At 40.4% G+C, this 57,029-nt stretch carries 57 protein-coding genes and 1 pseudogene (2 of these 58 running past the window's edge); 27 read left to right on the forward strand and 31 right to left on the reverse strand.

Features of this window, described 5'->3' with window-relative positions; genetic code table 11:
- From VOI46_RS04530 to VOI46_RS04540, 3 genes are all read left to right on the forward strand, one after another.
- Positions 1-1,338, forward strand: partial view of a S9 family peptidase gene (locus VOI46_RS04530; protein WP_004587407.1) — the 3' portion only. The gene continues 591 nt to the left of window position 1, outside the view; the window shows 1,338 of its 1,929 coding nt (coding positions 592-1,929); the start codon falls outside the window, past its left edge; it ends in the stop codon at positions 1,336-1,338.
- A 262-nt stretch (positions 1,339-1,600) separates the two neighbouring features.
- On the forward strand, positions 1,601-3,055 hold the full coding sequence (locus VOI46_RS04535; protein WP_004587406.1) for an ATP-binding protein: 1,455 nt from the start codon (positions 1,601-1,603) through the stop codon (positions 3,053-3,055).
- A gap of 9 nt (positions 3,056-3,064) precedes the next feature.
- Entirely contained in the window at positions 3,065-3,739 is a 675-nt protein-coding gene (locus VOI46_RS04540; protein WP_004587405.1) for a response regulator, read from the forward strand.
- 18 nt (positions 3,740-3,757) lie between these two features.
- On the opposite strand, the gene VOI46_RS04545 is transcribed toward VOI46_RS04540, so the two are convergent.
- The gene (locus VOI46_RS04545) at positions 3,758-4,612 is read right to left on the reverse strand and encodes a PA4780 family RIO1-like protein kinase (RefSeq protein ID WP_004587404.1); all 855 of its coding nucleotides are present in this window, start codon (positions 4,610-4,612) and stop codon (positions 3,758-3,760) included.
- 254 nt (positions 4,613-4,866) lie between these two features.
- Between VOI46_RS04545 and VOI46_RS04550 the strand changes: the two genes are divergently transcribed.
- Both VOI46_RS04550 and VOI46_RS04555 read left to right on the forward strand, forming a co-directional pair.
- Positions 4,867-5,142: an EF-hand domain-containing protein gene (locus VOI46_RS04550; protein WP_004587403.1), complete on the forward strand. Its 276-nt coding sequence runs from the start codon at positions 4,867-4,869 to the stop codon at positions 5,140-5,142.
- A gap of 11 nt (positions 5,143-5,153) precedes the next feature.
- Positions 5,154-5,606 (forward strand): hypothetical protein, encoded by a 453-nt coding sequence (locus VOI46_RS04555; RefSeq protein ID WP_004587402.1) that lies wholly within the window; start codon positions 5,154-5,156, stop codon positions 5,604-5,606.
- Positions 5,607-5,734: 128 nt separating this feature from the next.
- On the opposite strand, the gene VOI46_RS04560 is transcribed toward VOI46_RS04555, so the two are convergent.
- From VOI46_RS04560 to VOI46_RS04585, 6 genes are all read right to left on the reverse strand, one after another.
- Positions 5,735-7,036, reverse strand: coding sequence for an MFS transporter (locus VOI46_RS04560; RefSeq protein WP_004587401.1), 1,302 nt, complete (start codon positions 7,034-7,036; stop codon positions 5,735-5,737).
- A 50-nt stretch (positions 7,037-7,086) separates the two neighbouring features.
- Positions 7,087-8,406, reverse strand: a complete 1,320-nt coding sequence (locus VOI46_RS04565; RefSeq protein WP_232423992.1) for a bifunctional diguanylate cyclase/phosphodiesterase — start codon at positions 8,404-8,406, stop codon at positions 7,087-7,089.
- Positions 8,407-8,441: 35 nt separating this feature from the next.
- Positions 8,442-9,026, reverse strand: a complete 585-nt coding sequence (locus tag VOI46_RS04570) for a hypothetical protein (RefSeq protein ID WP_232423991.1) — start codon at positions 9,024-9,026, stop codon at positions 8,442-8,444.
- 146 nt (positions 9,027-9,172) lie between these two features.
- Positions 9,173-10,012: a glutathione-dependent disulfide-bond oxidoreductase gene (gene yghU / locus VOI46_RS04575; protein ID WP_004587400.1), complete on the reverse strand. Its 840-nt coding sequence runs from the start codon at positions 10,010-10,012 to the stop codon at positions 9,173-9,175.
- A 90-nt stretch (positions 10,013-10,102) separates the two neighbouring features.
- The gene (locus VOI46_RS04580) at positions 10,103-10,684 is read right to left on the reverse strand and encodes a rhomboid family intramembrane serine protease (protein WP_004587399.1); all 582 of its coding nucleotides are present in this window, start codon (positions 10,682-10,684) and stop codon (positions 10,103-10,105) included.
- Between the two features lie 104 nt (positions 10,685-10,788).
- On the reverse strand, positions 10,789-11,472 hold the full coding sequence (locus VOI46_RS04585; protein ID WP_004587398.1) for a type 1 glutamine amidotransferase domain-containing protein: 684 nt from the start codon (positions 11,470-11,472) through the stop codon (positions 10,789-10,791).
- Positions 11,473-11,636: 164 nt separating this feature from the next.
- Between VOI46_RS04585 and VOI46_RS04590 the strand changes: the two genes are divergently transcribed.
- Complete coding sequence (locus VOI46_RS04590; protein WP_004587397.1) at positions 11,637-12,560, forward strand: LysR family transcriptional regulator; 924 nt, start codon at positions 11,637-11,639, stop codon at positions 12,558-12,560.
- A gap of 12 nt (positions 12,561-12,572) precedes the next feature.
- Here VOI46_RS04590 and VOI46_RS04595 read toward each other — a convergent pair whose 3' ends face one another.
- The 5 genes from VOI46_RS04595 to VOI46_RS04615 form a co-directional block, all read right to left on the reverse strand.
- Complete coding sequence (locus VOI46_RS04595; RefSeq protein ID WP_004587396.1) at positions 12,573-13,307, reverse strand: dienelactone hydrolase family protein; 735 nt, start codon at positions 13,305-13,307, stop codon at positions 12,573-12,575.
- A 77-nt stretch (positions 13,308-13,384) separates the two neighbouring features.
- Positions 13,385-14,716 (reverse strand): glycerophosphodiester phosphodiesterase family protein, encoded by a 1,332-nt coding sequence (locus tag VOI46_RS04600; protein ID WP_004587395.1) that lies wholly within the window; start codon positions 14,714-14,716, stop codon positions 13,385-13,387.
- A gap of 55 nt (positions 14,717-14,771) precedes the next feature.
- Entirely contained in the window at positions 14,772-15,635 is an 864-nt protein-coding gene (locus VOI46_RS04605; RefSeq protein WP_004587394.1) for a carboxylate/amino acid/amine transporter, read from the reverse strand.
- A 103-nt stretch (positions 15,636-15,738) separates the two neighbouring features.
- Complete coding sequence (locus VOI46_RS04610; protein WP_004587393.1) at positions 15,739-17,874, reverse strand: M3 family metallopeptidase; 2,136 nt, start codon at positions 17,872-17,874, stop codon at positions 15,739-15,741.
- 212 nt (positions 17,875-18,086) lie between these two features.
- Positions 18,087-18,293, reverse strand: coding sequence for a hypothetical protein (locus VOI46_RS04615; protein WP_004587392.1), 207 nt, complete (start codon positions 18,291-18,293; stop codon positions 18,087-18,089).
- Between the two features lie 197 nt (positions 18,294-18,490).
- Between VOI46_RS04615 and VOI46_RS04620 the strand changes: the two genes are divergently transcribed.
- The 6 genes from VOI46_RS04620 to yegD all read left to right on the forward strand — a co-directional run bounded on the left by VOI46_RS04620 (position 18,491) and on the right by yegD (position 25,446).
- Positions 18,491-19,354, forward strand: a complete 864-nt coding sequence (locus tag VOI46_RS04620) for a mechanosensitive ion channel domain-containing protein (protein WP_004587391.1) — start codon at positions 18,491-18,493, stop codon at positions 19,352-19,354.
- A gap of 409 nt (positions 19,355-19,763) precedes the next feature.
- Complete coding sequence (locus tag VOI46_RS04625) at positions 19,764-22,028, forward strand: TonB-dependent receptor (protein WP_004587390.1); 2,265 nt, start codon at positions 19,764-19,766, stop codon at positions 22,026-22,028.
- A gap of 106 nt (positions 22,029-22,134) precedes the next feature.
- On the forward strand, positions 22,135-22,434 hold the full coding sequence (locus tag VOI46_RS04630) for a hypothetical protein (RefSeq protein WP_004587389.1): 300 nt from the start codon (positions 22,135-22,137) through the stop codon (positions 22,432-22,434).
- Positions 22,435-22,487: 53 nt separating this feature from the next.
- Entirely contained in the window at positions 22,488-23,144 is a 657-nt protein-coding gene (locus VOI46_RS04635) for an HAD family phosphatase (protein WP_004587388.1), read from the forward strand.
- Positions 23,145-23,177: 33 nt separating this feature from the next.
- On the forward strand, positions 23,178-24,020 hold the full coding sequence (locus VOI46_RS04640; protein ID WP_004587387.1) for a DNA ligase: 843 nt from the start codon (positions 23,178-23,180) through the stop codon (positions 24,018-24,020).
- A gap of 61 nt (positions 24,021-24,081) precedes the next feature.
- Positions 24,082-25,446 (forward strand): molecular chaperone, encoded by a 1,365-nt coding sequence (yegD, locus tag VOI46_RS04645; RefSeq protein ID WP_004587386.1) that lies wholly within the window; start codon positions 24,082-24,084, stop codon positions 25,444-25,446.
- A gap of 10 nt (positions 25,447-25,456) precedes the next feature.
- Here the strand turns inward: yegD and VOI46_RS04650 are convergent, their stop codons facing one another.
- From VOI46_RS04650 to VOI46_RS04660, 3 genes are read right to left on the reverse strand one after another with little or no spacing between them, the layout of a single operon-like run.
- Positions 25,457-25,921, reverse strand: a complete 465-nt coding sequence (locus tag VOI46_RS04650; protein WP_004587385.1) for a methylglyoxal synthase — start codon at positions 25,919-25,921, stop codon at positions 25,457-25,459.
- A 60-nt stretch (positions 25,922-25,981) separates the two neighbouring features.
- Positions 25,982-26,623, reverse strand: coding sequence for a LysE family translocator (locus tag VOI46_RS04655; protein WP_004587384.1), 642 nt, complete (start codon positions 26,621-26,623; stop codon positions 25,982-25,984).
- Entirely contained in the window at positions 26,620-27,813 is a 1,194-nt protein-coding gene (locus VOI46_RS04660; RefSeq protein WP_004587383.1) for a multidrug effflux MFS transporter, read from the reverse strand. The genes VOI46_RS04655 and VOI46_RS04660 overlap by 4 nt, the downstream gene beginning before the upstream one ends.
- A 183-nt stretch (positions 27,814-27,996) precedes the next feature.
- Between VOI46_RS04660 and VOI46_RS04665 the strand changes: the two genes are divergently transcribed.
- Positions 27,997-28,470, forward strand: a complete 474-nt coding sequence (locus VOI46_RS04665; protein WP_004587382.1) for a hotdog fold domain-containing protein — start codon at positions 27,997-27,999, stop codon at positions 28,468-28,470.
- Between the two features lie 7 nt (positions 28,471-28,477).
- On the opposite strand, the gene VOI46_RS04670 is transcribed toward VOI46_RS04665, so the two are convergent.
- The 3 genes from VOI46_RS04670 to VOI46_RS04680 form a co-directional block, all read right to left on the reverse strand.
- A complete protein-coding gene (locus VOI46_RS04670) occupies positions 28,478-28,969 on the reverse strand; it encodes a polymer-forming cytoskeletal protein (RefSeq protein WP_004587381.1) in 492 nt (163 codons plus the stop codon).
- On the reverse strand, positions 28,959-30,122 hold the full coding sequence (locus VOI46_RS04675; protein WP_004587380.1) for a M23 family metallopeptidase: 1,164 nt from the start codon (positions 30,120-30,122) through the stop codon (positions 28,959-28,961). Before VOI46_RS04675 ends, VOI46_RS04670 begins: the two co-directional genes overlap by 11 nt.
- A 138-nt stretch (positions 30,123-30,260) precedes the next feature.
- On the reverse strand, positions 30,261-30,575 hold the full coding sequence (locus VOI46_RS04680; RefSeq protein WP_004587379.1) for a YebG family protein: 315 nt from the start codon (positions 30,573-30,575) through the stop codon (positions 30,261-30,263).
- Positions 30,576-30,920: 345 nt separating this feature from the next.
- Between VOI46_RS04680 and VOI46_RS04685 the strand changes: the two genes are divergently transcribed.
- Positions 30,921-31,217, forward strand: a complete 297-nt coding sequence (locus tag VOI46_RS04685; protein ID WP_004587378.1) for a ComEA family DNA-binding protein — start codon at positions 30,921-30,923, stop codon at positions 31,215-31,217.
- Between the two features lie 11 nt (positions 31,218-31,228).
- Here VOI46_RS04685 and VOI46_RS04690 read toward each other — a convergent pair whose 3' ends face one another.
- Positions 31,229-31,531, reverse strand: a complete 303-nt coding sequence (locus VOI46_RS04690) for a DUF6170 family protein (RefSeq protein WP_004587377.1) — start codon at positions 31,529-31,531, stop codon at positions 31,229-31,231.
- A gap of 1 nt (position 31,532) precedes the next feature.
- Positions 31,533-32,051 (reverse strand): disulfide bond formation protein DsbB, encoded by a 519-nt coding sequence (dsbB, locus tag VOI46_RS04695; RefSeq protein WP_004587376.1) that lies wholly within the window; start codon positions 32,049-32,051, stop codon positions 31,533-31,535.
- Positions 32,052-32,573: 522 nt separating this feature from the next.
- On the opposite strand from dsbB, the gene fadR reads away from it, so the two are divergent.
- Positions 32,574-33,287 carry a fatty acid metabolism transcriptional regulator FadR gene (gene fadR / locus VOI46_RS04700; RefSeq protein ID WP_004587375.1) on the forward strand — a complete coding sequence of 238 codons (714 nt, stop codon included), beginning with the start codon at positions 32,574-32,576 and terminating at the stop codon, positions 33,285-33,287.
- A 234-nt stretch (positions 33,288-33,521) separates the two neighbouring features.
- Positions 33,522-34,127 (forward strand): peroxiredoxin C, encoded by a 606-nt coding sequence (locus tag VOI46_RS04705; protein WP_004587374.1) that lies wholly within the window; start codon positions 33,522-33,524, stop codon positions 34,125-34,127.
- A gap of 87 nt (positions 34,128-34,214) precedes the next feature.
- Here VOI46_RS04705 and VOI46_RS04710 read toward each other — a convergent pair.
- Both VOI46_RS04710 and smpB read right to left on the reverse strand, forming a co-directional pair.
- Positions 34,215-36,804, reverse strand: a pseudogene (locus VOI46_RS04710) (TonB-dependent receptor).
- 378 nt (positions 36,805-37,182) lie between these two features.
- Positions 37,183-37,662, reverse strand: a complete 480-nt coding sequence (smpB, locus tag VOI46_RS04715; protein ID WP_004587371.1) for an SsrA-binding protein SmpB — start codon at positions 37,660-37,662, stop codon at positions 37,183-37,185.
- Positions 37,663-37,807: 145 nt separating this feature from the next.
- Here smpB and VOI46_RS04720 point away from each other — a divergent pair, with 145 nt between their 5' ends.
- A complete protein-coding gene (locus VOI46_RS04720) occupies positions 37,808-38,245 on the forward strand; it encodes a type II toxin-antitoxin system RatA family toxin (protein WP_004587370.1) in 438 nt (145 codons plus the stop codon).
- Positions 38,245-38,562 carry an RnfH family protein gene (locus tag VOI46_RS04725; RefSeq protein ID WP_004587369.1) on the forward strand — a complete coding sequence of 106 codons (318 nt, stop codon included), beginning with the start codon at positions 38,245-38,247 and terminating at the stop codon, positions 38,560-38,562. The genes VOI46_RS04720 and VOI46_RS04725 overlap by 1 nt, the downstream gene beginning before the upstream one ends.
- A gap of 63 nt (positions 38,563-38,625) precedes the next feature.
- Here the strand turns inward: VOI46_RS04725 and bamE are convergent, their stop codons facing one another.
- Complete coding sequence (gene bamE, locus VOI46_RS04730; RefSeq protein WP_004587368.1) at positions 38,626-38,985, reverse strand: outer membrane protein assembly factor BamE; 360 nt, start codon at positions 38,983-38,985, stop codon at positions 38,626-38,628.
- 107 nt (positions 38,986-39,092) lie between these two features.
- Here bamE and VOI46_RS04735 point away from each other — a divergent pair, with 107 nt between their 5' ends.
- Entirely contained in the window at positions 39,093-39,407 is a 315-nt protein-coding gene (locus tag VOI46_RS04735) for a GIY-YIG nuclease family protein (RefSeq protein WP_004587367.1), read from the forward strand.
- Here VOI46_RS04735 and VOI46_RS04740 read toward each other — a convergent pair.
- The 3 genes from VOI46_RS04740 to ilvC all read right to left on the reverse strand — a co-directional run bounded on the left by VOI46_RS04740 (position 39,393) and on the right by ilvC (position 44,207).
- Positions 39,393-40,571, reverse strand: coding sequence for a tetratricopeptide repeat protein (locus tag VOI46_RS04740; RefSeq protein WP_004587366.1), 1,179 nt, complete (start codon positions 40,569-40,571; stop codon positions 39,393-39,395). The genes VOI46_RS04735 and VOI46_RS04740 overlap by 15 nt on opposite strands.
- 79 nt (positions 40,572-40,650) lie before the next feature.
- Positions 40,651-42,570 carry a methyl-accepting chemotaxis protein gene (locus VOI46_RS04745; protein ID WP_039972223.1) on the reverse strand — a complete coding sequence of 640 codons (1,920 nt, stop codon included), beginning with the start codon at positions 42,568-42,570 and terminating at the stop codon, positions 40,651-40,653.
- Between the two features lie 164 nt (positions 42,571-42,734).
- Positions 42,735-44,207, reverse strand: coding sequence for a ketol-acid reductoisomerase (gene ilvC / locus VOI46_RS04750; RefSeq protein ID WP_004587364.1), 1,473 nt, complete (start codon positions 44,205-44,207; stop codon positions 42,735-42,737).
- 139 nt (positions 44,208-44,346) lie between these two features.
- Between ilvC and ilvY the strand changes: the two genes are divergently transcribed.
- The 6 genes from ilvY to VOI46_RS04780 all read left to right on the forward strand — a co-directional run bounded on the left by ilvY (position 44,347) and on the right by VOI46_RS04780 (position 49,755).
- Positions 44,347-45,252 carry an HTH-type transcriptional activator IlvY gene (gene ilvY / locus VOI46_RS04755; protein WP_004587363.1) on the forward strand — a complete coding sequence of 302 codons (906 nt, stop codon included), beginning with the start codon at positions 44,347-44,349 and terminating at the stop codon, positions 45,250-45,252.
- A gap of 121 nt (positions 45,253-45,373) precedes the next feature.
- Positions 45,374-46,420 (forward strand): GGDEF domain-containing protein, encoded by a 1,047-nt coding sequence (locus VOI46_RS04760; protein ID WP_004587362.1) that lies wholly within the window; start codon positions 45,374-45,376, stop codon positions 46,418-46,420.
- A gap of 111 nt (positions 46,421-46,531) precedes the next feature.
- Positions 46,532-47,395 carry a MipA/OmpV family protein gene (locus VOI46_RS04765; protein WP_039972218.1) on the forward strand — a complete coding sequence of 288 codons (864 nt, stop codon included), beginning with the start codon at positions 46,532-46,534 and terminating at the stop codon, positions 47,393-47,395.
- Between the two features lie 13 nt (positions 47,396-47,408).
- Complete coding sequence (locus VOI46_RS04770; protein WP_039972222.1) at positions 47,409-47,777, forward strand: DUF3019 domain-containing protein; 369 nt, start codon at positions 47,409-47,411, stop codon at positions 47,775-47,777.
- A gap of 14 nt (positions 47,778-47,791) precedes the next feature.
- Entirely contained in the window at positions 47,792-48,484 is a 693-nt protein-coding gene (locus tag VOI46_RS04775; RefSeq protein ID WP_004587359.1) for a response regulator transcription factor, read from the forward strand.
- A 23-nt stretch (positions 48,485-48,507) separates the two neighbouring features.
- Positions 48,508-49,755, forward strand: a complete 1,248-nt coding sequence (locus tag VOI46_RS04780) for an ATP-binding protein (RefSeq protein WP_004587358.1) — start codon at positions 48,508-48,510, stop codon at positions 49,753-49,755.
- Positions 49,756-50,068: 313 nt separating this feature from the next.
- Here VOI46_RS04780 and VOI46_RS04785 read toward each other — a convergent pair whose 3' ends face one another.
- Positions 50,069-50,290, reverse strand: coding sequence for a DUF3820 family protein (locus tag VOI46_RS04785; protein ID WP_004587357.1), 222 nt, complete (start codon positions 50,288-50,290; stop codon positions 50,069-50,071).
- 405 nt (positions 50,291-50,695) lie between these two features.
- Positions 50,696-52,270 carry a cation:proton antiporter family protein gene (locus VOI46_RS04790; RefSeq protein WP_004587356.1) on the reverse strand — a complete coding sequence of 525 codons (1,575 nt, stop codon included), beginning with the start codon at positions 52,268-52,270 and terminating at the stop codon, positions 50,696-50,698.
- 266 nt (positions 52,271-52,536) lie between these two features.
- Between VOI46_RS04790 and VOI46_RS04795 the strand changes: the two genes are divergently transcribed.
- Positions 52,537-53,280 carry a sporulation protein gene (locus VOI46_RS04795; RefSeq protein ID WP_004587355.1) on the forward strand — a complete coding sequence of 248 codons (744 nt, stop codon included), beginning with the start codon at positions 52,537-52,539 and terminating at the stop codon, positions 53,278-53,280.
- A gap of 58 nt (positions 53,281-53,338) precedes the next feature.
- Positions 53,339-53,788, forward strand: a complete 450-nt coding sequence (locus VOI46_RS04800) for a GNAT family N-acetyltransferase (protein ID WP_004587354.1) — start codon at positions 53,339-53,341, stop codon at positions 53,786-53,788.
- A gap of 101 nt (positions 53,789-53,889) precedes the next feature.
- Here VOI46_RS04800 and VOI46_RS04805 read toward each other — a convergent pair whose 3' ends face one another.
- The 3 genes from VOI46_RS04805 to VOI46_RS04815 form a co-directional block, all read right to left on the reverse strand.
- A complete protein-coding gene (locus tag VOI46_RS04805) occupies positions 53,890-55,242 on the reverse strand; it encodes a sodium-dependent transporter (protein WP_004587353.1) in 1,353 nt (450 codons plus the stop codon).
- Between the two features lie 205 nt (positions 55,243-55,447).
- On the reverse strand, positions 55,448-56,740 hold the full coding sequence (locus VOI46_RS04810) for a HAMP domain-containing sensor histidine kinase (RefSeq protein ID WP_004587352.1): 1,293 nt from the start codon (positions 56,738-56,740) through the stop codon (positions 55,448-55,450).
- Positions 56,741-56,757: 17 nt separating this feature from the next.
- Positions 56,758-57,029, reverse strand: the 3' portion of a protein-coding gene (locus tag VOI46_RS04815) for a response regulator transcription factor (RefSeq protein WP_004587351.1). The gene runs 436 nt beyond the window's last position; 272 of the gene's 708 nt are visible here — the last part of the coding sequence; its start codon lies off the right edge, out of view; the stop codon is at positions 56,758-56,760.

The raw sequence follows: 57,029 nt of genomic DNA on the forward strand, positions 1-57,029 counted from the left end.
GATAGACAAGGCAAGGTTCGTATTGCTAAAAAAATGGATGAAACACAATTTACTTACGAGCTGTACAACGAGCAAAATGAGTCGTGGCAAACACTATTTAGCTACGAAGTATTTAGTGAGCAAAGCATTTCGATACTTGGCTTTGATAAAGACCCTAACTTTTTATACATCACTGCGCTCCATGAAGGGCGTGATGCATTATTTAAGCTTAATCTAACAACTAACAAACGTGAGCTCATTTTTAGCGACGACAAGTACGATGTCGATGGCGATATTTTTTACTCCCGTAAAACTGGCGAAGTGGCAGGCTTTACGCATTCGCATTTAGAAGATGGTATTGCGTATTGGGATGAAGACTTAGACAAGCTACATCGCTCTTTACGAGCATCATTACCTAAAGATTCATTTGAAATGGATATTGTTAGCACCAGCGACGATCAGCAAAAATATGTACTTTATGTCAGCTCAGATAAAACATCAGGCGCCTACATGTTAGGTGACAGAAAGCGAGGTGATTTAACATTTTTTGCAGACGTTTACCCACACATTAACGAAAGCGTATACGCCGGTAAAGAGCACATTAGCTATAAAGCACGTGACGGTCTTATTATAGAAGGCTACTTAACGCTGCCTGTTGGCTATGAGAAAGGCGATAAGTTACCCACTATTATATTTCCACATGGTGGGCCTATGGCGCGAGACTATGCAGGCTTTGACTATTGGACTGCGTTACTGGCATATAATGGTTATGCCGTGTTACAGCCTAACTTTCGTGGCTCAAGCGGTTATGGTTATGACTTTTTAATGCAGTCGATCCAAGGTTTTGGTTTAGCCATGCAAGATGACTTACAAGATGGAGCTAACTGGTTAATAGACCAAGGGATTGCTCAGCCAGATAAAATTTGTATTGGTGGCGCAAGCTACGGTGGATATGCCGCCTTAATGGCTGTTATTAAACACCCTGAAACATTTAAATGTGCGGCAAGTTTTGCAGGGGTAACTGACCTTGAGCATATTGTGAGTAAAGCCCGACACTTTACAAACAAAGACATAGTACGAAAACAGTTTGGAACAAATAGCGATAAGCTAGAGGCCAATTCGCCGGTTAATTTTGCTAAATCAATCAACAAACCTGTTTTACTTGTGCATGGTAGCGACGACAGTGTTGTCCCTATTTACCATAGTAGAGAAATGGAAGATGAACTAGATGACGAAGATAAAGATGTTACTTACATTGAGCTAGAAGATGGCGACCATTACTTGTCTTATCAGCCGCATAGAATTAAAACGTTACAAGCGTTTCTCGATTTTTTTGATAAGCATTTAAAAAACGATTAATAACAAAGGCGACTTAGGTCGCCTTTTTTGAGCGTAATTTTTTATAAAATGCACATTGTTTGCACTTTTACTTGTTAACGTTATACGTTGTTATTAAAGGCGCTATTTATAAGTCGCTATAATAGAACACGCAATTAATACAATTGTTATTACAGACTATTCTTGAAAGTGCTTAGAGCTTTTAATAATACGTTTTAGCAGTAAAAAAATACGCAATAAATAACAGCTCAAATGCTTTTAGAGTCAGGTTTATAAAAAATAAATGAAAATTCATAACAAACTTTTTTTAATATTATTTAGCTTCACCTTTAGCATTATTGCGGGGCTAGTTGTGCTTATTCAGTACAGTATTGGCCAAGGTATTATAGATTTTGTAAACGCTAAAGAAGTAAAAGCATTAGAGCCATTAGCAGTACAGCTGGCTAATAAATACGCGCAAACTCCCTCGTGGGATAAAATTATAGGTAACGATCAGCGCTTTTTAAGGTTGGTTGAATCGCAATTGCAATCAAGCCAGTTTTTACCTAGTTTACGCGATATGCCACAGCGCCCAGAAATTCGCGGCGAACGCAGACCCAGACCCCCACAGCATATGGCGCAACGAGATCGTCGCCCACCGCCCGAGCATGCCGCGCACTATGCACTACTTGATGAAAACCAGCAGCGTATTTTTGGTAAATTATTTGAGGATTTAAAGTACATTAAAACGCCCATAGAGCTTGAAGGTAAAACAATTGCTTACCTTGCTGTTTCAAAAAGAAAAAGCCTAGCAGATGGGTACGAGCTGGATTTTTTAAAGCAACAAACTAACTATTTATGGCTTATTGCGTTAACCGCAGGGCTACTTACCTTACTGTTGTCTTTTTTACTGGCAAGGCATTTAGTTGGCCCTGTAAAGCAAATTGCCAGTGGTATGCATAAGCTAACCAAAGGGCAGTACAGCACCAAACTTTTATTAGATAGAAAAGACGAGCTGGGCCAGCTTAGTGAAGATTTTAACACTTTGGCCTTTACGCTCGCTAAAGATGAGCAAGTACGTAAACGCTGGTTAGCTAATATTTCTCATGAACTAAGAACGCCCATGAGCATTTTACTCGGTGAGCTCGAAGCTATGTTGCTCGGGATACGTGAACCAAATAATAAAAATATTAGTTCTGCTAACGATGAAGCGCTGCATTTAAAACGCTTGATTGACGACCTACACATGCTAAATAGCGCAGAGCTAGGTGGCATGCATTACACCATGCAACCTACCGACGTAGGCTTTTTACTTAACTCCATAGAGCAAAAGTATCACGTTATTTTTGAGCAGCACGCTATTAATTTTTACCTTCTTAATAGTGCTAACAACACCACAGTAAACGCAGATAAAACACGTATACTGCAATTACTAGATAATATATTAATGAATGCGGTGCATTACGCCCAGTGCTCAACTATTTCTTTAAGTGCCAATAACGTAAATATTAAAGGCCAAGCCTATTTAGAGCTTATAATAGAGGATAACGGGATAGGCGTTGAGCAAACGCATTTATCGCACTTGTTTGAATATTTATACCGTGTAGACAGCTCTCGCAATCGCCAAGAGGGTGGCTCTGGTTTAGGTTTGTCTATTTGTCAGCATATTGTTAAAGGTCATAATGGCGAAATATCAGCCGAAAAAGCCAGTATTGGCGGGCTTGGCATTGTTATTAAATTACCCTTATTAGTTCAGTAGAGGATAAATATGAGTGAGCAAATACTCATTGTTGAAGATGAAATAAAACTTGCCAATTTAATGAGCGACTTTTTAACAAGTCATCATTATCAAACGCACCTTATTCATCATGGTGATGAAGTACTTAGCTGGCTTGAAAGTAATAAGCCAAGTGTTATTTTATTAGATATTATGTTGCCAGGGCAAAGCGGTATAGAGCTGTGCAAAGCGATAAGAAAGTTCTCTAATGTGCCCATTATTATGGTTTCGGCAAAGGTGGAGGAGATTGACCGGTTACTCGGACTTGAACTGGGCGCCGATGACTATATTTGTAAACCGTTTAGTTATGCTGAGCTGGTGGCTCGTGTAAAAGCAATTTTAAGGCGTGTGAATAGCACAAAAGAGCCTGTAAATAATGCCATGACACTGGATGAAAGTACTTACAGTGTTAACTATAAAAATAGCAGTATAGAACTAACTAATTTTGAATTTCAGCTATTTAAGCCTTTGTATTCAAACCCTAACAGAATCTATTCACGCGATAGCTTAATGGACACCATGTACGCAGACCAACGTATAGTTAGCCACCGTACTATAGACAGCCACATAAAAAAGTTACGTAAAAAGCTAGATGAAGTAACGCAAACCGACAGTGTTATTCAGTCGGTTTACGGTGTGGGCTATCGGTTTGTTCACCCTCAATAGCTAAACTTGAGCGCCGTTTTACTCATCGTCAGCGTTTTTAATACGCTCTAAACGGTCGAACTCTTCGTATTCGGCCGCTTGTATTTCATCGAGTACCGCATCTACGTCTGCAGATTCGTTACTGTCTTCAAATTCTCCGCTGAGCACAGTGTTTGGCGTTAAGCTGGCCTCTTCAAACAGTGCCCACATTTCTTTAGCGTAATGAGTGTTTAATAGGCTAGGTGCAAACTGCGCATAATAACGGCGTATATTGTTTACATCGCGCGTAAACATTGCTTGCGCACTGTTATTGGCTGCGGCGTTTACAGCTTGCGGAAGGTCAATAATTACAGGCCCTTTACTATCAACAAGTACGTTAAATTCTGATAAGTCACCGTGGATAATACCAGTGCACAGCATTAATTTAATATAATGAACCATCATACTGTACTGCTCAATAGCGTCTTGCTGTGTAAGGGTCACATGCCCTAACTGTGGAGCAACATCTCCGTCTTCATCGCACACAAGCTCCATTAACAACACACCATCAATACAGTAATAAGTATCAGGAACTCTGACGCCAGCGCGTGATAAACGTGAAAGCGCGTCTACTTCTGCATTTTGCCAAATTTCTTCTTCTAGTTGTCGCCCATAACTAGAGCGTTTACCCATGGCGCGGGCTTGGCGTCCGCCTCTTACTTTTCGGCCTTCTTGATACTGAGCTGCCTTTTTAAAGCTGCGTTTAACTGCATCTTTGTAGACTTTAGCACAGCGAATTTCGCCACCGCTGCGTACCACAAATACATCCGCTTCTTTACCGCTCATTAAGCGGCTTATCACTTCATCAATTAGGCCATCATCAACGAGTGGCTGGAGGCGTTTAGGTATTTTCACTGCGATACAACTAGAAAAATTGGAAGATTAAACATGTATGTTAACAAGTCCTTAGTATGTTAGCTCTCAAAACAGGTGTTGAAAGTGGTTTTAAGTAATTAGTTATCACAATAACCGAAATACCGAATAAGGTAAAAATAACATGATAAAAATCGGATTTATTTTTATTTCCTTATTGTTTGCACAATGTTTGCGTTTTTTAAGCGTACTTTATATTCATACCCTTTATTAATATTTAACCCAAGGTGACCACAATGAAGCATTTTTCTACTTTTGCCGTTGCTGCATTATTATCAATGGCTTTTTCAGCCAATGTTGCAGCCAGAGGCGGTGATAACCCACCACCTAAACCTGACTTTTCAAGCATAGATGCAGATGGTGACGGTGTGATTAGCCTTGCAGAATTTAGCGAAAGTGCGCCACCGCAAGGCGATGCGCAAACTATTTTTGACGAAATAGATGCCGATGGGAATGGCGAAATTAGCGAACAAGAATTAAGTGAACACAAGCCACCACGCCGCGCACGTTAAGGGAGAAAAATATGATCAACAGTATTGGTAGTTCAGCGAGTTTTATGACTCAACAATCTAGCCAAGTAAGCGCTTTAACTTCAGAGCAAACTGAGTTTGTTAAAGAAACACTTGCAGAATTTGATGCACAAAACCTAAGTACGGAAGATGCGCAAAGTATTCAAGCCGCATTTGAAGAGCAGGGGATCTCGCCGACAAAAGAGTTGGCTGATTTAATGAGCGAACTTGATTTTGACGCTAAAAGTATTGGCGATGCAGGACGCCCTGAAGGGCAACGCCCGCCACCGCCGCCGCAAAACTCGCTAGAATCTGTTGATACTGACGAAGTGGTTAGCTACTTAGATGAGTTATTAACTGAGTATTCAAGCCAGCTATCTGATGAAGATAAAGAATCAATTCTTTCATCGGTACAAGAAAAATTTGGCTTAAGTGAAGGTGATTCACTGCTAAATGTAACTGCTTAGGTGTTATAACTTGAGGTAAAGCTGACTGTTTATCCTTAGGTCTTAAGTCCAAAGCCCGGCAATTATTTTGTTGGGCTTTTTTATTATACCAATTCGCTTAATTGATCACGTATTATTGCGCATTGGTATTACTCTGCTTGAGGCAAAAAAATCGCGCTAATAGCACCTAACAAACCGAGCAGGCTATACAACAGAATAAGCTGTGCGGTTGATAAAAATGCTTCTAAAAGCCCTATACTGCCTAACATTAAAAGCAAAATGCCAATTACAGTATTACTAACCGACACGTAATCAGTGCGTTTATTGCCTTGTGCCATATCCACTAAATAGGTTTTACGCCCGAGCCGTACGCCTTGATGAGCAATGCAAAGCAAAAAATAAAAACCAGGTATTACCCAAGCATATTCAAACAGCTGGCTATACCATGTGGCTATTACAAACACGCTCACGCCGTTTATGGTGACAAGCAACGCACTTAATACAAGCACCTTTTGGCTAGAAAAATCGCTGAGTCTTCCCCATATTGGCCCAGAAATTAAACTTGCTAAGCCAGACACGGCTAAAAATACTGCCAATAATGAAAATTCAAACTGCTGAGAGCTTGCTAAAATAATATAAAAAGGCGCGCTTAGGGCTGAGCAAAGTAAAAAGGCGCGGGTAATTACAAAGTGTGCAAATTGTTTATCTTGATAAAGCAGCTTTAATTTACTTAGCGCATTTAAAAAGCCATTTTTACCGCCTTGTGTCGCCCCTTTGTATTCGTTTATGCGGCTATAAAAAAGTGCAGCAACAACCCACAAAACGGCGCCTAAACACAGCGCAATTAATACCGTATTTTGCTCTTTTTGCCCCGAAAAAAACCACATCATTAAACCAAAAGTGAGTGTTGCAAAGCCAGCTATACTTGCCGCCAGGCCACTAATATTGCCCCGCTTTTTTTTAGGAATAACTTTACCTAATACATCTTTAGCGGCAATAGAATTAAACCCGCGGGCGAGGCTAAAGAGCACCAGCAGAGCTAAAATTGCATAGCCAGCCTGAGCGCCTTCTAGCACAAATGAAACACCAACCATAGCGCCAATACATACCGCTTGGGCAAATGCACCGCAAACCCATACCCACTTTCTTACAGAGAGTTTACGGATAATATTGGCTATCGCTAATTGTGGTAATAAAGAGCCAGATTCTCTTATGGGCACGAGCCACGCTATAAACGCGCTTGGCACGTTTAAGCTTTGCATTAACCAAGGCAGAGTGACTTTAGGGTTGAGGAGGGCATCGGCAAACTTACTAAAAAGCTGGCTTGTTAATAAAAGAATAAAGTTACCGGCCACTTCTTTGCAGTCATCTTCGTTTATGTCTTTACAAGCGCGTGCGTCTTCATCGTTGTTAAGGCGTTTATAGACTTGCTCTTTAGTGAGTTTTTTCATACTGCTAGCTACACAATTTGTTTTGCTCTTTAGTGAGTTTTTTCATACTGCTAGCTACACAATTTGTTTTGCTCTTTGAGGTACGAATCTACAAAGTGTTGTTCCATAGGTTTAGAAAAGTAATAACCTTGTAGGTGAGACACGCCAATTTCTTTTAGCATGTTGGCTTGCTCTAGGGTTTCTACACCTTCAGCGACTACTATAAAATCAAGTGTTGAGGCCATTTGCACAATCGCATGAATTATACTTAAGCCTCGCTTATCCATATTTTGAATGAAACTTTTATCTATTTTTACTATGTCTACACCAATATCTAACATGCTCGACAAGGAAGAGTACCCAGTACCAAAATCGTCAATAGAAATACAAAATCCTTGTTTTTGCAGCTCTTTTACTGCTGCTAAAAAGGTGAGCTTATCTTCAGCAAACACAGATTCAGTGATTTCAAGGTGCAGGTTTTCTGGCTTTACGCCGTATTGATCAACGATATTTACAACCTTAGTGACAAAATCAGGGTCTTGAAGTTGTATTACAGATACATTAACGCTCACAGCAATAGGGGGTTGTACGTTTTTAAACGTGCAAGCTTGCACACACGCTTGCTCAATCACCCATAAGCCAAGTTCGGTTATGAGGTTGTATTGCTCGGCAATGGCAATAAATTCATCAGGAAATATCGCTTCGTCATTTAATTGCCAGCGTAAAAGTGACTCAAAGGAGGTCACCTTCGCTGTTTGGCTATCCACAATAGGCTGAAACACTAACCGCAAGCCGTTGTCTTTTATTGCACTTGCCAAGCGCTTGCTGAGCAATTGTTCGCGTTCTTGTTGGCGCTTTAAGTCATTGTTGTAAATATTTACGCAGCCTTTGGCAATACGTTTTTGATGGTACATGGCTAAATCTGCTGAACGAATTAACGCGCTTAAATCACCCTCATGCTCAGGAAATAACGCTATGCCAATAGTGGCAGATACCCAGCTTTGGTATTTATATCGTTCATGCTCGGCACGAATGCTTTTAATAACCTTTTTGGCAAAATCAAATAAGTCTTGTTCATCCTCATAGGTTGTTAAAATTAAAAATTCATCTCCGCCCCAGCGGCATTTGTATAAGTGGCGGGTGCAAACGTTAGTGAGTCGCTCGGCTATTTCTTTAAGTACTTGGTCGCCAACTTTATGACCCATAGAGTCATTAATTTGCTTAAAGCCATCTAGGTCTACAAAAAGTAAAGCGAGTTTCTCCTCGGGGTGATCTGCCAGTTGTTTATTTGCCACTTTTAAAAAAGCGGTGCGGTTTAACAAGCTTGTTAGCGGGTCAGTATTTGATAAACGGTAAATTTCTTCTGTGCGTGTTTCTACTTTGCTTTCCATTTCGTTAAGTAGTTCGCGGTTTTGATTTCGTAATTTTATGCCGTTTGGGTAAATGTGGCCGACTTATAAGAAGAGGCGACCATAATTGCCGAAAAAGTAATGCCTAAAAAACCTAATACATAGTGGTAATAGTCATCAGATAAGGTTAGTACTATAGAGTAAGGCATTAATAAAATAATGCTGTAACACACCGAGGTAAAGCGACTACCCGAGAGCAAATTGGCTGAGCCTCCAGCAAATGCCGACAAAATAGCTATTGTGGTGGTAATTTCAACGGTGGATGAGCTTTTATGAAACCACAATGCGTAACATGACCACGAAATCGCGGTTGCTATACACCCCACCGAAAAGCGTTTTAAAAAGCTATTTGCATTAAAAGGCTGGTTAACTTCTTTGGTGTAGTTAAAGTAAATAACATCCATTAGCCTTGCTGCTAAAACAACCAGCATGAAAAAAAGCCAAATTATTTTTTCTTGATTTGTTCTCTCATCCGTTAGGTCAAATGCAAACACAAGTACAAAGCTAACTAACGCCGAAACACCAATGCCAGATAAAGCATTAGAATATAAAAGTTTTACGGCTTCTCTGCGTTCATCACTATTTAAATTTTTATATTGCACTCATTAAAGCCTTATGAAAAGTAATGCGGGTAAAGCAGGTTACATTTTATAAAAACACAATAATAAATATAGTTTAATGACAGGGAAAATGCAGATTTTAAATAAAAAAATGCCCATAACACAATGTCTTGTTATGGGCTGTTAGATTAAAAGTCGCTGGCGTTATGTCGTTCGCTAAGTTGCTCTTCTTCAGGGCCCCAAGTGCGATTAACACGTTGACCACGTTTAACAGCGGGGCGCTTTGCTATTTGCTCTGCCCAGCGCATTACATGAGTGTAAGAGGCAACATCTAAAAACTCAGCGGCGTCGTATAATTTTCCAAGCACCAATGAGCCATACCAAGGCCAAATGGCAATGTCGGCAATAGAGTATTCACTACCCGCCATGTATTCGTTTTCACTTAAGTGGCGATTTAATACATCGAGCTGGCGTTTAGTTTCCATAGTAAAACGGTCTATTGGGTATTGCATTTTTGTTGGCGCGTAGCTATAAAAATGACCAAATCCGCCGCCTAAATAAGGCGCTGAACCCATTTGCCAAAATAGCCAATTACGGCATTCGGTCTTGGCTTTAAAATCTTTTGGGATTAGCACATCAAATTTTTCTGCCAAGTATTGTAAAATTGAACCCGACTCAAAAATGCGTGTTGGTGGCGTGGTAGAGTGATCCATTAGCGCAGGAATTTTAGAGTTTGGATTAATATCAACAAAGTCTGAGCCAAATTGGTCGCCTTCGCCAATGTTAATTAAATAGGCATCGTAGTCGGCATCGGTTAGGCCAAGCTCTAATAACTCTTCAAACATAATGGTCGCTTTTTGGCCATTAGGCGTGGCTAATGAATAAAGTTGAAACGCGTGCTTGCCAATGTCTAAGGTTTTGTCATGAGTGGCGCCGGCAATAGGGCGGTTAATATTAGCAAATTTACCACCACTTTCGCTGTCCCACGTCCAAACTTTAGGCGGCGTGTATTCGTGTTCATTACTCATAAATAACCTCAATTTAAAAATGTAATTAATTTATATACTCATAGATAACAAGCTGGGGGCGTAAAAAATTAATTAAAGGCAATGAAAAAATTATCGTGCTTTTAGTTTATCTGCTTTGGCAAGTTTATACCCTAAAAAGAACCCACTTAACGCACCAAAAAGGTGACTTTCGAACGAGACATGAAAGCGTTGTGGTAGCACGCCCCAAATAAATCCGCTGTAAAGTACTGCCACTACTAGGGCAATAACAATAGACTTAAATGAGCGCTTAACCACGCCATAGCACAGTATAAATCCCCATAAACCATAAATAGCGCCGCTTAATCCAACATGAAAACTACTTCGACCAAAGGCCCACACTAATAGCCCGCCAATTAACGCAGTAAATATAAACACGGTATAAAAGCGTTTTACACTGTATTGGCAAATTAGCCAGCTAAGTACTGCAAAAGGCAACATGTTGCTAGCAAAGTGCCACCAGCTGCCATGTAAAAATGGGGCGCATAAAATGCCGATTAACCCTTGAACGCTGCGAGGGTAAATACCTAAACCATTAAGCGTAATGCCAGGTAAACTATTGATCACTTGTAGTATTAGGCATATAAAAACTACGCTAAATATTGCAAATCGCGTACTGGTTATCAGTGAAGATGATGATGGGGTAGTTGGCATATAAACGCCTTAGTAGGATTATTTTGTACCAGTATAGGAGTATGTTTTCGCTATTAAAAGCGATTTAATTAGCGCGGCGGTATGCGCCGCGCACAGGGGGTATTTTAACCTAATTTAGTTAATAGTTTTTTCGCCGCAAGCTCTGAGCTTGCTGGATTTTGGCCTGTAATCACTAAACCATCTTCGAGCGCTAATACGCCCCAGTCGTCGGTTTTTTGATAATCGCCGCCTTTTTTAATGAGTTCATCTTCAACTAAAAATGGCACTACGTCTGTTAATTGCACGGCGGCTTCTTCTGAGTTAGTAAAGCCTGTTACTTTTTTACCGGCTACCAGCGCATTGCCCTGTGCATCTTTAACATTTAAAAAGGCTGCACTTGCGTGGCAAACAGCCGCTACTGGCTTTTGCTCTTTTACAAACTTTTCAATAAGTGAGATTGAATCGCTGTTATCTACTAAATCCCATAGTGGGCCGTGGCCGCCTGGGTAAAATACCGCGTCAAAGTCGCTGGCGTTTACTTCACTTAATACTTTGGTGTTTGCCATAAGTGTTTGTGCTGCGCTGTCGTTGTCATAGCGCTTTGTTGCATCGGTTTCAAAGTCAGAAAGCGTGCTAGTTGGGTCAATCGGCGGTTGGCCACCCGCAGGAGAAGCAAGTGTTATCTCTGCACCAGCATCAACAAATGCGTAGTAAGGTGCTGCAAATTCTTCTACCCAAAAACCTGTTTTTTCGCCTGTGTTGCCAAGCTCTGAATGTGAGGTAAGTACCATAAGTATTTTTTTAGCCATAACAATATTCCTTCGATTAGTGAGTAAATTAAAGCTTGGTGTTAACCAAGGTGCTGTAATAACTATATGCACTTAAAAGGATTTAAACAACGATGATAAATTTAACTTTATTGGTTTAATTATTGATACAATTGTTGGGTTGAATAATCATTGGTGGGTTTGTGATGAAAGTGTCGTTTGAGCAACTTAAAAGCATGGTGGTATTTGCGCAAATTGTCGAGCAGGGCAGTTTAACCGCGGCTGCAAAGCAGTTGGGGTTAACGCGTGCGGTGGTAAGTTATCACCTTAAAAAATTAGAAACGCAATTAGAAGTTACGCTGCTAAATCGCTCAACCCGCACTATGGCTTTAACTGAGGCGGGCATTGCGTATTATGAGCGCTGTAGAGTGATCACAGAACAAGCAAACGCAGCTAATCAGCAAATAGAAAACATTAAAAGTGAGCCACAAGGAGTATTAAAAATTAGCTGCCCTGTTAATGTAGGCATGCAACTAATTGTGCCAGCAATTAATACGTTTAAACGCCAATACCCCAAAATTGAAATAGACCTGCAACTAACCGATGATGTGGTTGATATTATAAAAAACGGCTTTGATATTGCTATTCGTGGGGTCGCTTTAAGTGACTCAAACTTACAAGCCACCAAACTAACCACCATGAGTACCTGTATTTGTGGCTCAGCTGAGTATTTTGAGCATTTTGGCAAACCTCAAGCGCCAGCTGAATTAGCCTTGCATAAATGGGTGGTGTACCAGCTTAGCAGTAAAACATTAACCCTTAGCAAAGAGGGCAAAAAATACGATGTAATACTACAAGGCGGCATAAGCATCAATAATGCCGCAGCACGTACCGCGTTTGTAGAGGCCGGGCACGGGCTTGGGCGCATTCCGTTGTATGATGCGTGGCCTAAAGTGCAAGCAGGGCTGTTAGAAATAATACTCGATGATTATAAAACAAAAGATATTGAGCTTTATGGTGTGTTTCCACCTGGGGCGGCAGGCTCCAAAAAGCTCAGGTTGTTTATTGATTATTTAAAAGCACATTTTGTTAAACAGCATACTGCACTGGGCATGCTAAAAAGCACGTAAAACCGCACTTAATTACAAAGTACGATTAAATAATGCAACCGCTTGTAGGTACATAGTAATTGCAAGCGCGGCATCGTAACGCTCGCCCTCATCACGCATAAACGCATGCTGTGCGTTTACTTCTTGCCAGTGGTAGTTAATACCCGTGGCTACACATTGCTGGTAAATTTTACTTCGGCCTTGTTGCGGTACATGTGGGTCTTGCTTACCCCAAATAAAGTGTATTTCACCCTGAATATCAGCCATGCGTTCAAACGAATTGTTACCTGCATTAGCAGTTAAGGTATCACTATGAATATCGGTGGCGTATAAACAAAATGCAGCTTTTATGTGTGGGTTTAATGCGGCTCTGTAAGCTAAATGCCCACCAATGCACACACCCATGGCGCCCACTGTGCCAGTGCAGTAATCTTGATTTTGTACAAAGTCGATGAGTGCTTGTGTGTCGCTGTCGTGGTGCTCAAGTGGCTTTTGCCATTTATCGGCATTGCCTTTATCTTTACCCGCGTCATCGTACGCAAGTACAGTACCAATCGGGTTTAGCTCATGAAATACCTCAGGCACTAATACAACAAAGCCGTGGCTTGCTAAAATAGCAGCGCTGCGCGCAATAGGCGCGGTTTGCTGAAAAATCTCCGAGTAAAAAATAATACTTGGATATTGGCCAGCTGCTTGTGGGCGGTAAACGGTAGTACGCATTAAGCCTGTAGGGGTGGCTAGGTCGGTATTATGGTGTTGGATTATCATAAAAGCGCTCAGTTAAATAATTAATAAGGTTATGGTAACTGAGCGCAAAAAAATAAACGACCACTGATACTGGTTTTTTAAATGCTTGCAGGCATTTTATTACAACTTGCGTAGTAGCTTACGGTCGCAGGCCAATCCGAAAATATACCCATAACCCCGACATCCTGCGCGAGTACATCAACCACCGTCATCATGTCGCCATCGTTATCGATAACATCGGCGATTGATTGATAGTAGTAGCCACCGCCCTCGTTAAGAGGCCCCGAGCGCTCAAGGCTCCATGCTATCAGTTCAAGCCCTGCAGCTTTTGCGTCAATGGCGTATTGTGAGGGGACAATATTACTTTCGTTGTCTATGGTGAGCATCATCCAAATAGGGGGCGCTAATATTTTAACGCCATCGGCTACTAGCTCTTCCATACTTGGTTGCCACGTTGCAGGGTTACTTGGATCAAAGCCCGCTTCGCTGTCTCGGCCATCTAAATATACGCTTTGATTTGCAAAGTCGGGGTTGTTATTTATCCAATATTTCACATCATCAAGATTAAACGATTGCGGGTATACATCACTGCTTGGTACGTCCAATTGCGTGTACTCATCAAGCATTTTTTGTGCGTATTGCTGTTGTGTCATTCCCTCAAAAGGCATGCTCACTTGCGGCGATTTTAGCTCTGGAGTCATTTTCACACCCAGGCTTTTAAATAACTCAATACTTTGTTTATGGGTTACTAATGTTCCACTTGTGGCGTATAAATCGGTGCGCCAGCTGGGCGTGCCCTGCATATATTCACTAACAGTAGTGGCTTGGGTGTTGGCGCCGTCCATTTTACCTTCAAGCGTTAAAAATTCTCTCAGGCTGATATCGCTTGTGCAGCATTTAGCGGTGGCAGGCGTGCCACTTGCTGCGTTAGCTGGAGTAAAAGGCACACTGCATTTAGCGGCAAGTTCATCAATGGCTAATATATTGGTGGTGGTGTGCAAATCGCACTGAGAGTGGCGACACACGAGCTCTTTGTCATTGGTAAAGGTTACATCGCACTCGACAATACCTGCGCCCATACGCGCCGCAGCTATATAAGACTCCTTGGTATGCTCAGGGTATTGCATTGGTGCACCACGATGCCCAATAGAAAAATCTGTACGGTAAAATGGCCCATCTGTACACGATTCTAATTTTGTTTTTAAATCGCTCTGTGCCATATCGTTAATAAGGTAGTCGGCACGAGTACCTAATTGAATATCAGGCGCCTCGCCTTTTGCAACTTCAACAATTACAGGCGTCGGTACTTCAACAACCTCAACGGTGGTATTTGTAACGACTACGTCTTTTTCTACAACTTCGACATCGTCGTCGCAGCCGCTCAGTAATGCAAGTATTACTGAGCTTGTTATTAGGGTGAGATGTTTCATGTTTGTTCCTTAACGTTATTTTATTCAACCCTAATCGCATTGAATGACAAATTAGCTACAAGGATGTGACGTTCTGTTTATTTGTCCCTATTTGATTAATTACCAGTGCCGCTAACATGATTGCCCCCCCCATACTTAAGCGCATAATGTCGGCATTTTTATTCCATATAAGCACGTTAACAATTATACCGGCAGGAATAAGCACGTTGTTCATAACGGCTAATGCTCCCACATTTACTTTTGTTGCCCCTTTGTTCCATAAAAAGTAACCAAGGCCCGAGGCTACAATACCTAAATATATTAAAATACCCCACTGGGTAGGTGTACTCGGTAATTTGCTTGTATTGCCAAATAAAGCGTAGCAAGCACTTGCCACTACTAAGGCGCCAATAAAAAACCAACCAAATACGGTTTTGTCATCCAACTGATTAGTGGCCATTAAACGTTTATAAGTTACTTGTCCGGTGGCAAAACTAATATTGGCACCTTGAACCAGTAATAAACCGATGATGAAATGACTATTGAGGTTTTGCCAGCGAATAGCTACCGCGCCCAGTACGGCAATAAGCGCAACCGCAAAAAAGCGAGGGTTAAAATGCTTATTAAATGCATCGTTTAAAAGCGTTATATAAAGCGGCGTCATAACGGTAAAGAGCAACACTTCGGGTACGCTTAAAAATAAAAAGGAGTGATAGTAAAAGCTGTACATAACACCTAGTTGCACAGCGCCTATCAGCATCAGCTTAAGTGCGAGTGGTTTTGAGGTAAGTTTAGGTTTTAAAAAGGGTAAAAAAACCAACGTGGCTAATGCAACTCGTATTAATACGCTAAACCACGCATCAACTTGGCCTGCTAAGTACACACCAATTAAACTAAATGAAAAAGCCCAAAGTAGGGTAACTGCAAATAAATAGCCCATAATTGTCGTTTTTTATAATTTATAGTGTGGTTAGTTTATCTGTTATAAACAATAAAAGCCCGCAAGCGGGCTTTTATAAGGTTAAAATTAATAAACGAGGTTATTAATCAACTAAACCACGGCGCTTAAGAAGTGCGTCTGTTGTTGGTTTTTGGCCTCTAAACTCAATGTAGCTTTGCATTAAGTCGCGGCTGTTACCTTTTGATAGGATTTCTTCACGGAACTTGTCACCGTTTTCACGGGTTAGGCCACCGTTATTTTCCATATGTGCAAACGCATCGGCTGCAAATACTTCAGTCCATAGGTAGGCGTAGTAACCTGCTGAGTAACCACCGGCAAAAGTATGGCTAAAGTAGTTTGATTTATAACGCGGTGGCACTGGGTAGTAATCAATACCGTGTGCTTTTAGCGCATCGCTTTCAAACTTTTGAACATCACTGATTTTTTTTTCAGAACCAAATGAGTGCCATTCCATATCAAGTAAAGCAGCTGCTAAGTATTCAGTAGTACCAAAGCCTTGGTTGAATTTTTGCGATGCTAGTACTTTATCAAGTAATGCTTGTGGAATTGGCTCACCTGTTTTGTAATGCTTAGCGTAGTTAGCAAGTACGGTAGGTTCAATCATCCAGTCTTCGTGTGCCTGTGAAGGAAATTCAACAAAGTCACGTGCTGTAGCAGTACCCGCTAGGCTTGGGTATTTAACATTTGAGAATAAACCGTGCGCAGCATGACCAAATTCATGGAACATAGTCGATACTTCGTCGAAGGTCATTAGCGTTGGCTCACCTTCAGCTGGTTTTGGAATGTTTTGTGCGTTGTAAATAACCGGTTTAGTGCCTTTTAAGCCGCTTTGGCTTACGTATGCACTCATCCATGCACCGCCACGCTTACCTTCACGTGCGTATGGGTCCATGTAAAATAAACCAATAGCGCTGCCGTCTGCGTTAAATACTTCGTACGCTGTTACATCTTCGTGGTAAACAGGTAAGTCTTTACGCTCTTTAAAGGTGATACCGTAAAGCTTGTTCATTGCGAAGAATAAACCATCATGGATCACAGAGTTCATTTCAAAGTAAGGCTTAACTAGCGCAGGATCTAGGTCGTACTTTTCAGCACGTACTTTTTCTGCGTAAAACGCCCAGTCCCATGGCTTAAGCTCAAAGCTTTCGCCAGAATCGTTAATTACTTTTTGGATAGCGGCCGCTTCTGCTTTGGCTTTTTCAACAGCTTTTGGTGCAAGGTCATCTAAAATACCGTACACGTTATCGGTTGTTTGTGCCATACGCGAAGTCATTACATACGATGCCCAATCTTTAAAGCCTAACAGCTCTGCTTTTTGTGCACGCAGGTTAGTTTCTTCAATAATGATAGGGCCGTTAGTTTTAGCAGCACGGTTTGTAGAGGCTTTAAAAATTTGCTCGCGTAGCTCACGGTTTTCAAGGCTTGATAAGATAGGCTGCTGAGTGGTATTAACCAAGGTGATCATGTAGCCGTCTTTGCCTGCTTTTTTAGCTGCGGCTGCAAGGCCTGCAATTTCACCTTCAGATAGGCCAGCAAGTTTAGATTTGTCTGTAACAACAATAACGTCTTCTTTAAACGATTTTAAAATGTTTTGAGAGAACGCAGTAGATAGCTCTGCAAGCTGAGCATTTATTTCACGCATTTTTGCTTTTTCAGCATCGCTTAACTTAGCACCGGCTTTTACAAATTGCTTGTAGTAGAAATCAACTAAGCGTTGATCTTCAGCGTTAAGCGCATCTTTATTGTCGTAAATAGTTTGTACACGCTTAAATAACGGACCATTTAGGTAAATGTCATCAGAGTGAGCAGATAATACCGGCGCCATTTTTTTGCTTATACGTTGGTACTCGTCATCTGAAATTAAACCCGATAGGTTGTAAAAAGCAGCAGATACGCGGTTTAACAACTCACCGGACTTTTCCATCTCAACAAGTGTGTTTTCAAATGTTGCTGGTTCTGGGTTGTTTGCAATTGCTTGAACTTGTGCAGTGTGCTGAGCAATACCTGCATCAAAGCCTGCTTCGTAGTCTTTTGTACCAAACTTATCAAACTCTGGTGCCATGTATTGTAATGGGCTTGGTTTGAATAATACATTGTTTGCGTTCATATCTTGCACTTGTGCTGCGCTCTCTTTAGCTGTGTTCTGAGTTTCGTTAGATGAACAAGCAGATAGGATTAGGGCACTAGCAATAGTAGTGGCGATCAGTGTTTTACGCATAATAACTCCATAAAAAGATGAGCCGAAATAGGCTTTTCGAGTCGAAAACCCAGTTAACTTATCAAATTTTGGCGTTTATACAATAAAGTTTATCGGTATTAAGCGGGATTTAAACGCAAATTAGCTACTAAAAATGCGATTTGGAGGTAAAAGTAGCCTTAAAAATAAACGTAAGGCTACTTAAATATTGTATTGTGTGTGTTTTTAAAAGGCTAGTTATAGCCAAGAACAAAGCGTTTTTCAGAACCAAAGCTATTAGATTGCTGGCCAAATTCTTTATTAATAGTAGCAAGTGTTTGTTCTTGCTCAGCAAGAAGGCACAAAATTTTATTGCGATAATCTAGGCTGCTTTCAAACAAATTTAAATCTACCTGCGGCTGCAAAGTAGCGAGTCTTTGATTTAGAGTAAGTTGTGACATATGTAATCTCCAGTGCTTGTACACTATTTATATAGCACTCGGTGCAATAAAGAGTTAATAAATTGTTTAAACAAAAACGTTAAACCTATTAACTTAGCGTTTTAACACTATTATGCCGTGCTAAGCTTAGCGAAGACTGAACCACACTCATTTTTACTGAACAAATAACAAACAATAAATAATACTTTGGAAAATACATGACGCTCGAACACATTCAACATTATCTCAGCTTGGTTATTTTTACCTATAACGACGTACACATCACTGTGGCTAAGGTTATACAAGTTCCTTTAATTTTATTTGCTATGTGGTTTGTAGTAACGCGCATTGGCAAACTTATTAAAAAAACACTGTTGGCAAAAAAAATCAGCCAAGACGCGGTGCACCTATTTACGCGCATTTATTTTATTTTGAGTATCGCAATATTAATTTTCACCTCGTTAGAGGTTTTAAGTATTCCGCTTACGGCCTTTGCATTTGTATCAGGGGCAATAGCCATTGGAGTCGGGTTTGGTGCGCAAAACATTATTAATAACTTTATTAGTGGCTGGATTTTAATGTGGGAGCGGCCAATTCGTATTGGGGACTTTTTAGAAGTGGGTAATGCAAAGGGCGTAGTAGAAACTATTAATACGCGCTCTACCCGCATTCGCCGTAACGATGGTGTGCATATGTTAATCCCTAATTCGCAACTATTAGAAAACACAGTGACTAACTGGACCTTAATAGACGGTAATGTCCGCTCTTCGGTTAGCGTAGGTGTTGCTTATGGCAGCGATGTATTGTTAGTTAAAACGTTAATTCAACAAGTACTTGATGATCATGATGCGATACTAACAAATCCAAAAGCCTCTGTTTTATTTGACGACTTTGCTGATAGCTCACTGGTGTTTAATGCAATTTTTTGGGTTTGTGCAGAGTCAGAAACCATGCTCAGAAAAGTACGTAGTGATATCCGTTTTAGTATCTATGCTGTTTTTGAAAAACACGATGTGGTGATTGCGTTTCCACAGCGCGATATTCACATTGATGGAGAAATTGCGTTAAAGCGTACTCAATGAATTTAGCCTTTAAAATTTAGCAAGCATTAACGGGTTTTAACTGCGCGTTTCTAGTTTGGGTTTATTTGTAAAAATACGCAGTTTGCTACTTTAAAGTGACTTTTGAAAGAAAGGACATATGTCCGCATTGTTGGTCTTTTGCATCTAAAAGCGGGTAAAAAAGCTATAAAATGAGGTTAAATGTTGCAAAAAAGTTTACTTTTTTGTACATATTTATGCAGTAAATTTGTAATACGATGGTATAATCTTCATCGTTCGTTCAGCCTCATTACTCCGTTTTTGTACTCTCGGTGATGAGGTCCGCGCGCCATAAAGCTAGACGCGAAAAATTGTACGAGCCCGCAATGAATACATTGCGCAACACAAAAAACCGTTGAACAAGAGTGCATACAAAAGGTTTATACCCGACATGAAAGCAATCAAAAAAACTGCAATAGCGACCATAATTAATGCTGCTTTATTATCTGCAGCTGGTACCTCTGTTTCTACTCTTGCTGCTGAAGAAGAAACTGCAAAAAAAAATAACCAATTAGAAGTTATTCAAGTTACTGCTCGTAAACGTGTAGAAAATGCACAAGAAGTGCCTGTTGCTGTATCTGCATTACAAGGTGATAACCTTGATGCTTATAGTTCTGCTGGTATGGATATTCGCTTTATGAGTGCGAAAATCCCAAGTCTTTCAATCGAATCATCGTTTGGACGTTCTTTCCCTCGTTTTTATGTTCGTGGTCTGGGTAATACCGATTTCGATCTTAATGCTTCACAACCTGTTTCATTAGTTGTTGATGAAGTGGTTCAAGAAAATGCCATTTTAAAAGGCTTTCCAGTATTTGATGTTGAGCGTGTAGAAGTACTACGTGGCCCACAAGGTACTTTGTTTGGCCGTAATACGCCGGCTGGCCTAGTTAAATTTGATACTGTTAAACCAAGCCAAGAATTTGAAGGTTACGGTGCTGTTTCTTACGGTAGCCGTGGCGCTGTAGATACAGAAGGCGCTGTAGGTGGTGCATTAACTGACCGTTTATCTGCACGTGTTTCTTTGCTATGGCAAGATAAAGATGATTACATCGACAACCAAGCGCCTGGCTTTGAAGCGAAAGACGAGCAGGGCGGCTACACAGAAAAAGCAGCGCGTATTCAGTTTTTATACGAAGGCGATGACTTTACTGCTCTTCTAAACTACCACACGCGTGACCTAGACGGCTCACCAATTGCGTTTCGTGCAAACGTTATTGAATCAGGCTCAAACGATTTAGTAGACAACTACGAGCATGATGTTGTTTATCAAGATGCCGCTGTACGCAATACCCAGCAAGTTGAATCTGAAGGCGCAAGCTTAAAGCTTGAGTGGGATATTAGCGATGAATACACGCTAACCTCTATTTCAGGTTGGGAAAGTGCAGAAATATACTCACGTGCCGACATTGATGGTGGTTACGGTGCTGAATACATTCCTGATTACATGGGCCCAGGTTTAATTCCGTTTTCTTCAGAAAGTGCGGATGGCATTCCAGAGCAAGATCAGTTAACGCAAGAGCTTCGCCTTGCTAGTAACTTCAGTGGTGACTTAAACTACCAAGTTGGTCTTTTTTACTTTGATGAAGAGCTTACAATCGAAAACTTTAGTTACGATACGTTCTCTTCACCTGCTGGCGCTTTAAACGGTTATGTTCAGCAACAACAAGATACAACTGCATGGGCTATTTTCGGCTCAGTAGATTACATTTTCTCAGATAAATTAAAAGTAACTGCGGGTCTTCGTTACTCTGATGACGAAAAAGATTTTGTTGCAGACCGTACTATTAGCCCAATTGGCGGTGGTGCTTTATACGTAGAACGCAGTGTAAGTGACAGCCACGTAAGCTGGGATTTATCTGCAAACTACAAAGTTAATGACGATGTAAACTGGTACAGCCGTGTAGCAAACACGTTCCGCGCGCCTAGCTTACAAGGTCGTATTTTATTTGGTGATGACGTAACAACGGCTGAGTCAGAAACCGTTACTTCATTCGAAACCGGTATTAAATCAGACGTGCTAGACGGCCAAGGCCGTGTAAATGCAACGGTATTTTACTACACAATGGACGACCAACAGCTTACTGCTGTAGGTGGTGGTGCTAACTTTAACCGCTTAGTTAACGCTGATAAAACAACAGGCTACGGTTTTGAGCTAGATACAGAGTGGGTATTAAGCGATGAGTTTAATGCAACATTTAACTTAAGCTACAACAAAACTGAAATTAAAGATGATGAGTTAGCTGTAGCTACTTGTTTTCAATGTACAGTTAATGACCCTATCAACGATGCTGGTTTAGCCGTGCTAGATGGCAACAGCTTACCGCATGCGCCAGAGTGGATCTCTAACTTTACCCTTCGTTATACGAAAGAACTTGAAGATGGTAATTTCTTCGCATTAGGTGATATTTCTTACCGTAGCGAAATTAACATGTTCCTATACGATTCAGTAGAATTTGAAGGTAAAGCATTAACAGAAGTAGGTTTACGTGCAGGCTACGAGTGGGCTGAAGGTGACTACGAGTACCAAGTATCTGCATTTGTTCGTAACTTATTTGATGAGCAACAAGCAATTGGTGCGGTAGACTTCAATAACAATACGGGTATTGTTAATGAAGAGCGCTACATTGGTGCTGAATTTAAAGTTAACTTCTTCTAAAGATAACCTTAAATTTTATTAATTTTTAAAAGCCTGCCTCGTGCAGGCTTTTATGTTTTTATAAAGCTGGTAAAGTAGCGTTAATTAACTTTGATGAGATAGAAAAATGGCTGGATTTTGGAACTACCGTGTAATTTTTTGTGAAGCAACGAAAGATGAAGCAGCGCAATACCAAATACACGAAGTAGAATATAACTTAAATGGCAAAGTAACTAATTGGTCAGAAACAGGCGCAGCACCTTTTGGTACAACGCTAGATGAGTTAGCAGCTGATGCCGATCGTTTAAAAACGGCGCTAGAAAAACCAGTACTTAAGGTTGTGCGCAAAGCCCGAGGCTACGAGCTGGTTGATGTTGAAACCGGTGAGGAAGCATTTGCTGAGCCACCTGCTGGCTTAACAGCATAATATTATAAAGGCGCCTAGGCGCCTTTTTTAACGTCAAAATTTAAGGAATGAGGATGAGCTTAAACGCAGTATTGTTTGATATGGATGGCACGCTAGTTGACTCTGAAAGCATGCACTTTGAGTGCTGGAGCCAGCTGCTTGCACCCTACAATGTAAGTTATAACGAAGTGGAGTTTTGTCAGCGCTTTTCAGGGCGCCCAACGCTAGAAGCAGCAATTGATATTAAAAATGAGCATAATTTAGCCGTCAGTGCACAGTTTTTAGCAGATGAAAAATATCGATTATTTGGTGAATACGTAAAAACTAATTTACCGCCTGTTATGCCTTTTACTAAGCAAACCTTACACGCTGTTAAAAACAGTGGGCTAAAAATGGCGTTAGTTACCGGCAGTGCTCGCAGCGAAGCCATGCCTATTTTAAAAGGGCTAGGTTTTTATGAGTTATTTGATACTGTAGTGACAAAAGACGATGTAACAAATCCAAAGCCAGCAGGCGATCCTTATCTTTTAGCGCTTGAGCACATACATGTAGCCCCAGAGCATGCAATTGCTGTAGAAGACACCTTTACGGGCGTTTGTGCTGCAACTAATGCACAGGTTAGAGTCGTTGCGATTGCAAATCATCATACAGTTGACCATGACTTTAGTAAGGCGACGTACAAAATGGCTGACCTAGGTGAGTTTTGGCAGTGGGTCGAATCTCAACTATAGTTATAGCCTTATTTTATTTGCAGGGATGCAGTAATGGCTCAGCTAAAGTACTTACTTTTCATTGTCAGCTTAATTGGCTCATCGCTTGTTTTTGCGGCGCAGCCTCAGGTGTTATTGGCAAAAGTGTATGATGAATCTAAACATGGCAATATTAGTGAATACCTCGTTAGTGAAAAATTTGATGGTGTAAGAGCAATATGGACGGGCGATAAATTTATTACCCGTAAAGGAAATGCGATTAACGCCCCGAGTTGGTTTACGGCGCCATTACCAAATGTTTGGTTAGATGGGGAGCTGTGGATAGCGCGCACTCAATTTTCTTTGGTCAGTGGGATTGTAAGAACTAAACGCCCCAGTAATTCAGATTGGCACGCTATACGCTATCAAATATTTGATATGCCAGACTCAACCCTTCCTTTTAGTGCGCGTTATAAAAACTACCAAGCCTTGGTAAAACAAATCAATAAGCAGCATATAATTGCAGTTAAGCAACACCGCTTTACTAGCACAGCCCAATTAACAGCGTACTTTGAAGATTTAACTAAGCAAGGGGCTGAAGGGGTGATGCTGCATTTAGCCAATGCTAAACATAAAAGCGGGCGCAGTAATACATTATTAAAGTTAAAGCCCTATCTTGATGCTGAAGCGGTTGTAATTGCACATTTACCGGGTAAAGGGAAATACACCGGTATGTTAGGTGCATTAAAAGTAAAAACACCTCATGGGCAAATATTTAGAATAGGCACGGGCTTTAGTAACAAACAGCGCCAAACACCTCCGGCTATAGGGAGCACGGTAACGTATCGGTACCATGGGTTAACAAAGCATGGTTTACCACGTTTTGCGAGCTTTTTAAGGGTGAGGGAGGGCCATTAGCGTTTATAATTTTGGCAAAGTATGCTAAATTGCGCGGCCTTTTTCTAATGTATGGTGAAGTATGTTTGTAGGTTTTGATTACGGTAGTTCTAATTGTGCCATGGGTGTCATGGAGCAAGAGGAAGTACAGTTAGTGCCACTTGAGCAAGGAAAGCATTATTTACCTTCTACTCTTTATACACACCATAGCGCATTAGTTGTCGACTTTGTGGCAAAGCATGTAAAAGGCACTGCACACGAGCATGACTTTTTAACGCAGCGCCAAGCTTTATTAAATACACTCCCACGTATTAAGTCAGATCTTGATTTACAACCTACAGATGAAACGCTTTTTATTGGCCGTGAAGCCATTAGTGAATATGTGGAGTTTCCTGAAGAAGGCTACTTTGTAAAATCACCTAAATCGTTTTTTGGTGCCACAGGCTTAAAGCAAGGGCAAATTAATTTTTTTGAAGATATTGCTACCGCAATGATTTTAAAAATAAAGCAACGCGCGGAGCTTTCACTTAAAACCCCACTTACGCAAACGGTTATTGGTCGTCCAGTTAACTTTCAGGCCGTTGGCGGTGAGCAGTCAAATCAGCAAGCTGTAGGTATTTTAGAGCGCGCAGCTAAGCGTGCGGGCTTTACAGATGTGGAGTTTTTATACGAACCGCTTGCAGCAGGGATTGATTACGAAAGTAGTTTAGTGGAAGACCAAAAAGTGCTGGTTATTGATATTGGCGGTGGTACCAGCGATTGCTCGTTTGTACAAATGGGGCCAAGCTTTAGAGGTAACAGTGAGCGCGATAATGACTTTTTAGCCCACAGCGGTAAGCGAGTTGGCGGGAATGACTTAGATATAGCGCTTAGTTTTCATGGTTTAATGCCATTGCTTGGTTTAGGCAGTACCTTTAAATCGGGCCTACCTTTACCAAACCAACCTTTTTGGCAAGCCTGTAAAATTAATGATGTAAATTTACAAAGTCAGTTTTATAGTGAAAGCCACTATCGAGAACTCACTGCCCAATTACGCGATGTCAGTGCACCTACGTTTTTCAAACGCTTAATTCATTTACAGCAAAATAAACAGGGCCATCAGTTAGTACAGCAAGGTGAGGCGGCTAAAATAGCGCTTTCATCGGCAGATGCTTTTGATTGCGATCTTCGCTTTTTAGATAATGACCTTAGTAAAAACCTATCGGTTAGCGATTTAGCGGTTGCAGTAGAAAGTAGTATTAGCCAAATAGTAACGTTAGCAAAACAAGCAATTACCGATGCAGGAGCCACCCCAGACGTTATTTATTTAACAGGGGGGAGTGCACAGTCACCACTTATTAAAGCCGCGTTAAGTGAGCATTTAGGTGATATTAAAATGCTGAATGGCGATCACTTTGGTAGTGTAACGGCTGGCCTAACAAAATGGGCCAGCATGCTTTATAAGTAGCTTAAAAGGTTTAAAGACTGATTTGTCGGGTTGCGAGGTATTTTTCGTAATCTGGCAAAGTACGTTCAAGCTCAGTGTCCATTAAGGGCGAGCTTAATAACATGTCGGCGCTGACTTCATTACAGGCCACGGGAATATTCCAAACAGCAGCTAAACGCAGTAGCGCTTTAACATCAGGGTCGTGTGGTTGCGATGCCAACGGATCCCAAAAAAACACCAGTACATGAATTTCGTGCTCGGCAATTTTAGCTCCTAGCTGTTGATCGCCCCCCATAGGACCACTTAATAGCTGAATAACCTCTAGCCCGGTGGTTTTTTCGATTAAATGGCCTGTGGTGCCAGTACCGTATAAGGTGTGTCTGCTTAAGGCTTCTTTGTGTTTTTCGCACCATAATTTAAGCGCGGCTTTTTTACCATCATGCGCAACTAAGGCAATATTTTTATTAGCGGGTAGCGATTGTTTTTTTTGTTCCATGCTGCATCTTATTTTTTTGAGTAACCAAGGTTTTGGTTAAGTAATACCAATTTAGTGTAACTAGTATAATAAATTAATGGCCAGTGCAATAAATACCATGCCGGTCACTCGATCTATCCAAAGTTGGCTATTTGGGTGTTTTTTGAAAAATTGCGCTATTTTGTCGCCAAAATAAATATACGTACAGTCAATTGGGAAAGCAAAAATAGGGTAGAGCAGACCAAAAAATGCTAATTGAAACGTTGCCGATGATAAGCTAGGGTCTACAAACTGCGGGATAAAAGCAATAAAAAACAACGCGACTTTAGGGTTTAATACCTCGGTCATCATGGCTTGAAACATGACATTTGGCTTTTTACTGGTGCTTACATGGGGCTTATCATCACTAGCGTAATCCGTGGTATTTGGCTGCGAAAAAGTGCTTTTAATCATCACAAACCCCAAATAGCACAAATACGCCGCGCCTAAGTACTGTACTGCACTATAAGCGGTGGGCGAGGCTTTTAATACCGCGCTTAATCCAATAACAGCAAAAAATGTGTGTATTACTCCACCTAAAGCAAAGCCAAATGCGCTTTGCATACCTGCCGCTCTGCCATTGGCAAATGTTTGCGCCATTAAAAATGCGTTTGATGGCCCAGGGGCCACCGCCATTAAAAAGCTCGCCAGTAAAAATGATGCTAAAAAATCAGGGTTGATCATGTATTAACCGGGTGCAATGTATGGGCTTTTTTACTCATTAAAATTAGCCAAAGTGGTGCCAGTAACAATAAATGAAAAGCAATTAGCCAAGGTGTGCTAAGGCCTAAATATTGCGTTAAAAACACAAGCACACTAGCGCCACTCATTTGCATAGCACCAATTAAGGCAGAGGCTGTACCGGCTTGTTTAGGAAAGCGCGATAACGCCATACCAGCCGCAGAGCCTAAGCTCAAGGCAAAACCAAGTGCTGCAATTAAAATAGGTAGCATAAGTGCAATGGCCGATTCTATATGGCTAAGTGCAATCATTAATATGCCAGAGGCCACCAATACTGTAACCCCAACGCGCAGGGCTTTTTGGCTATTACGTTTAATATAAATGGGGGTAATAAAGCTGGCTACAATACTTAATACGGCATTGAGCGTAAACCAAAAAGTAAAGTCGGCAACAGTGCCCCCTAAGTGCGTAATTATCCACCCAGGTGCCAAGGTGACATACACAAGAATCGCCGACATGGCGACCATACACAGTAAGCTATTAAATAAAAATATCGGTGTTTTTAATATTGGCACAAACCGGCGTAAGTCCAATATATGCCCTTGGTAGTGACTATCAGCAGGGCGGGTTTCTCTAAATAAGGTGAGCGTAATGACCAGGCCCGCTAACGCAAACAAGGTTAAAAACATAAAGTTCATGCGCCAGCCAAATTGCACGGTAAGCCAAGCACCTAAAATAGGCGCAAGCGCAGGAATAAAGCACACAATTCCATTTAAATAGGTAATCATCTGCCCGCTGCGTTCGCTGCCGTATTTATCACGTACAATTGCAAAAGCAACAACAAACGTAGCACATGCACCTAACCCTTGCAGAGCGCGTGCAAACATTAATACAGCAAAAGAGGGCGCCATGTAGGCAAGTAAGGCTGAGCCTGCATATAAGCTAACACCTACAACCGCTACCGGCTTTCGGCCAAATCTATCTGCTAATGGCCCTGCAATTAATTGCCCTAAACCCACAGTAAGCATAAAAATAGCCACTGTTTGCTGAACCTGTTGTTCGGTTACGTTAAATTGCGTGGCAATAGTTGGAAAAGCGGGAAGATAAATATCAATTGCCATAGGGCAAAATATTACGAGTAACGCTAAGATGAGTAATAAAATTAAATTAGGTTTAGCGGGCTGTGTTTGCATTAGGTCTCCTTTTGCTGGCTATTTTAGGTGCCCGCTTATAAAAAAGAAAGGGCTTATGAGTGAGCCACGCTTTATTGTGATAAATATTTCATGACATTAGGATTAACAGCGCGGTCAATTGCGCTTTTTTTAACTGGTCTGATGTGTTAATTTGGATTTATAAACACAAAATGGGAAATAACAATGAGTAATAAATCAGCCCTTTTAAAAACCTGGCTTAAATTTAAACGCTTACCTTTTGGCAATTGGTTGTTTAGCAAAGCGGTATGCATAAAAGCCCCGTATTTTGGCTCAATGAAACCTTACGTGCTCGAATTAAGAGAAGGACACTGTAGCGCTGTCGTAAAAAACCGCCGTAGTGTGCATAACCATATTGGGACTATTCATGCTATTGCACAATGTAACTTAGCTGAGCTGTGTGCTGGTGTAATGGTAGATGCCACCGTGCCTTATAAAACGCATCGCTGGATCCCAAAAGGAATGACGGTACACTATTTAGCAAAGGTTGATACCGATGTAACTGCTATTGCAGAAATCGACTTGCCTCGCCAATGGGTAGATAAAGAAGATTTAGTGGTGCCAGTTAAGCTTTACAATACCCGCAATGAACTGGTGTTCACTGCAGATATTACGATGTACATAACCGAGAAAAAGTAATGAGCGCTTAATTAGATTTGGCTTTATCAGCGGCTTGCTTATTAACAAACGACAAGTCGCTATCAGCATCATCAAGCAAAGTTTTTACTTCTTTAGCCGGCTTTAAATCTTCGCTAATAAGTTCCGGTTCTTCTTTTTCAAAGCGCTGTTTTAAGCTGCCTTCAATAATGGCTCCAGCATCAATACTTAGTGTGTCGTGAAAAACGTCGCCATGTACGTGAGCGCTGCTTTGAATATTCACTTCACTTGCGTTTAGTGAGCCAATAATTTTGCCTTTTACAATGACACTTTTAGCTTCAACCACACCTTCAACAATGCCGGTAGAGCCAATTACCAAGTGCTCTGCCTTTATATCGCCATCAATTCGGCCATCTAGCTGCACTTCGCCTTGGCTTGTAAGTGTGCCAGTTAAGCGCACATCTTCAGAAATAATAGAAGGGGTATGATTTACTCTTTTTAACGTAGTTTGACTACTTGGTTGCTTTTTTTTACCGAACACGAGAAAGCGCCTTTGTTATTTTTAGAGGATTGACATGTTTGCCATCGAGTAACACTTCATAGTGTAAGTGGGTGCTGGTACTTCTGCCAGTACTGCCCATTAATCCAATTACCTCATTTTTAGCAATTGTTTGGCCTTTTTTCACTTTAATTTTATTTAAGTGGCCAAAACGGGTGACCAAGCCATTTTTGTGCTCTAGCTCGATAAAGTTACCATAGCCGCCATTTTTACCAGCGCGCAATACACGTGCATCAGCAGGGGCAAAAATTTCGGTTTTATGCCAGCCGGCTAAATCAACACCTTTGTGAAAAGCGCGGCGGTTGTTCATCGGATCTTTACGTAACCCAAAATTGCTCGAAATATAGTATTTAGCTGCAGGCAAGGGCAGTGAGTTAGGCAGCTCTGTTAAAAAGTTTTCAAGGTTGTTAAGTAATAATAGCTTATCAACAATGGCTAAAAACTGCCCTGGTATTTTAGCTTCATCAAATACATCTAACGGGCCACCTTGCGCACTGGTTTGTGCGCCCAGTGCTAAATGTTGTTCAAGGGCTGACTCTAAGCCTGCGCCTTTTAACATCGCTAAAATTGCATCATGGCGTTTATTAATTTGCGCATCAATAAGCGCAAAATTATGCTCGTAGTATTTATTTAAGCGCTCATAACGAGCGGCAAAAGTGATTGGCGTTAGAAGGCTGGCATGTTTGTTTTTCGGCTCTTCATCTACAAGTGGTTCATGAAACTCGCCTTTGTCTTGATTAACAGGCGATTCAAGTTGTTCTTCTAGTTTTATTGTCTCTTTACTAATAGATGCGGGGAGGGATTCAATCATACCTTGCAAAAGTGCCTGCTTTTGCTCTAGTACTGCAAGTTGTTCTAATTGCTTAGCGTGCAGTGCTTTTTGTTCTTTCACCTGCTTTTGCCACGCTTGTTGTTTGTCAATTTGGCTTTGTTCTATGTCGGTAATTTTATTTGTTTGGCTATAAACACGAAAACTAGAAATACCGACCCAAGTAATAGTGCCTAAAATAAGCAGTACTGTAAAAAGCTGAAACCAAGGCGCCAAAACAACATGCTTAACTTCGCCATTTTGACGAATAAGCAACTGACGGGCTGGGAAAAATTTTTGGTAAAAAGACTTAATAAATACTGACATGGCACATAAACACTCGCTATTAACCGGATTAATGTATCAATTTCAGTCTAAAAAGCCAGAAAAAATTTGTAACTGTTCAAAAATTAATAAAAAAGGGCTGCTATTTAGTAGCAGCCCTTTATTTAAAATAGTCACAAATTAGCTAGCTTGTTGCTCGTCGTTATCTTTTATTGATGCTATGTTGTCGGCTTTTTTAGCTTTAGCTGTACTTTTTGTAGTGGGCTCTTTTGCGCCTTTTAACACAGCCATAAAGTCATCTTTACTCTTTGCAATTTCAAGCGCAAGCGATTCAACCTGTTGCTCGCTCAATGGTACATCTACTTTTTCCAGCATCACCTCAAGCGATTCTGCTATATCGAGCATTTTGTCATAGGCATCCGCTTCTTTTTTAGTAGTAAACGTCATTCGCTCAACTCCGTTTCGTTCTACAACATATTTAACAACAACAGCCATGATCTCTCCTGCTTGATTGCGTGGTAATGTGGTTACTGACCCGCAGGTCACTGTTTTTATATACAGTAAATGTTTGTGTGTAAAATTGCAAGTATTCGGTGCATTTTTAGCTTGTCATCAATTTGACAAAAAAGCGTAACTTTACTTTAGTTAAGCAATCACTTGTTGTACCAGCTGCATTTTAGGTTTTCGGATTTAGGTGATTATGCACTGGAAATAATGTAAGTGATGCGCGTTGCTCCTTATTTAACATTATTTCCTCAAATAAAAATTAAGCACATGTTTAAAGCCAAATTAGCCGTTTAACTATAACGCTTTGGTATAAACAAAAATAAGGAATGACAAATGAAAAATCTATTAACGCTACTTATTATTAGCTTTTTAAGCTTTAGCGCGTTTACCCACGCTAACCCTGTTGAAGATAAGCCTATGGTTGAAATGCCGCAAGCGCCGGTTATTAATATTAATAGTGCCGATTCAGAAATGCTGGCCAAGTTGCCTGGTATTGGTAAGAAAAAAGCGCAGGCTATTGTTGATTACAGGGTTGAAAATGGCGAATTTGCCCAACTGAGCGATTTAGCTAACGTAAAAGGAATAGGTAAAAAGCTTGTAGCTAAACTAGAAGGAAAAGTGTCTTTATAATAGGCAGGGCGCTAAGCGCCCTGTGAATACTGCTCAAGTGCTTTGGCTAAATATTTTTTAGCGAAGTTTATTTCAATCGGGGTTGTTAAAAGCGGGTAACATAGGCCACCTAAAATTAAAAAGGGAATGAGTTCCCACCCTTTAAAAACAGTAAATAATAAAAACAATGGGCTGAGCAATATCAGCTTTACTATTCTTAATAACACTCTATCGGTGGCAGGTAGCATGCTTAGCGCAATAGCAACAACGGCTTGTCGCTGCCTCACTTTAAGGTGCTTTAGTTCAGGCAGCTGACTGGTAAAAAACGTAAACATATTAAATAGTCTTTTTAGTAAGTAAGCGAGTGGTAACAATTACAAAAAGCGTGATAGTAAATAACGCAAATAGTATTTCCATCCATGCTGGCATACTTAATCCCGCAAATTGCCAATCGATATTACCGCAATCCCCTGTGGCTTGAAAAAAGCTTGGGATCCATTCATGCAATGGCATAAATGAAGGAAAGTTTGGCTCAAACTCACAGCTAAACGCAAAGGGATCGGTGGTTGTTTGCATTTCAATGTGCTCACGTGCAATAAAGTAACCCCACACACTTGATACACCCCACACTAAATAAGCGATAGCGCGTACTAATTTACTTTGTGGTTTAGTTGCGCCAATAATGCCTGCCCCTAATAAGCCTAATACCGCAGTTCGCTGGTAAATACACATAATGCATGGAGCAAGTCCCATCTGGTATTGAAAAAACAGTGCGGTGACTTCTAATAAAAATACAATGCCTGTAAATAGTAGCCATGGAGTACGTTGAGTAGGGAGTTGTGCTAGCCAGTTCATAAAAAATCCGCATTGAAATAAGACGTTGAATTATGTACTAGGATAAAGTAACGAGCAACAAAAAGGGTAAAAAAGCTACCGAAGTCGCTTTTTTTAAGATGAAATTAATAAGCGGTTTTGGCCAATCCTATTTAGGGAAAGGTTAAGATTAATTTGCTAAGTGAACATGTAATATAAGATTGGTTCGCTAAAAAGGCTTGTTTAAACGTTACAGTTAACATGCTCTGCTGTATGCGACTTTTGAATGTGCTTGTTGCCGCACACGGGAATTATTGTAGTAATGTAATGGTTAAGCAAAAACAGCAATAGCATTAATGTACCTACTATGAGTAGGGTTAATTTATTTAGCTAATTAGGCCTAATTTAAGCATGTTGAATTTTATTATTTACTATTGCGAAATTTTCAGCGGCTGGTTGGCACTTATATCAAACGAGTTTACTTGTTAGTTATATTTCATCTGGTACAATCTGTCAGTTATTCGTATAAAACGATGAGTTGTGATTAATTCGAGTGGGAATTGAATGAGAATTTTTAAAGCTAAAAGCCCAGCAGGATTTGCTGAAGAGTATATAGTTGAATCTATCTGGAACGGCGATTTCCCTCCAGGTTCAATTCTACCTGCAGAGCGTGAGCTTTCTGAGTTAATTGGTGTAACCAGAACAACCTTACGTGAAGTACTGCAACGTTTAGCACGCGATGGCTGGCTAACTATTCAGCACGGCAAGCCAACCAGAGTGAATAACTTTTGGGAAACATCGGGTTTAAACATACTCGAAACGCTGGCGCGCTTAGATGAAGACAAAATGCCAGAGCTGACCGATCAGTTATTATCTGCACGTACTAATATTAGTGCTATTTATACCCGTGCAGCGATAAAGCTTAACCCTGAGCGTGTTATTGAAATTTTATCAAAAAGCGATGAACTTGAAGACACTGCGCAAGCTTTTGCAGATTACGATTACAAAGTACACCACGAATTAGCTGTCGCTGGTAATAACCGCATATACGTACTTATACTTAACGGTTTTAGAGGGTTTTACTTTAAAATTGGTTGTCATTATTTCTCAGACGCAGGCACTCGCCAGTTAGCACGTCAATTTTATAAAGACCTAACAGTATTGGCTGAAAACCGTGAGCATGATGGCGCGATTTCAATGATGCGTAAGTTTGGCCATCAAACCGGTGAAATCTGGCAAAATATTAAAGGCGATATGCCTTCCGATATCATGGATTAACCCATTTTTAAAACCTGCAAATGCAGTTTTTTTATAGGCGTAATAAAGTTTTAATATCTGTTCGGTATTTTCGATTGTGCACATCGCTAAATACGATTGTTCTTTTTTCCTTATTAAATTTAAAATTCCACGTAATTATGTGGTGGCGCTATTGTTTTTTAATTTTTAGCGCCCATATAAGTATCAGCATTGCGTATGCAATCGACAACAAACTCAAAATATTTGGAGAATAAAATGGGTGTATTAGTAGGCCGCCAGGCACCAGACTTTACCGCTGCAGCTGTACTAGGTAATGGTGAAATTGTAGATAGCTATAACCTTCATGAAACAATTAAAGGTAAAAAAGCAGTAATCTTCTTTTACCCACTAGATTTCACGTTTGTATGTCCTTCAGAACTTATCGCATTTGATAAGCGTTACGAAGAATTCCAAAAGCGTGGCGTAGAAGTAATTGGTGTTTCTATCGATTCACAATTCTCACACAACGCATGGCGTAACACTGCTGTAGCAGACGGCGGTATTGGTAAAGTTCAATACGCACTAGTTGCAGATGTTAAGCACGAAATTTGTAAAGCATACGACGTTGAGCACCCTGAAGCGGGCGTTGCATTTCGTGGCTCTTTCCTAATCGATGAAGAAGGTAACGTACGTCACCAAGTAGTGAACGACTTACCACTTGGTCGTAACATCGACGAAATGATCCGCATGGTTGACGCGCTAGCATTTCACAGCGAAAACGGCGAAGTATGTCCTGCTGGTTGGGAAGAAGGTAAAAAAGGTATGGACGCAAGCCCTGAAGGTGTTGCTAAGTTCCTATCTGAAAACGAAGGCGAGCTATAATTTAGCCCCTACGTTTTAATAAAAAAACCGCCATATGGCGGTTTTTTTGTTTTTAGCATAGCCCATTTAATAATGGGCTATATTAAATTAAAACGAGAAGGTTACTTTAGTGTAGAAGTAACGACCACGAGGGTTGTGTACACCCGATGCATAACCGTAAAGGTCGGCATCGCCATCACCAATGGCAAATGGTGGCTCTTCGTCAAATACGTTATTTACACCAAGCGACACTTTAGTTGCATCACTTACACGGTAAGATGTTTGTAAATCTACCAGTGCTTGCGAGTCAACCATACGCGATGTATTGCTATCAAAGTCTAAGTTACCGTCAAAGTCTATATCTGGGGTATCTTCAAACTCGCCTACGTAGCTAATATTTACGTTGGTATTAAATTGGCCAATTTCCCAGTTAGTAGAGAAAATCCAGCGGTGCTCTGGGTAATTGTATTCACCCGTGTAATCGCGGCCGTCTTTTTCAAACTTGTTTTGGTACGCCCATTCTAAGTTAAATTTAAGCAAGCCTAAATCATCCAGCGAATGGTTGTAATTTGCTGATAAATCAACACCTGACACTTCTTGCGAAGAGACGTTTTCAAAGGTGCTGTATATTTTTTGAATGGTGCCTAAGCTATTACCACCACTAGGTGCTAAGCGTACACACACCGTGCTATCTTGGTTATTACACTCAGAGTTATAAATTGGGCCAAATTCTTGTTCATCAATTTTATTATCTTGGGTAATACTCCACACATCTACGCTTAAACCAAATTCAGCAGAAGGTGCCCAAATAAAGCCAACGTTCCATGATTCTGACTCTTCGGCTTCTAAGTCAGGGTTACCCGCAAATTCAATGTTGTAATCTAGCGCGTCACAATCAAGGCCAGTTGCTTCACAGCGATAAGTATCTACAAAAAACTGACTTTCTTGTGATGGACCTAAACCTACTTGTGCAAGCGATGGCGCTCTAAACCCTTGTGCCCACGAACCACGAATGGTTATTTCGTCGGTAGGTGCCCAACGTAAAGCGACTTTAGGGTTTGTTGTATTACCAAAGTCGCTGTAATCATCGTAACGGCCAGCGAGTTGTAGCTCTAGGTTTTCAGCAAGTGGGATTGAAAATTCCACATAGGCTGCGTATTGGTCGCGCTCTGCTGCAGCAGACACAGACTCAGTACCAAAAATTAAACCGCGCTGAAATTGGTCATCCGGTGTATCGGTTACATCTTCTTCACGGTATTCAATACCCGCGGCCATCATAACCACATCATCACCAAAGCTAAATGCTTCACCAGAGATGTTAGCGTCGAATGAGGTCATATGAGACTCACCGCGACGAACTAAGCTTGTGGTAATTCTGTCAATGACTTCTGGGCTGTTATACGTGCCACCAAATGGGTTGTTTACGGGCATCAATTTCTTGTTGTAAAAAGTCGGTGCGAACCCAACCTTGCGAACGATCGCCTGTTTGAAGTGATTTACTACGGCCTTTTTGAACCGCAGCTTCCCAGCTCCATTCCTTAATTTCGCCTCTTAGGCCAGCTACAAAGCGAAGTGTGTCTGATTCAATATCCCATTGGCGAGCGCCCGCATCAACCGTACGGTAACGGCCAATTTGAATATCTTCACCAAACGGGTTGTTAGGGTGGCTAGCAGGTACTGTTAAACCTGCATCTTCATCAAGTGGAGTAGGGGCACCGGCTGCAACTGAGGTATTATGCTGCACTGCCATTTCTAAAAAGCCGGTAATACCATTATCAAAATTGTATTCAAATTGAGAAATAGCACCTACACGCTCAGACTCAGGGGCGATGTAGCCAAATGGGCCGTAATCAAATAAACAACTGCCGCTTGATGTGGCGTTTTCTGCAGGGCAATCTGGGTCAATTGTTTTTACACCATCAACATAAAAGTAGCCTGGAAAGCCACGAGAAGAGCGAAAGTCTTCGCCGCCATAAGGTGATTGGTTAGCGGTGCCTAAGCTGCCCATTTCATCTGACGAAAGCGAGGTGTTTTTAAAGTAATCAATAATAATTGAGGCGCTGCTTTTTTCGCTAGTTGTACCCCATACTAAACTTGCTGTTGTTTCTTCGTAATTAGGGCCATCGGTACCACCGTAGCCTAAGTTTAGTTCAACGCCATCTATGTCTTTTTTCAAAATAACGTTGACTACGCCCGCTACTGCATCAGAGCCATAAATTGCTGATGCGCCATCTTTTAAAATATCAATGCGCTCAATCGCCGATACCGGAATACTATTAATATCGACAAATGAGTTTGTAATACCTTCGGCAAAGGCACTAATAGCCACACGGCGGCCGTTGATTAGTACCAATGTAGCATCAGCACCTAAACCACGTAGGCTGACCGCGGCAGATCCATTTGCAGTTGAATCTTGGTTGTTGCCGCGTGTTGAGAAAGTACCGCTGCCTGCCACAGGCATTCTTTCGAGGAGTTGTTGAAGGTTATCGTAACCCATGTTTTCGATATCTGCTCTGCCAATAGATTGTACTGGCGAAGGCCCTTCGATATCGGTGCGTTTTATGCGCGAACCTGTTACTTCAATGCGTTCTACTTTTTTTGCTTCTTCAGCAGCATAAGCTGTTGTTGTAAATCCTGCTGAAAGTGCGATTGTAGCACCTGCAATTATGCTAGGTGTAAATGCAATTGATTGCTTCATCCTTAAGTCCTTGTTGATATGTTGTAAATTTAGTTGCTTAACAAGCGCTGACATTAATATCATGTAACTTAAGTGTTATCAATCTACACCCTTTGCGATTTTAGTATGAGTTTTTGTAGAGTATTGAGGGAAAAATATTCAATAATAGAAACAACGAAAAGGGATAGGCAAGGCTAAATTCCTCGCTTTGTATCATAAAATTTGCGCACTAAAATGGGTAGGCATCTAAAGAAATTAAAAAAATAAATAAAGTGTAATAATTTATTTATATCATGCACAGGGATTAATTAAATAAAGCTGAGGGTAATTTGATCAGGTTGTTTTGAATTTAACCGGTGAAAAATTTAAAAAAACGCCTAAATAAATTAGGCGTAGTGTTTATACTTTATGTTTCATGAGGCGTTCTTTTTCACGCGACCAATCTTTATTTTTACCGTCTTCACGTTTGTCATGCATTTTTTTACCTTTTGCTAAGTGAAATTCAAGTTTCACCCAACATTTTTTCCAATACATGGCAGTGGCAACAAGTGAGTAGCCATCTCGTTCAGTGGCACCGACTAATCTATCAAGCTCTTTGCGGCTTAATAACAGTTTACGGTATCGCATTGGATCGCAAATAACATGAGTCGAGGCGCTATTTAAAGGCTGAATTTGACTGCCTAATAAAAAAGCTTCGCCATTTTTAAGATGAATATAAGTTTCTGAGATGTTTACCTTACCAGCTCGGATACTTTTTACTTCCCAGCCCTGTAGTTCAACACCTGCTTCAAACTTGTCGTGTAAAAAATACTCATGACGCGCTTTTTTGTTAAGCGCGATGGTATTACTGTTCGATTTTGATGATTTGTTCTTAGCCATAGTGTCCTATAATATACGTATTAAGAGATGTTTTACATCGATTTTTTATATGTGCCTTTAAAATAATCTGGTGAACTTAAGACCATGAAAATTTGGGGAAACGCGCAAAGCTTGCTAAAATTCGCCCACACAGTTGGGAGTGAGTATGCCACAAATAGAAAAAAGTGCGCTGGTTATGTACAGCACTAAAGAAATGTTTGACCTAGTTAATGATGTAGAAGCTTATCCGCAGTTTTTACCTAATTGCTCAGACTCTAAAATCGTTTCGCAGCACAATAATAACATGACCGCGAGTTTAGAAATATCCAAGGCGGGTATAAAAAAGTGGTTTACCACTGAAAACACCTTTATGGACGAGCAAACCGTGCAATTAAGGCTGGTTGATGGCCCATTTAAAACTCTTAAAGGGCGTTGGCATTTTCAAGCGTTAGATAAAAAAGCCTGTAAAGTTGAGCTTAAGCTTGAATTTGAATTCTCTAGCAAGCTTATCGAATTGGCGTTTGGTAAAATATTTAATGATGTAGCTAAAAATATGGTTAGCGCATTCACGCAACGTGCAAAAGATGTATACGGAGCAAGATAATGATTAGCGTTGAGATAGTTTTTGCATTACCGACTAAAGCAACCACATTAACAGTGGAAGTAGCGCAAGGAACCACAGCCGAACAAGCTGTTATTCAATCGGGGATCATTGAAAAGTGCCCTGAAATAGACCCAACAGCGCTTACTTTAGGTGTATGGAATAGAACAGTAAAAGAGCATTACGAATTAAAAGATGGCGACAGAATAGAAATTTATCGTCCACTAATTGCAGACCCTAAAGATGCTCGAAGAAAGCGTGCTGAAAAAGCAAAAGAGGAAGGTCGAGCAAATAAAGTTACCGGTGGGCGTCCTTTATAAAGGTTATTAATGTAGTAAATAAAAAAGGTGAGCCATGCTCACCTTTTTTAATAACTAAAGCGTTTACTGCTCTAGCGGAGTATCAAAGTTTTCTGGTTGATCATAATCACCCGAAACAGCAACTAGTTGATCATTTTCAAATTTAACCAGCAACTCTTTATGCTGCTCATTATCGCGGCCTTTGTTAAAGCTGTACACATAACGCCAGGTACTATTATCAAACGCATCTTCTGCTATTGGACGACCTAATACATAAATAACTTGCTCTCGTGTCATGTTTACACGAAGCTTATCTACATCTGATTGCTCTAAAAAGTTACCCTGTGGGATATTGATTCTATATACCCAGCTAGAACAACCTGCTAAAGAGCTGAATGTGAGAGCAACGATAAGCCAAAGAGAAAAAGTTTTTAACGACTGCATTGTTAGTTGTGATCCTTATTTTTTATAATCTGCATGATACCGATTAGTCACTGAAGGTAAAACCCTTTTAAGAAATTGTTTTTAGTTACGAGGGTTAGGGCAACGTTTTGACCACAAACACACAAAAAAGTTTAAGTATAAATATAAGCAAAGCACACAAAGTACCCTCAACGTGGTATTTGTATATAGTGCAAACGCGTTTAGGCCACTGGTATACAGGTATAACAACCAATGTTGATAAGCGCTTAGCCACGCATCAAGCGGGTAAAGGCGCAAAAAACTTAAAAGGCAAAGGCCCTTTAGTTTTAATTCATCAACAAAAGGTGGGCTCAAAAAGCGAAGCCAGCAAGTTAGAGTGGCAAATTAAAAAATTAAGTAGGGCCCAAAAAGAGCACTACGTACAACAGCTAATGACTAAGTGAAGCTGTGGCACTTTTTAATGCTTTTAATTTATTACGATAGCGGGCTTTGTCATAGTTAAACTCGGCGTTTATACCCGCTAAACGCATATAATGTGTTGCCTGCTTTATATTGCCGGTAAAATAATATGCTCGCGCAAGGCCAAAGTGGCTTTCGTGTAACTTAGCGTCAATTTTATAAGCGCTTTTAAAATGCTTAATCGCTTGAGAGTAATTTTTAAGTACCAGTTCACTATTACCCAATGATATATGGTAATACGGGTTAGCTTGGCGCTTTTTATTGAGCTGTTTTAGCATTTGCTGACCTTGTTTAGCGCGGTTACTTAAGGTGTACAGCACAGCGAGATTACCTATGGCAGTATGGTTATTTTTATCAAGCAATAAAGCATAGTTATATGCCTGTTCAGCTTCTTTTAAATAATTAAGCTGCCTAAATACAATACCTAAATTTCCCCAGCCACCACTGTATAATGGGGCGGTTTCAACGGCGGCACTAAAGTAGCTATAAGCTAAATTATAATTTTTATTTACTAAAGCTTGAGCGCCTTTATTGTTATAAAACATAGCCGTAACAAACTCTTTTCTTATTGGGCTGGTTTTAAAGCGTTGTTTTCTTATATTCGGGTCGAAGTCTATGGTTAACTGTTTATCACGTTGATAAACCATTGTGGCTGGTATTGTTTGCATAAGCGCATTGTCAATTGATAAATTAATATGCCCTGTCAGTAAATTAACCCCTTTATTCATTGCCCAATATTCAGGAATATGGACTTTTTGAAAGCGCGTTTTTATTCCTAAATAATCGGCTAAGCTATACGCTAATATCGATAACGACAGGCAATTAGCATTTAAATTAGCGTAGGTTTGCGATGCACTCAATGTGGCGCCACTTTGATAGGTTAATGAGTTATCGCCGTTTTTTAATAAAAAACTTAAAATACTATTCGCTAAGTAATGCGCGCTGCGCTTACTGGTTAAGTGGGCATCAAGTTGGGAAGTGATTGTTTTGTCTAGCTTAAATATTTCTAGCTCGGTTTCGACGCTAATACGGTTAAATGTTGGATGGTTCGCAAGGGCAAGCGGTGGTGGTTCACGCACCGTGGTGTTACATACGCTTAAATATAAGCAACTACTTAGTAATAATACGTTAAAACAAGATATGTTCATAAACCACCTCCAACATATTACATCTATAAGTGTAGATGCAATATGCGTAGGTGGTTTATTAAAGTGTTACAAAACGTGTTTAGTGGTGTTTTTCAAAGGTGGCTACGAGTGCATCAAGGGCTTGAGCGCTATTTGCTAAATCGCGAATTGCTTGCTCGGTGTTTATTTGCTCATTCATAGCACGGTCACTAATTTCACTTATTTGCTCAATATTACGTCCTACATCAGCAACCACGTTACTTTGCTGCTCAGTTGCGGTGGCAATTAAAGTAGCCATGTCGTTTATTTGATTTGCTGTTTCGCTTATCGCATCAAGCAATTCAACAGAGCTTTGCATTGCGCCTACGCTTTGTTGGGCTTTTTGCTTAGATTGACTGATATCGTTTACTACATCTTCAGAAATAGTGGTTAGCTCTTCAATCATTGACTGAATTTCGGTGGTTGATTGCGAGGTACGATTAGCAAGCGCGCGTACTTCATCGGCCACCACTGCAAAGCCTCTACCATGCTCACCAGCCCGTGCCGATTCGATGGCTGCGTTTAAGGCCAGTAAATTAGTTTGCTCAGAAATACCGCGAATAGAGTCAACAATACTCGCTATATCAATTGTTTTTTTAGAAAGCAGTGTTACTTGTTCGGTAATGCCGTCAATGTCAGTGGCAAGCGCTGAAATTGTAGCTTGGCTTTGCAGTACTTGCTGATGGCTTTGGCTGGTGTTTTCTTCACTGCTTTGCGTTAACTTGGCTGCATTAGCCGCACTTTGTGCTATTTCTTGTACAGTTGCGCCCATTTCGTTAATGGCTGCAGCTACCGAAATGGTTTGCTCTTTTTGATTATCAATAGACTGCGAGTTGTTTTTTGCTTGTTCAAATACATGATTAGAACTTTGGCGTATTTCTGTACTTTCGTTGGCGACTTGCTTTATGGCAGTTTCAATTTTATGAATAAATTGGTTAAAGCCATGGCTTAAATTGTTTAGCTCTGGCTGATTAGACTCTGGCAAACGGTACGCTAAATTAGCATCGCCTGATCCTAAACGTGAGAACAGTTCGGCCATATCCGAAAGCGGTGACGCTAAAGAACGTGCTAACAAGTAACTTAGTATGCTAGCAACGAGGGCTATCACTAGCGTAAAGGTAAATATTTGCCACTCCAATGTACCTACAGTCTCAAACACCTCACTTTTAGGTACTTGGGCTAATACGTATAAGTCGGTATTGGCTATTGGCATGGCTGCTAAAAATGTGGCTTCGTTATTAAGTGATAATTCTGTAATTGCAAAACCAGAGGGGTTATATAAAGTACTATGAACATTACTGCCATAAAGTGTGTCTATGTTTACTTTAGCCACTTTATTTGCATCTTTATGTAACTGAATTAAGCCGCTTTTATCTGCAATAAACACAAAGCCTGTTTGCTCAATTTTAAATTGTTGTAATAGCTTTTGCATGTCGGTGATGCTTTTTGCAAGCCCCGCTAATCCAAGCCCATTTGTTTGTTGATGATTTACAAACATTTTTACATCAGTCGGGGATTCTTGATAAATACTGATTGAGTACGGATTATTTGAGTTGGTAAAGCCAAAAAACCACCCATCAGCCGCGTCGTTTTTAAGCACGCGTAAAAATCCGTGTTGGTTCCAATATTGTGCTGTATCACGGTTAGCCCACGACGCCGTTGCTAAATCAAACTGCTTTGCTACGCGGTTTAATTCTTTAAGCAGTAGTGTGTCGTCTTGGTTATTTGAGCGCGCCCACTCTAAGATAAATTCATTTGATGATAGTTGCTGTGCAGCACCTAGTAGTTCGTTTATTTCGCCACCAATTTGATTACTAATACTGTGTAATTTGCTGGGTAGCTCAGATTCAATCATACGTCGTTCTATAATATCTTCAGAGCTATATAAAGACGTTAAACCAATTAATGCAGCGACACAGATTGCAATGGTACTGCCTAAAATGGTGATTTTTTGAGTGATAGTTAGGTTTTTTATCGTCATATTATTTAACTTTACAACTAGGTAGATAGCCATGTTAGCACATTATTAATTAAGCGCTAATTATTGCAATATATCTAAAAGGGTATACACGCTTTTTATTATTACTAGCACGAAAAAGCCCACAGCGTATGCATGTGGGCTTGGTTTCTAACAAGCGAAACTAGTTATACAATTTTCTTCATTGCTGACATGTAGCCGCGTAGTCTAGCGCCAACAATTTCAACAGGGTGCTCACGTAGTGCAGTGTTAATTTGAATCAATGTTTGGTTATCTACTTGGTTACTTTGCTCATTTAAGCCTTTACCAATAACATCGGTGTCGATGTTTTTCATAAAATCGGCCAATAATGGTAAACACGCATGGTTGTATAAGTAACAGCCGTATTCTGCAGTATCAGAAATAGTACGGTTCATTTCGAATAACTTTTTACGTGCTATTGTGTTGGCAATTAATGGTGTTTCGTGTAAAGACTCATAATAAGCCGACTCGTCAATAATACCTGCTGCAGTCATGGTTTCAAATGCAAGCTCAACGCCCGCTTTAACCATAGCAACCATTAAAATACCGTTATCGAAAAACTCTTGCTCAGAGATTTCTACATCACCAGCAGGGGTTTTTTCAAAGTTAGTTTCGGCAGTTTCTGCACGCCATTTTAGTAAGTTTGCATCGTCGTTTGCCCAATCTTCCATCATTACGCGTGAGAAAGTACCGTCGATAATGTCATCTTGGTGCTTGTTATAAAGCGGGCGCATAATAACTTTAAGTTCTTCGCTTAGTTCAAACGCTTTTACTTTTGCAGGGTTTGATAAACGGTCAAGCATGTTAGTAACGCCGCCGTATTTAAGGGCTTCGGTAATTACTTCCCAGCCGTATTGAATTAGTTTTGATGCGTAACCCGCATCAATGCCTTTTTCAATCATTTTATCAAAACATAAAATTGAACCGGTTTGTAACATGCCACACAGAATTGTTTGCTCGCCCATTAAGTCTGATTTAACTTCAGCGATAAATGATGACTTAAGTACACCGGCACGATGACCACCGGTACCCGCAGCGTAGGCTTTAGCTTGTGCTAAGCCGTGACCTTGTGGGTCGTTTTCTGGGTGAACAGCAATAAGAGTAGGTACACCAAAGCCGCGTTTGTATTCTTCGCGCACTTCAGAGCCAGGACACTTAGGAGCAACCATGATTACCGTAATGTCTTCACGAATTTGCATGCCTTCTTCAACAATATTAAAACCGTGCGAGTAAGCAAGTGTAGAGCCTTGTTTCATTAAAGGCATAATGGCAGTTACAACGACCGTATGTTGCTTATCAGGTGTTAGGTTTAATACTACGTCAGCGCTCGGAATTAGCTCTTCGTAGGTGCCTACAGTAAAACCGTTTTCAGATGCATTTAGGTATGATTGACGACGCTCATCAATTGCTGATTGACGTAACGTGTACGATACATCTAGGCCTGAGTCACGTAAGTTTAAACCTTGGTTAAGACCTTGTGCGCCACAGCCAACAATAACCAGCTTTTTACCTTTAAGTGCATCAACACCATCGGTAAATTCACTTGGGTCCATAAATTCACATTGCGCTAATTGAGCTAATTGCTCGCGTAAAGGTAAGGTATTAAAATAATTCGCCATGTTAGTGTCCTATAATTCGTGTTTGTTAGATGCAAAGCGTATTTGCTTTGCTTAAACACACCATAAAAAAAAACTTTGCTTGCGTAAAATGATATATTTGCACTAAAGTATTTCAAAAAATGAAACGTAGGGGCGTGTAATGGATCATAAGCATTTAAATTACTTTTTAGTGTTAGCTAAAACGCTCCATTTTGCCAGGGCGAGCGAGCTGTGCCATATAAGTGCACCTACTTTAAGTCGTAATATTAAGCAGCTTGAAGATGAGGTCGGCGTTGCTTTATTTATACGCGATAACCGAAGTGTAAAATTAACTAAAGAAGGGGAGTCGTTTATTGATTACGCCACCTCTACACTGGCTAATTGGCAGCGCTTTAAAGCGAATGTGAAAGACCCAACCCAGCATATTTACGGTAATGTGAGTATTTATTGCTCAGTCACCGCATCGTATAGTTTTTTGCATCAAATATTAGAACAACTCCGCGCGCAGCATCAGCATATAGAAATAACGCTCAATACCGGCGATCCGGCGTTGGCAATAAACCGAGTACTGGATGCCCATGAATCAATGGCTATTGCTGCACGGCCAAGTAAACTGCCTGCCCAAATTGCTTTTGTTAATATAGGCCACTCTCCACTGGTTCTTATTGGACCTAAAATTCAATGCCCGATCAGCGAAAAAATAGCGAAAAACGCCCCACAAATCGATTGGTCAGAACTGGAGTTTATTGTACCTGAGCAAGGTTTTTCTAGGCAGCGGTTAGAGCAGTGGTGGCGGAAAAATAATGTGCATGGAAAAATTTATGCGCAAGTGGCTGGGCACGAAGCTATGGTGTCTATGGTGAGCCTAGGATTAGGTGTCGCCATGGTTCCCAAAATAGTGCTAGATAATAGTCCGCTACAAGACAAGGTACACGTACTGCCCAGTGAAAATTACCAGCCAGAAGGATTTGATATTGGTTTGGCGGTGCTAAAAAAAGAGCTTAACGACCCAGCAATCAGTGCATTATGGAATATTGCACAAACTTTAGGCGCAAATGTTATTTAAGCTTTTAACGATTAATATAATTCAGTAAATAGTATGATTAACAGTTGCGTATGAGTTTACTATTACTTAACATGAAAGCTTAATAATAAAAAATAATGACGCACGAGAGTTTATAATAATTATGGATCATGCTGTATCGCTCGCTCATTCTGCTCAATGTTTAAAAAAAGCAATTCCTCTGATGGTAAAATACCGAATGCCGGTAACGCCTATCAATTACGCTATTTGGTATTGCTATGTGCAAGGCAGTAAACCAGCATTAAATGCTGAGCTTGATCACGTCATTGCTGAGCAACAAACATGTACTCAAAATAAAGCAAAAGAAATTTTTGATAAGCATTTGAGCGAAGATGACTTAGTGTTTTTTCAAGAAATGGCAGATCGCTTCCATGGCACTATGGAGCAAGTACAGCATGATATAAGCGTTACCCTCGATCATTCTAAAAGCTTTACCACGTCGTTGGTAGATTCTCAAAATGAGTTAGCAAGTTTAGCTAATGTAAATTCGTTTAACGAAATACTCGGTTGTGTTGAACGCTTAACTGACGAGTCAGTGGCTATGCAAGACTATGCGCGAGAATTTCAAACTAAGCTTGCGGTAGCCTATAACGAAATTAAAGATTTAAAAGAAGCACTTAACCTTTCTCAAGAAGCAGCAGATACAGATCCCCTGACAGGCTTTTTTAATAGAAGAAAGTTTGATGATGATATTCAGCAGTTTTGTCAAACCTATTCAGAGCAAGCTGACGAGAGCGTATTGGCGGTACTAATCATGTTTGATATTGATCACTTTAAACGTTTTAACGACGATTTTGGTCATCAAAAAGGCGATGAAGTACTTAAATTAGTAGCCAAAAAAGTTTCGCAAAATATTTCCGATAGCCTGAATGTTTACCGCTATGGTGGTGAGGAGTTTTGTATTACCGGGTATTTTGACAGCATCAACGAGATTATGGTGTTTGCTGATAAAATTCGTTTAGATATTGCCTCATTAACTATCCGTAAAAAAGACGATGTAAATTCTAAACGTGCAATTTCTGCAAGTTTTGGGCTCGCTATTTTACGTCCATTCACGAAAGGTTCGGTACTTATTGAGCGCGCCGACCGTGCTTTATATATAGCTAAAACACATGGTCGCAACCGTATTGAAATAGCCCCTGATATTTAAATGTGATACGCATGTATAAAAATTGTGAATGATTGTGACCAGGTGGCGCACATTTGTGCTTACCTTGCTAGTATGGGTCACTTACTTATTTTACTCATTTAGATTAGGTTAATGCGGCTCAATACTTTTATTTACATTTTTTGCTTTGTGGTGTGTCTTGCTTGCGTGCCTAGCACAGCTTCGCAGGCCTACAACGAACAAGAGTATGCGCAGCAACATATTACTGTTAAGAAGTGGCATGTAAATCTAAGTGTCGGCGCGGGTGTTATTACCAACCCTCTGCATGGCGGAAAAAACGTCCCGCTCCCTGTGATCCCACGCATTGCTTTTTATGGCGAGCGTTGGTTTTTCGATAATGGTCGCCTTGGCTTCACACTTAAAGAAAATCAAAAGCATCATTTTAATATCGTTTCAGAACTGAACGCAGAGTCACGCTTTTTTATTGATTGGCACCCTAATGACCTCTTTGTTTTACCAGCAACCACAGGTGCTTCTGCATTAGCGCAAAATAATCCCCAGCCTAAAAAAATAAATATCGATAATATTGATAATCGCCATTTAGCCCTAGATGCTGGAGGAAGCTATCATTATGTGCAGCAAAACCATGTGCTATCGATACAGTTATTACACGATATAAGTAATGTTTATAACGGTACTCGAGGCGCTATACAATGGCAGTACCACAGTGAAGTAGGGCGTTTAAAGTTAAAACCAACGCTTGGGGTTAACTATAAATCAGCTGAATTAAACAGCTACTATTATGGTTTAAAAGCACACGAAACCTCATTAGGTAAAATTGACGTTGGTAGTAGCTGGCAACCTTATGCTAAAATCGACGCCAGTTGGCCATTGAGTGAGGCTAACAGTCTTCGTTTTCATGTAGCATATTACGACTATTCAGCTATGGATGGCAGTCCGCTTTTTGAACGTAACTATTCAATGACTGCTTTTATAGGATTCGATCATACTTTTTAATATGAAGTATTTAATGTTGATTGTGCTTACAGTTTTTCTGTTTAGCCCTCCCGTTGTAGCGCAAAATGCGTCTTTAAAGGTCTCTCCCAAAGTGTGTGTTGTTTCTGAGCAGCAAGCGTTTTGCGATCTTGATTTAAAGTTTAATTGGCAGCAACCATCGCCAAGCGATGCATGCCTGTACCAACAAAACAAACTGATTAAATGCTGGCAACAGCAGGCTGTTGGTGTGTTTGAGTATAAAGCGCGTGTTCAGGTAGAGACCATATACTCCTTAATCAATCCTCATACCGGTGTGTTAATTGCTAAAACACACGTTGAAGTGCAAAGTGCTGATGCTAAAAAAAGTAGGCGCAGGCTTCGCTCTCCATGGAGCTATTTTTAATTTAGGAGCAACTCATGCCAAAAATTTTACTTGTTGAAGATGACCTAGGTTTACAACAACTAACAAAAGATTATCTTGAACATAATGGCTTAGAAGTAGACGTATTAAGCCGTGGTGATGAAGTATTTAGTTATCTTGAGAATAACGCTGCTGATTTAATGATTTTAGATATTATGCTGCCAGGTAAAGATGGCTTTAGCGTATGTCGACAAGTACGTGATAAGTTCTCGTTGCCAATTTTAATGCTTACTGCAAAAGGTGAAAACTTTGATCAGGTGATTGGCTTAGAGCTTGGCGCAGATGATTATGTGGTAAAACCTGCAGAACCGCGTGTTTTACTGGCGCGTGTAAATGCATTACTGCGTCGCGGACAACCCGTGGTTAAGGCCGCAGAAGAGATTCAATTTGGTGATTTAGTCATTGATAAAACCAGCCGAATTGTTAAATTAAACGAAAACGAAATAGTACTTACATCCCATGAGTTTGAGCTACTATGGCTACTTGCCTCAAATGCAGGCGAAGTACTAAGCCGTGAACATGTTCATCAACATATGATTGGTCGTCAATACGATGGGCTTGACCGTACCGTTGATGTACGCGTGTCACGAATTCGTAAAAAGCTAGGTGATAACAGCGATAAACCTTACCGTATAAAAACCGTGTGGGGGCAAGGTTACTTGTTTGTATCAGACGCCTGGGAAAAATAATATATGAAGGTAAATAAGGAATAATGGGCAAACTATTTATAAGTTTATATGTTTATATCATTGTTTCTTTATTTATTGTTAGTGGTGTTATAGAACAAATTTGGCCTTACGAAGAGACGCAGCAGCAAGTGCTGTTAGATGATGAGTTTGGCCAAGCACTTTGGTTATTATCGCAAACCGATGATGGACTAGATAAGCTAAAACACAGCTTTGAAAGCCAAGTTATTGCCCGCAAAGATCTTATTTTACCCCTTAAGCAGCAAGCCTCATTAGATAAAAATCATTACCTGTACCTGTATGATAAAAAACAGCGCATAGTGTGGTATGTTGAGCTTGGTGATAACAAGCTACTTCAAATTGGTCCTGTAGGCGTTATAAAAGCACCTGAAAGCTCTGTTATCCCGTATTTAATGTTACTGGCTATTGTAGGGTTACCTGTGGGGCTGTGGAGCTTTTTACTATGGCGTGATTTTTCTAAATTAAGCCATGCGTGCGAAGCGGTAGATGGCTCGCAAGACTTTAATTTAAGCAGTCCTTCTAAATCGTTTTTTTTACCCGTTACTGATACTCTAAAAGTAATGCAGCAGCGCATAGAGCATCTTCTTAGTGCGCAACAAGAACTGACCTCCTCTGTATCTCATGAATTTAGAACGCCCCTTGCACGATTAAAATTTGGTATAGCCATGTTAGAAGAAACACTGCAATCGGAAAAAGGGCAACATTACCTAACTAATATGCAGGCAGATATAAGCGAACTTGAAGCGCTTGTGTGTGAAATGCTTGAATATGCTCGGCTTGATTCGCAGCAACCAAGCTTAGCTAGAAGCGACGTTGATTTGGCTGCCTTAACACAATCAGTCATTAATAAGCTAAATTTTGCAAGCGGCATAGAGTTTAATGCGGTGTTACCACAGGCTTTAGTGTACAAGTGTGATGCGCACTTTATTGCGCGTGTAATGCAAAACCTAGTGGGCAATGCGTTAAAGTACGCTGTTAGTCGTGTTGATGTCACACTCAAAGCGCAGGGTGATGCAATTTACTTTATTGTGGAAGATGACGGAGAAGGTATTTTAAAAAGCGACAGAGAAAGCGTATTTAAACCTTTTACTCGTTTAGATAAAAGCCGTGATAAAAGCACAGGGGGCTTTGGTTTAGGCTTAGCCATAGTGGCAAAAATTGTATCGTGGCATAAAGGGCACTATGCAATCACTGACTCATCGCTTGGTGGGGCAAAGTTTATAGTTACCTTACCTAATACCTATCCTCAATAATACTTAATCATTTTGTAGGGCCAAATGTGTCGCTACCTACGTTAAAAAACTCCCATTTACGAGTGCATAAATGCAGAAGGTAGAGCAATGCAGGAGCAATTGCCGAGAACAACTAAATAGCGAATTTTTTGCTTAGCTATCCACACGTTTTTCCATCCTCAAAATAGATCACTTTATTATGCGGATTGGTATAAAAGCAATTCACCTAAAAACGCCAGACATAAAAAAAGCGCCTAAGGCGCTTTTTGTGGTTAAAAACCAAAATCAACAAGTAGCAAAATAGTAGACCCGGCTACGTGGAAAAAGTTCTCAATTATTTTTCATTTTTTTTAAGTAGGGGCATCAGCATTTGCTCAAGCCCATTTAATTTAACCTCGTACATCATTGCAAGCTGCGCCCCGAGTTTACTTTCTGGAAACCCTTGCTGTTTAAACCACACTAGGTAGGGCTCTGGCAAAAGCAGCAGAGGTCTGCCTGCGTATTTTCCAAAGGGCATAATTGTATTAATAGCGAGCTTGAGTTCGGCTGTATCCATAATAAGTCAGTAATTGATAAAACGTATAATAGTAATACTACTGCTTATTAATAATAAACGCATTAAATAGCGGCTGGGTAAGCGGGCAAGTAAACAGAAATAAAATAGGCTGTGACGGGCAAGAAACAGCCTATTGAACGAGGGAGTAGGCCCTCTGATTGAATAAATTTGTGTTGATAAATAAATACTTACCTTGCATTAATTAGCTGGAGTCTAATTATGCGACATAGGTGCGAAGACGTTTATTTAAACAACATCGGTAGTTTATCTGTTTTTTTTACAGATAGAGAGAAGTAATGTAAAGGAATGTAAATAAAATGAGTTTTTAAACTAAAACTAATAAAAAAGCCTTATTAAAAATAAGGCGTTTTCACTTGGTTGTTTTTATTGTTTAGTGTAAAAGTGCTATTTTTCGAATAGCTCTTGCTTTACGTGCTCGGCAAAACCACTTCCTGCTTCTAAATAAAAGTTATAGGTCGAGTTTACGCCCATTTGTTCAAGCTCTTTTTGTTGATCTGGGTAATTGGCGATAGCTGTTACTTGGCCGTTATAGCCTGAGGCTTGTAATTGCTCTAGTGCAAAAATATTTTGCATATGCTTTGGCATAGCTAACATGACCATTTCAACATGAGAGTGGTTAACGCGCTGCCAAAAGTCAGGGTCGGTGGCATCGGCAAGGAGTACCTTTCTATTGCGTTTAATATGCTTTTCTACCACCTCTGGTTTTATATCAATGCCCGCCACTACATTAGGGTGAGTCGCATTTATTGTTTCGTAGGCACCTGTACCTATGCGTCCCATACCAAATATAACGATCTTAGTGTCGTTTAGATTAACGGGTAGCTCTTCAGCTAAGCGGGTTTTGCTTTCGAATTTTAATAGCCAGCGCTCAATTTTTACGTATAACTCGTTTGAGCGTTTATTAAGAGGCGATGCAATAACAAAGGTAATAGACACCGCAATAGCCATTACCGCCAGCCACTCTGAGGTGATCATGCCTGTAGAGGCTGCCACAGCACACACAATAAGGCCAAACTCACTAAAATTAGCAAGGCTAAATGCAGTGAGTAACGAGGTGCGCGCTCTGAGCTTAAAGGTATTCGTAAACACATAATAAAGTAAGGTTTTAACTGGCAGCACAAATATAAGGATTAACGCTACAATTAATGAATTAGCTGTAAGCTCTGCGTTTAAACCAATACTTAAGAAAAAACCGACCAGCAAAATATCTTTTAAATTAAGCAGCGACTTTGAAAGCTCTCCCGCCTTTTTATGTGGCGCAAACATCATCCCCATAATGAGCGCGCCTAAATCGCCCTTTAAACCTGCAAAATCAAAAGCGTTATAACCGGCTACCAACGCAAAGAAAAAGCCAAATAACGGCAATAGCTCACCATGTTTAGATCGGTTAAGCACTGCATACATAAGTGGGCGCACTAAAGGGAGTGCAATAATTAAAGCAAGAGCCCACATATTAGGTACTTTGCCAGTGCTAATGGCTAAAAATATAACCGCAAAAATATCCTGCATAACTAAAATGCCAATGGCTATTTTTCCGTGTAGGCTTGCCATTTCACCGCGCTCTTCAAGTACTTTTACCGCAAATACAGTGCTTGAAAAGCTTAGCGCAAACCCAACTAATAAAGCACTTTGCCAGCTTAAATCAATAAACATAGGCACAGCAAAAATACCTAGCAGTAACATAAAGCCACTAAATAATGCACTGCTAAAAATAATGTGTAGGGTAGCGGGTGCCCATACTTGGGGCTTGATTAAGCTGTTTACTTTAAGTTTTAAGCCAATACTAAATAAAAGAAGTGTTACACCCAGTGCCGCAATGGTATCGAGTAGTTCGGTGCTTTTATAGCCAGATAAATTTAATGCAAAACCGGCAAGTAAAAAGCCAATAAGGGGAGGAAGTTTTAATTGATAAACACCAAAGCCACAAACAAACGCGGCGGCAAAATAGATTAGTTCCATAATTCTTAATATCACTTCATTTGGGATTGCAGTGTAGCGAAAATTTTATACCATTGAAAATAAAAATAGCCCTAAAAATGAGCGCGTTTAATCAATTGCTTGCCCAGCTACGTATAAAAAATGCACATTAAACACGTATTTAATCGTAAATAGCATGTAAATAACATTTTTTCACTGACATTGGCTTTTAAATATGGTTAAGATGCTTTAACGAAGGAGTTTAAGCTTGAGCAACAAACTGAGCCGCTCAGCTTAAGGAGATAGATATGTTTAAAAAGATTTTAGCGTCGGTAGGTATTGGCGCTGCAAAAGTAGATACAATTTTAGAAACTGAGCATCTTCAGCCAGGGCAACTTTTTAACGCTAATATCGTTATAACTGCAGGCGATGTGGCTCAAGAAATTGCTGGCCTTGATTTGTTTTTAATGACTCGCGTTAAAGTTGATGGCGAAGAAGGTGAGTACTTTACTAATCACGTAATTGATCAGTGGCGTATAACCGATATAGGCACTGTTGAGCCAGGTGAAGTTAAAAGTATTCCATTTGAAGCGCGCCTTCATCCAGAAACGCCAATTACTGAAATTAATGCCGGCTACAACCAATCACATGTATGGATTGAAACAGGCCTTGATATTGATTTAGCACTAGACCCTACAGATAAAGACCATTTGCATATTTACCCTAACGAAGCTGTTAAAACCTGTATGCAAGCAATGGATAAATTAGGGTTTAGTTTATTAAAAGCTGATGTTGAAAAAGGCCATTTACGTGCGCCTACTTTTCAGTCGGTATCGGGGTGTTATCAAGAGTTAGAATACAAGCCTAATAGCCGCAGCTTATTTGGTATTCAAGAGATTGAATTATCGTTTGTACCAGAAGCACACAAAACGCATGTTTTAATTGAGCTGGATAGAGCATTTAGAGGCGATGGTTATGTTGATTTAACCATAGAGCACGACCATGTGAATTTATCGCAGTTGTGCGACCAATTAGAGCGTTTGTTTGCCTAAGTGATGCGTAGTTTAACTAAACCCAGCTTAGGCTGGGTTTTTTATTTTAGGATTTTATATGTCGTTTAAATGTGCGCATTTTGATGCGCTTGATACGCGTACTTTATTTACGATAATGCGCGGCCGTGTTGATGTATTTGTAGTAGAGCAAACGTGTCCTTACCCTGAGCTTGATGAAGTAGACATTAACCCTAGTACTCAGCATTTATATGCAATTGCAGATAATAGTTTATTAGCTTATGCCCGCTGCTATGAAAAAAACGAGCAGTACAGTGCAATAGGCCGTGTATTGGTTTGTAAAAGTGAGCGAGGTAAAGGGCGGGCTACTGAGCTTGTAAATGCGGCCATAGCATGTTGTAAAAAGCAGTGGCCACAGCGTCATATTTATATAGGCGCACAAACCTATTTATTAGCATTTTATCGCTCTTTTGGCTTTACAGAAGTAGGGGAGCAATACCTAGAAGATGGCATCCCTCATCAAGATATGGTGTTAAATACTCTAAGCTAATTTATTACGAGTAAATTTAAGCTATTAAAAAGCCCACTTAACGCGTGGGCTTTACTTAATTTAGTACTTAACCTCAACTCGGGTTAGTTAAAAATAACGTTTTAACTTAACACCGAATGTAAAAACACAGCACCAATAGCTATAGGGCACACAAACTTAGTGTATACAGGCCATACTTTCCAAAATAGTGTGTTATGAACCTCAGGGTTACCTTGCTGTATTGCTTTTAGTAGTGAGCCACGGTACCAAATCCAGCCAACAAAAATACAACACATCAAGCCAAGTAAAGGCTGAGCAACTTTAGTTGTTAGGGTGATCACTAAACCAAATAAGCTTCCTAAGTTACATACTATGGTAATGCTCACTGCGCTTATTAGCGCGCCAATTAGCCATGTTGCCTGCAGGCGGCTCATTGCAAAGCGCTCCACAGTATAGGATACCGGCGCCTCTAACATTGAAATAGAGGAGGTAAGTGCGGCTATACTCATTAAGGCAAAAAATGCAAAACCTATAAATAAACCCACAGAGCCCATACCATCAAACAATGCTGGTAGCACTTGAAACACCAGTGTGTCTTCAGAGAGAAGTTTGCCTGTAGATGAAAAAATTTCTACGCCTTGAGCTTGTGCGACATACATGGCTGGTATAATTAAAAGGCCCGCTACAAACGCGATAAACACATCTATTAATGTTACATATGCGCCTAGCGTGACTAGGTTTTCTTTTTTACTTATGTAAGAGCCATAAATAATCATCACGCTGGTGCCTAATGACAAAGAGAAAAACGCTTGACCGAGTGCACTTACGAGTAAATTTGCATCAAATATAGATGAAAAATCAGGCACTAAATAGGCTTTAAGCCCTTGCATAGCACCTTCTTGGGTCATAACGTAGGCAATTAGGGCAAATAAAATACCTAAAAGCGCAGGCATCAGACGCTTAGACCATTTTTCTATGCCGTTTTCTACGCCACGACTAATAATAACCACGGTGAGTATAATAAATATCACTGTAAAAATGATGTTTCGTGAAAGTGACTGCTCACTTAACCACGTTGAAGCTTGATTTGCACCAGCTAATGTAGTGATAGGTTCAATTGTTGTGCTGAGCATCCAGCCTGCCACAATGGCATAAAAACTTAAAATAAAGCCCGCACATAAAATCCCGCCAAAACCAACGATAAAAGCAAAACGCTTTTGCCACGCGTGTGATGTTATTTTTGTTAAAGAAGACACCGCATTAGCTTGTCCGTGGCGGCCAATTATAAGCTCAGCCATAAGTGCGGGGTATGCTAAAAAGAACGCGAGTACCAAATAAGCGACTAAAAAAGCGGCACCACCATTGCTTGCTGTTTGGGTAGGAAAACCCCAAATATTACCTAAACCTACTGCAGAGCCTGCGGCGGCCATTATAAATCCAAAGCGAGAGCTAAACTCACCTCTAACTGCGCTCATATTGTTGTACTTCTCTATTTTTTGACGGCGCTGACAATCTACTGGAATTGCAAATAAATAAAAAGTACTTATTTGCCCAATTATGACAATAATTATCGTCTGGTGTGTCTATCATGCGATGCATTTAATTAATGTTATCAACAGGTTTAGAATAAGGAGTTGATTTTGTGTAATAAATGTTAATTACAGTTGTGTAAATAATATTTTACGAATCGTGATGCTGGCCAATTTTAAGGGTAAAACACGCCCCTTGAAGCCGCGCACTTTTACTAACGCTTACACTGCCGTGATGCCAATCTGCCACTTTTGCAACAATGGCTAACCCTAAGCCATAACTTTTATCAGCACGGTTACGGTGGCTTTCTTCTCTAAAAAACGGGCTAAAAACGTTATTAAAGTTCTCTGGTGCGATGCCTGGGCCATCATCTTCAACTGTAATATATAAATAATGCTCATCGCGCTTTGCACTGACATAAATAGTGTCTTTTGCAAAGTCGCAGGCATTGCCAATTAAATTACTAATAGCCCGAGCAAGCCAATGTAAGTCAGCAAAAACCATATCGTCACTACTGTTTAGTTGTATTTTAAGTTGGCTGGTTTCAATTTTAGGCGAAAGCTGTGTAAGTAAATCCTCAAGATAGTGCGATAAATTAGTTTGCGAGTAGGTGAGCTGGTTGGCATTTTGCTCAAGGGTTGCAAAGGCTAAATAGCTTTTAAGCATTGATTCCATATGATCAAGATCGTTTTCCATACGCACAAGGTATTGCTTAACTTTAGGCATGTCTGCGCTGTCGAGCGCAGCATCTAAGCCAAAGCGTAAACATGCGATAGGGGTTCTAATATCGTGCGATAAGCTCGATGCCATTAATTTGTTTTCCGCCACGAGCTTTTCTATTTGGCTAGCCATGCGGTTAAATGTAAGCTCAACATCTCTTATGTAGGTAAAGTGAGAGACCTTTATTCTCGCTTGTACATCACCTGCGGCAAACTTTTTAGCCGCATCGTTTAATGCTGTTAAGCGTTTAGCTAGTGGGGCAATAATAAAGCCCATAAAAATGCAGAGTCCAGCATAAAACAACAAAGTTAAAATAATATCGTTGCGCTGATCTGTTTCAAAGCCTTTATCTAGGCGCATGGAAAGATGATAAGGCGACAATACTTCGCTACTGTAGAGCATATAAAAACCTTGCTGGTCTTCTAAAATAAGACCGCTTTGGGTATGCATTTGTAGTATTAATGACGGCGGCAGGGCTAGGGATTCATTATTTTTGTAATCAAGCTTTACATTAAAGTCGTTTGCCAATTGCTTTACATAAGCTGCGCGCTCTGAGGTCGCTACACTACTCAAATGTTTACTAAAGCCGTTGATCATTTGGCTTTGAAGGCTAAATTCATCATGCGGTGTTTGAGTTTGTTGGCTAAATGCATCGATTAGCCAGCCCAATACAACAATAGAAAGCAGCGCACTACCGAGTAGTGAAATGTAAAATTTTTTCATTTAAACCACCACGGTTACTATTCCCACGCAGTGGCAACAAGTAAATAACCACGCCCCCAAATAGTTTTAATTTTTTCTGGGTTTTGCGGGTCATCATGAAACTTTTTGCGCAGCGCAGATATTAGTACATCAACACTTCTATCAAGCCCATCGTATTCACGGCCTTTGGTTGCTTTAAACACAGCATCACGCGAGACTACTTGGCCTGCATTACTGGCTAAATAGTGCAGTAGGAGGTACTCAGCACTAGAAATAGCCATATCTTGATTATTAAGCGTTACACTGCGTG

The sequence above is a fragment of the Pseudoalteromonas sp. CuT4-3 genome, assembly GCF_035666335.1.
Lineage (GTDB): Bacteria > Pseudomonadota > Gammaproteobacteria > Enterobacterales > Alteromonadaceae > Pseudoalteromonas > Pseudoalteromonas atlantica.

What these genes read in the sequence shown, in the direction of transcription:
- VOI46_RS04640 (WP_004587387.1), top strand. Translation starts at nt 23,178, where the DNA reads ATGGCTCAGCTAAAGTACTTACTTTTCATTGTCAGCTTAATTGGCTCA.
- VOI46_RS04535 (WP_004587406.1), top strand. Translation starts at nt 1,601, where the DNA reads ATGAAAATTCATAACAAACTTTTTTTAATATTATTTAGCTTCACCTTT.
- VOI46_RS04680 (WP_004587379.1), bottom strand. Translation starts at nt 30,575, where the DNA reads ATGGCTGTTGTTGTTAAATATGTTGTAGAACGAAACGGAGTTGAGCGA.
- VOI46_RS04630 (WP_004587389.1), top strand. Translation starts at nt 22,135, where the DNA reads ATGGCTGGATTTTGGAACTACCGTGTAATTTTTTGTGAAGCAACGAAA.
- VOI46_RS04605 (WP_004587394.1), bottom strand. Translation starts at nt 15,635, where the DNA reads ATGGGCTATTTATTTGCAGTTACCCTACTTTGGGCTTTTTCATTTAGT.
- smpB (WP_004587371.1), bottom strand. Translation starts at nt 37,662, where the DNA reads ATGGCTAAGAACAAATCATCAAAATCGAACAGTAATACCATCGCGCTT.
- VOI46_RS04705 (WP_004587374.1), top strand. Translation starts at nt 33,522, where the DNA reads ATGGGTGTATTAGTAGGCCGCCAGGCACCAGACTTTACCGCTGCAGCT.
- VOI46_RS04610 (WP_004587393.1), bottom strand. Translation starts at nt 17,874, where the DNA reads ATGCGTAAAACACTGATCGCCACTACTATTGCTAGTGCCCTAATCCTA.
- VOI46_RS04685 (WP_004587378.1), top strand. Translation starts at nt 30,921, where the DNA reads ATGAAAAATCTATTAACGCTACTTATTATTAGCTTTTTAAGCTTTAGC.
- VOI46_RS04690 (WP_004587377.1), bottom strand. Translation starts at nt 31,531, where the DNA reads ATGTTTACGTTTTTTACCAGTCAGCTGCCTGAACTAAAGCACCTTAAA.
- VOI46_RS04765 (WP_039972218.1), top strand. Translation starts at nt 46,532, where the DNA reads ATGCGGCTCAATACTTTTATTTACATTTTTTGCTTTGTGGTGTGTCTT.
- VOI46_RS04800 (WP_004587354.1), top strand. Translation starts at nt 53,339, where the DNA reads ATGTCGTTTAAATGTGCGCATTTTGATGCGCTTGATACGCGTACTTTA.
- fadR (WP_004587375.1), top strand. Translation starts at nt 32,574, where the DNA reads ATGAGAATTTTTAAAGCTAAAAGCCCAGCAGGATTTGCTGAAGAGTAT.
- VOI46_RS04775 (WP_004587359.1), top strand. Translation starts at nt 47,792, where the DNA reads ATGCCAAAAATTTTACTTGTTGAAGATGACCTAGGTTTACAACAACTA.
- VOI46_RS04540 (WP_004587405.1), top strand. Translation starts at nt 3,065, where the DNA reads ATGAGTGAGCAAATACTCATTGTTGAAGATGAAATAAAACTTGCCAAT.
- VOI46_RS04625 (WP_004587390.1), top strand. Translation starts at nt 19,764, where the DNA reads ATGAAAGCAATCAAAAAAACTGCAATAGCGACCATAATTAATGCTGCT.
- VOI46_RS04740 (WP_004587366.1), bottom strand. Translation starts at nt 40,571, where the DNA reads ATGAACATATCTTGTTTTAACGTATTATTACTAAGTAGTTGCTTATAT.
- VOI46_RS04635 (WP_004587388.1), top strand. Translation starts at nt 22,488, where the DNA reads ATGAGCTTAAACGCAGTATTGTTTGATATGGATGGCACGCTAGTTGAC.
- VOI46_RS04660 (WP_004587383.1), bottom strand. Translation starts at nt 27,813, where the DNA reads ATGCAAACACAGCCCGCTAAACCTAATTTAATTTTATTACTCATCTTA.
- VOI46_RS04770 (WP_039972222.1), top strand. Translation starts at nt 47,409, where the DNA reads ATGTTGATTGTGCTTACAGTTTTTCTGTTTAGCCCTCCCGTTGTAGCG.
- VOI46_RS04810 (WP_004587352.1), bottom strand. Translation starts at nt 56,740, where the DNA reads ATGAAAAAATTTTACATTTCACTACTCGGTAGTGCGCTGCTTTCTATT.
- VOI46_RS04725 (WP_004587369.1), top strand. Translation starts at nt 38,245, where the DNA reads ATGATTAGCGTTGAGATAGTTTTTGCATTACCGACTAAAGCAACCACA.
- yegD (WP_004587386.1), top strand. Translation starts at nt 24,082, where the DNA reads ATGTTTGTAGGTTTTGATTACGGTAGTTCTAATTGTGCCATGGGTGTC.
- VOI46_RS04555 (WP_004587402.1), top strand. Translation starts at nt 5,154, where the DNA reads ATGATCAACAGTATTGGTAGTTCAGCGAGTTTTATGACTCAACAATCT.
- VOI46_RS04665 (WP_004587382.1), top strand. Translation starts at nt 27,997, where the DNA reads ATGAGTAATAAATCAGCCCTTTTAAAAACCTGGCTTAAATTTAAACGC.
- VOI46_RS04580 (WP_004587399.1), bottom strand. Translation starts at nt 10,684, where the DNA reads ATGCCAACTACCCCATCATCATCTTCACTGATAACCAGTACGCGATTT.
- yghU (WP_004587400.1), bottom strand. Translation starts at nt 10,012, where the DNA reads ATGAGTAATGAACACGAATACACGCCGCCTAAAGTTTGGACGTGGGAC.
- VOI46_RS04745 (WP_039972223.1), bottom strand. Translation starts at nt 42,570, where the DNA reads ATGACGATAAAAAACCTAACTATCACTCAAAAAATCACCATTTTAGGC.
- ilvC (WP_004587364.1), bottom strand. Translation starts at nt 44,207, where the DNA reads ATGGCGAATTATTTTAATACCTTACCTTTACGCGAGCAATTAGCTCAA.
- VOI46_RS04615 (WP_004587392.1), bottom strand. Translation starts at nt 18,293, where the DNA reads ATGTCACAACTTACTCTAAATCAAAGACTCGCTACTTTGCAGCCGCAG.
- VOI46_RS04780 (WP_004587358.1), top strand. Translation starts at nt 48,508, where the DNA reads ATGGGCAAACTATTTATAAGTTTATATGTTTATATCATTGTTTCTTTA.
- VOI46_RS04650 (WP_004587385.1), bottom strand. Translation starts at nt 25,921, where the DNA reads ATGGAACAAAAAAAACAATCGCTACCCGCTAATAAAAATATTGCCTTA.
- VOI46_RS04560 (WP_004587401.1), bottom strand. Translation starts at nt 7,036, where the DNA reads ATGAAAAAACTCACTAAAGAGCAAGTCTATAAACGCCTTAACAACGAT.
- VOI46_RS04620 (WP_004587391.1), top strand. Translation starts at nt 18,491, where the DNA reads ATGACGCTCGAACACATTCAACATTATCTCAGCTTGGTTATTTTTACC.
- VOI46_RS04795 (WP_004587355.1), top strand. Translation starts at nt 52,537, where the DNA reads ATGTTTAAAAAGATTTTAGCGTCGGTAGGTATTGGCGCTGCAAAAGTA.
- VOI46_RS04595 (WP_004587396.1), bottom strand. Translation starts at nt 13,307, where the DNA reads ATGATAATCCAACACCATAATACCGACCTAGCCACCCCTACAGGCTTA.
- VOI46_RS04585 (WP_004587398.1), bottom strand. Translation starts at nt 11,472, where the DNA reads ATGGCTAAAAAAATACTTATGGTACTTACCTCACATTCAGAGCTTGGC.
- VOI46_RS04760 (WP_004587362.1), top strand. Translation starts at nt 45,374, where the DNA reads ATGGATCATGCTGTATCGCTCGCTCATTCTGCTCAATGTTTAAAAAAA.
- VOI46_RS04655 (WP_004587384.1), bottom strand. Translation starts at nt 26,623, where the DNA reads ATGATCAACCCTGATTTTTTAGCATCATTTTTACTGGCGAGCTTTTTA.
- VOI46_RS04565 (WP_232423992.1), bottom strand. Translation starts at nt 8,406, where the DNA reads ATGGAAAGCAAAGTAGAAACACGCACAGAAGAAATTTACCGTTTATCA.
- VOI46_RS04805 (WP_004587353.1), bottom strand. Translation starts at nt 55,242, where the DNA reads ATGAGCGCAGTTAGAGGTGAGTTTAGCTCTCGCTTTGGATTTATAATG.
- VOI46_RS04550 (WP_004587403.1), top strand. Translation starts at nt 4,867, where the DNA reads ATGAAGCATTTTTCTACTTTTGCCGTTGCTGCATTATTATCAATGGCT.
- VOI46_RS04790 (WP_004587356.1), bottom strand. Translation starts at nt 52,270, where the DNA reads ATGGAACTAATCTATTTTGCCGCCGCGTTTGTTTGTGGCTTTGGTGTT.
- VOI46_RS04590 (WP_004587397.1), top strand. Translation starts at nt 11,637, where the DNA reads ATGAAAGTGTCGTTTGAGCAACTTAAAAGCATGGTGGTATTTGCGCAA.
- VOI46_RS04785 (WP_004587357.1), bottom strand. Translation starts at nt 50,290, where the DNA reads ATGGATACAGCCGAACTCAAGCTCGCTATTAATACAATTATGCCCTTT.
- VOI46_RS04600 (WP_004587395.1), bottom strand. Translation starts at nt 14,716, where the DNA reads ATGAAACATCTCACCCTAATAACAAGCTCAGTAATACTTGCATTACTG.
- bamE (WP_004587368.1), bottom strand. Translation starts at nt 38,985, where the DNA reads ATGCAGTCGTTAAAAACTTTTTCTCTTTGGCTTATCGTTGCTCTCACA.
- ilvY (WP_004587363.1), top strand. Translation starts at nt 44,347, where the DNA reads ATGGATCATAAGCATTTAAATTACTTTTTAGTGTTAGCTAAAACGCTC.
- dsbB (WP_004587376.1), bottom strand. Translation starts at nt 32,051, where the DNA reads ATGAACTGGCTAGCACAACTCCCTACTCAACGTACTCCATGGCTACTA.
- VOI46_RS04720 (WP_004587370.1), top strand. Translation starts at nt 37,808, where the DNA reads ATGCCACAAATAGAAAAAAGTGCGCTGGTTATGTACAGCACTAAAGAA.
- VOI46_RS04675 (WP_004587380.1), bottom strand. Translation starts at nt 30,122, where the DNA reads ATGTCAGTATTTATTAAGTCTTTTTACCAAAAATTTTTCCCAGCCCGT.